Source organism: Limnoraphis robusta BA-68 BA1, from assembly GCF_034932365.1.
GTDB lineage: Bacteria > Cyanobacteriota > Cyanobacteriia > Cyanobacteriales > Microcoleaceae > Capilliphycus > Capilliphycus robustus.
In genome coordinates, this window is sequence record NZ_JAYGHR010000088.1 from 1 (window position 1) to 57,671 (window position 57,671).

Here is a 57,671-nt window from a genome sequence, read left to right on the forward strand (position 1 = left end):
GCCATTAAAGTCTTCTGTTTGTTGTTCAGTTTTAACTTGGTATGATAGGCTCGTTGCATAGATCTATTATGTGATCTTACAGATAGTACCGTGTTGTACCATAAATCGTCAACTAAGTTACTGCTCTCTTACGAACTTCGCTCGCGCCGGAAACCGCCAAGTCGCAACTTTTCGCAATCTCTGAATTGGTGTCGGGAGGAAAACTTGCTCAGGCGCGTTAATATCTGCGATCATATCATTGTGTGAGTTTTTAGTTGCCGTGAAACAATTCCTGACGCTGGTTGTACGTCTTGAACCTGCCGCAGAACAGCAGAAATTGCTGGATGACAACTAGAACGAAGTCGGGACCAATTGTAACGGCCCGAGTCCTAACTCTTGGGGAGAAAGCGATCGCACTTCTAAAAATGCCATCATATCTTTAAACCCCGGCTGACCCCGAGAAGCCCCTGTTAACCCCATCGCAATGATTAAACCACACCAACCTTGAGTCATCTGACAGCGCGTGTCCCATTTTTCACGGGCTTGTTGATGGGTGGGATCATCTTCTAAAAATTCTCCTAACAGGTGAAGATCTCCATCTTCAGTTCTTAAAATACAGAGATCATAATTGCAACCTGCCATCGGATCTTCACCGGGGTTAAAACAAATGCCCGTTAGTCCTCCAGCTTCTTGTAAACTCTGAATGAGAGTTTGAGCTTTTGGCTTAGAAGTTTGAATTAAAATGATAGGTAAACCATCACCCTCTTCAGGAATATTGACTTCTGCGGCTTGATGAAACTGGGTTTGAGTTCTGAGATATTCTGCCGTTTCCCAAGGAACAACTCCCAAACTCAGGAAAGATTTAGCAGGGACTAAATCATCCCGCAGGATAGGCATTTCTAAATCTAACTCCTCATCATCATCGTCGGTTTCGGCGGCGGCTGCCATTTCTAAAAGTTCGTTAGCGACTTCTGGAAGGGTTTCCACCGTCACTAATATTTGTTTTTTTTGGGTGCTACCCGGAAAGGGAATGCGATAGCGACGAGAAAGGGCGGGAAACTGATGGGATTTGAATTTGTGTTTAAAATCTCGTAGGAAGCGATGCAAAGCTTCTAGGGTGACTAATACAGCCGCCGCTTCTTCCTCATAGAGAATTGAACGCAAGCCTTCTAACGGATGTAAATTCCCAAAGTTCGGCTGTACTTCTGAAATGGGTAGCGAGCCTAAATTCTCATCGTCCTCAAGATCCTCAAAATCACTGATGCGTTCATAGGTGACAAATAAGCAGTCTTGAGTCAGGAAGGCTTCTTCTAAGTTATCTTTGGGCTGATGTTGTACGACTCGCTCCCGAAAGCGTTTCAAGGAGTCTAAGGAGCGATACATCAGAACACCATAATCCATCCCTAATTTACCGAGGGTGGAAATGTAGAGGGTGCTGACATCAAATTCATTGAGTTCTACCGAGAGAATTTGGTGTTCGCCGAGTTTGTCCCAAGGGCCATCTTGCCAAATGGTGTAGGCTTTTTCTTGTAGGCTAGAAGCGTGTTGAGGCGGTAACTGAGGGGGACGACTTTCTGCGACTTCTTGCAGTCCCCGAAAGATTTCATCAATCAGGGGTAAGTCGGGGACATATTCAATGGTGATATCGAGATCTTGGAGAACACCCCTCAAGAAAAACTGGATTTCGCGATCTTTGACGACTATTTTTTGAGGACGAGCCGCAGGAGTTGGACTTTGAGGATGTTCAATAGCTCGTAGTAAGGTTCGCACGGTGGCTTCCGGCCCCAGGTCAGATGCTACCATATCCATCGCTCGTACCATTCCTTGAGATCCGTCCACCCAAATAATACATTCGCTACTGGCTGACTCATCTCCATCGGGGTTAGAACTCGACTCAGGAGACAGGGAACGGCGATCGCCTTCCCACACACTCGGAATTTGGGGTAAGTTTTGCAGCCGACGTAGGGTTGAGCGATTGAGACGTACCATCTAATACAATGTTCCCGTTGGCAATATTGATGTTGGGGATTTCCTTGGATCAAGGTTCCGCCAAGTCACGCTGACGAGCGTTTATTTAAAGCTTAGGCTATAGACGATCGAGATTGCTACAAACAACAATTTGTTTTACTCGGACTGAGTGAGCCTGAACAACACCGCTACAAAACTGTAGCATCCGATGCGCCTTTCGGTGATTCGGCTTCAAAAGTTCGCGCTTGGGTGCGGTTACTGATCTTAACCCTTCAAGGGGGGATGTGACAAATTTTATTATAGCTTGAGTTTTCTGCTGTCTTATCTGTTGAGTTGGTAAAATACAACCAGGTAGACAACGATGACACCGTTGACCTGATCAGCACTATAGATTAAGGAGTCGAGCCAAATCCATGACACAAACCGCTCAGTCTCAAGCTCAAGGAATTCAAATGACCGATTCTGCAATGAAGCAAGTTCTCCTGCTTAGAGAAAAGCAAGGAAAAGACTTGTGTTTGCGGGTTGGGGTACGTCAGGGGGGATGTTCTGGAATGTCTTACCTGATGGATTTTGTGGATGCAAGCACTATTCAAGAGGATGATCAGATTTTTGATTATCAAGGTTTCCAAGTGATTTGCGATCCCAAAAGCCTTCTCTACATCTATGGCTTAATGCTTGACTACAGCGAGGCTTTAATTGGTGGAGGATTTCAGTTCACGAATCCGAATGCGTCTCAAACTTGTGGCTGTGGTAAATCTTTTGCCACCTAAAACCCCCGAGAATAGTCCCGAATTGTAAACTTTTGTTTGCAAATCCCGTGAACGGTAAACCGTGCTAGACGATAGGTAATTGGCAAGAGAGCATCAAGCTGATTCTTGCTGAGAGCCTATCGTTGTCTAGTTGGGCTAAAATTCTTACTGTTGAGAGATTGTCAGTTTGACCCTATGAAAACGCCTGAAGAACTGTTTAAGGAAGGTTTTGAACGTTATCAAGCCGGAGAAGACCCCCAAACGCTTATTCCTGTATTTCAGGACGTTTGCGATCGCGCTCCCAAAAATAGCAATGCTTGGACGAGTCTGGCCTGGTTGTATTTACTGGCTGATAAACCCTCATCGGCTTACAAAGCGGCGAAGTCTGCCGTTAAACTCAATCCCCATGATCCTCAAGCGAGAATTAACCTGGCGGTGGCGATGCTGGATCTCGATAAAAAAGGCGTGAGGACTCATGTGGAAATCGCCCAACAAATGATTATGGCTGACTCAGAATGGCTTGATGAAGTGAAGAAAAATTTTGAGGATGGCTTAACTCGAAAACCTAACTGGAAAAGCCTGACTCGCGTTCAAAAATGGTTGTTGGAAATTTGAGAATTCTAATAAGTATATTTACCTGAATCTCCTTCAGGAGTAGAATGATTTTTGGGTGTTCTTCAGAGGGATAGATCAGGGCTGTAGCCTTGATTTAACGAGGGTTGAGAGATGATTAAGGGTTGAAAGATGATGTAGATTTGTTGAGATTTTGTAACAAAAAATTATATAAATTCATCAAAAATTGAGCCAACTAATGATAAGATTTGGAAACTTCAGTCATTAACAATCTTGATTCACGGTTGACAGTAATTTTTGATAAAGCAAGGAGTTGTGAGAGCTATGAGTATCGATAATACAGTCCACGTTAAAGCAGAAACCCGTAATCATAAAGGTTTCTTTGTACAGCAAGCGGCTTACGAACTAAAGAGTATTGATGATTCGGGTTGGGCGCTGATTTGTTTAGATGATGCAGTTTGCTACTACGTTGATCCCGATAACTTAGAATCAGACTCAGATGATGATTCAGAAGAATCTGAGAGTTAAATAACATTTCACCGATAAACACTGACTAAGAGAGATTAAATTTTGAAAAAAGACTGGGTTGGGGTAGCTGTCCTGAAAAAAGGAACAGCTATTTTTTTGTGAAACCGAAAAGGTGTAACATAGTATGAAGATAGTTAAATTTCAAAATACAGTTCTCCCCAGTGCAGAATACTGCTTCTTCCTCCGCTCTGATACCCGTAGCTGAATACTTTAAACTGCTTTCTGAAGTGAGTCGCCTACAAATCTTAAACTGTTTGAGATCCGGAGCGATGAACGTCACGGAGATTTCGGAAGCCACGGGTTTAGGACAAGCCAACCTCTCAAAACATCTGAAAATTCTGACTCAAGCGGGGATTTTATCCCGTCAACCTGTTGGAGTCAGTGTTTACTATGAAATTAATGATCCGCTAATTTTTGAATTGTGTGAACTCGTTTGCGATCGCTTGAGTGATCGAATTCAACAGCAAGCTGAAGAAATTAAACAACTCAAAACATTGCACTCTCCCCACTAAAGCGATCGCCGGGGTGGAGATTAATTAAGATTGTTGGTTGTAAGGTAATTTTGCCAATAACAACGCTAAACCACAAGTATTCGTAATTCCCGCAAACATTAACCCCGCACCCACAAAACCACTCAACACTAAAAACCCTGGAGAAACAAACGCACCCAATAGGGTTCCGGTCAACACCAAGGAACCTGCAACAATTTGCACCTGACGCATGAGGCTAAGGGGTGCTTTTTTGTTAAGTTTTGTTTGATAACCCTCAGCTTTCCAAGCATTGAGTCCCCCCTCTAAAGTGACAAGATTTTCAACTTGAAAGCCACTGGCGACGAGCTGTTGAGCGGCTTGAGTCGAGCGACGTCCACTCTGACAATAAACGACGACTTTTTGACCTTCGTTGGGAATTTGACTGGGATCGAATTTGGATAAGGGGACTAAAATTGACCCGGCTAGGTGTTCGCCTGCGTATTCGACAGGTTCACGCACGTCTACTAACGTTACCGCTTGTTGCGCGAGCCACTGCTTGAGGATGGCGGCTTCTATCGCTTCGGGTTGATCGATGGTTGTTGTGCTATTCGTCATCATCTCAAGTCCTCTGGGAGTTGGTATTTTTTTGAGCAAGGTTGCTTTAATTACTATATTACTATACAGTTAAATTTAAGGATTATAGAAATGGCGATCGTGATGAAAAAGACCTGTTATCGTCTGTTTATCGGACTTGTAGCCATCGTTGCGTTATTGATATACCATCCCACCTTCGCCCTGGCTGAAACGAACCCCAGTGAATTGGCCCAAGCCGTTCAAGAAATCGAACTTCTCGATCAGATGAGATCCGGTTTAGCCTCAACCCTGGAAGGTGGGACGGAAGAACCCACAGGAGAAACCTTCAAACAAGTCTGTAAACCCGTAGGAATGCGAGCCAAACAGCTTAGTGAAGAAAACGGTTGGCAAGTCAAGCAAATTGCCAAAAAATATCGAAACCCCGCCCATGCACCCCAAAATTTGCACGATCGGATGGCACTTGCTAAGTTTGAACAAGATCCAGAATTGATCGGATTTTGGGATCGCGAAACCCTCAACGGAACCGAAGGAACCCGCTATTATCGTCGAATTTCCGTTGAAGCGAGTTGTCTGGCTTGTCATGGTTCTAAAAATTCTCGTCCTGAGTTTGTTCAAGCCAAATATCCTCAAGATTTAGCTTTTGATTTCCAAGTCGGAGATTTACGGGGGATGTATTCTGTATTTATTCCTGATTTACAAGCTGCATTACAAACTGATAATTAAACCCTGTGGAGGTGAATCAAAATGCTCAGAAAACAACAGGCAATTTTATCAGGGTTTTTAATCTTGATTCTGGTATTAACTCTCAACTTGAGTTATTCTCGACCCGCCCAAGCTGTTGTCAGCAAACAACAAGAAACCCCTGAACAAATTCTCTATCAATCTCGTCATACTTTACAGGATAATACGGGAAGTTCCTGGCAAGTTGTCTTGTTTAAACGAGTAAAATCCGGTGAATTGCGTGAGATTAATTTACGTTTAGTGGGCTTTCCGGGTGAGGTAGAATTTGCTCATGTTCAACCTTTAAAAATTCAGGATGCTGACAATATTTTAGAGGCGGATGATGTGTTTAGCGAAAAATCTCCTGCTCCAAATGTGGGTCAATATGATATTAAACCCATTTTATCTCAACTGTCAACCAATCATTTAATTGAATTGAGATTACCCTTAGAAAAAGAGCGAACAGTCAAAGTTCCTCCTGCTGTGATTATAGAATGGCAAAGCATTTAACAGGGAACAGGCAAGAGGCAAGAGGCAAGTATAAAAACCCGGTTTCTCGCAGAAACCGGGTTTTTGGGGCGTACTCAGAAACAAGATTGCTAAACTCGCCCCTTCTTTGCTGATGCTAACTAACTTTTGCCATTAGACTTAGCTTTAGAATTCGCCTGAGTTTTGGCTTCTAGACTTTCTAAGCGACTCCTCAATTCTTGGTTATCTCTTTTAACCTTATCGAGTTCTTCCCGCAGTTGTTTAACGGCTTTATCAGAACCGATATTTTTCTGTACCTTTTGAACTGCTTCTTCTGCTTTTCGACGAACTCGACCATCGAGAGTTTGGTCAGCTAAGTCATTTAAAACAGCAATGGCTTTGGGAGTTTCCATCTGTTCTAAGGCGACAACAACCGCCACTTGAGTGAGGAAAAATTCTTCTTTTGAGAGTTCTTCCAAACGCTGTAAAATGCGTTCAAGATTGATGTTGTTTTGACCTGTTGAAATGCTTCCTAACGCTCGAATTGCAGCTAACCGTAAGGCTTGGGGAACCGTTGGAACGCTATAGCTGAGGATTAAATTGAGGGCGGGTTCTGAGGTTTTCATGCGACTTAAACCAGAAATCGCTGCTGAACGTAATACCTCATTCCAACCCATTCGTTCTTGCAATACCAATTCTAACAGTTTGATTCCGTTTTCTTCGGTGAGCGCTTCATCAGGATTTCCGGCGACCATTTCACCGATAGCAGTAATGGCTGAAGCTTCCACAGAATAACTCACATCTCCCTTTTCAACAATAGATTTGAGGGCTTGATAGCTGGCGGGTATTTTAATCTTAGCTAGGGCGTTGACAACCGCCTGACGCACTCTCGAGTTCGAGTCTTCTAACCCGACAATTAACCCAGCAAAGGCTTGATCCAGTTTAATTTTATTTAACTGTTTGGCGATTTCGACACGTACACCCCAAAACGGTTCATCCTTGAGGGCTTTGGAGAGGGTTTTAACGACTTCTAATCCGCCTTTTCGGGCTAATGCTTCGGCTGCAAAAATACGAGAAATGGGATCAGGATCGAATTGTAATTGTGCTTTGAGTTCAGCAACCGGATACTCTAAGCTAACGGTTTTTAGCGTGTTATTTCCCGCATCAAAGCTGATGTATTTTGGTTTTTCTGAGAGGGGAAAATAGAAGGATTGTTCGGCTTCATGGATGCGAACCGTAAAGGTTTGAAACTGGGGTGTAGTTTCGTCTTGACTCAATTTTGGTAAATAGCCAAAGGCAATCGGAATTTTCAAATCAAACAAGTTGGTTTCACTGATTTTATCACTGGTTTTAGCTTGCTTTTGTTTAACCGTAATTTTAGCAAGTTTATTTTCACCATCCCAACTATAAGAAACCTTATAATCTGGATGTCCACCCCGATATACATATTGATCAAATAAAAACAGCAAGTTGCGTCCAGTTGATTGCTGAATCGAACGCAGTAAATCAAAGGTTTCTACGGTTTTGTGCGCGTTATTTTGAACGAAGGTATGAATCGCTTTTGTAAACAGTTCATCGCCTAATTCGGTGCGAATCATGTGATAAACACAAGCCCCTTTTTCGTACAAATGACGATCATATAGTTCTATGGCTTCTCGATAAATATGAGTGACAATGGGGCGGCGATAACGAGAGCGATCTTCTGATAAATAATTGCGGGTTTCGGCGAGTCTATAATAGGCGGCTTCCTCTTTTCCATATTCATGTTCTGTCCACAAGACTTCTGAATAAGTCGCCATTCCTTCTTTGATCCAAGCATGAGACCAATGTTCAATCACGACTAAATCACCGAACCATTGGTGAGCGAGTTCGTGAGCGACTAAACTTTCTGTACTGCGGTTATCAATTGCAGCTTTTTCATCGAGTAAACAGCGATCTGTTAATAGAGTAGTCGAGGTATTTTCCATTCCTCCAAAGATGAAATCATCGACACAAACTTGAGCATATTTCGGATAGGGATAAGCATACCCAAAAGTTTGAGAGAAAAATTCCATCATTTGGGGTGTTTTACCCATGCTGCGGTGAGCATCTGCTTCGCGGTTTTTCTCGACATAATAGAGAACGGGAATGTTATTCCATTCGTCTTTAATTTCGGCAAATTCACCGACCGCTAAGGTCATTAAATAAGTGGGATGAATTTGTTTTTGTAACCAGTGATAGATGATCTTTTCACCCTGAATTTCGGAGTTGATCAGTTCACCGTTAGAAATAGCAATAAATGGCTGGGGAACTTGCACCCGAATTTCTGATGTAGCGAGTTGTCCGGGATAGTCGAAGCAAGGAAACCAAAAACGTGAGTCTTCGTCTTCGCCTTGGGTCCAAACTTGAGTCGGTTTATCGGGATAATCAGCGTTTGGACTGATAAAATAGAGTCCTCGTTGGGGGTGATCGACATGATAGGCGATCGCGATCTTGATTAATTGGTCAGCTTGGGTCGGTTGGCTGAGATAAATATCAAGCTGTTCACCATCATAGTCGAAGGATTGATCGACTTGATCAATTTTCACCGCCTGAATTTCTAAGTTAACCGCATCAAGCCTCAGTGTTTCAATTCCACTTTGCACGGGTTTTAAGTTAATGGTACAATTCCCGTGAAAGGATTGGTTTGGAATGTCTAGCACCAGGTCAAGAAAGATATGTTCAACTTGTCCGGGGCGGTCGGGGTTATAATGGGGACGAGCGCCCGGTAACTCAAAGGATTTTTGGCTGTCGGTCTCGGTATCAAAATAGGAGTGCAACATTTAGTAACTCTGAAGCTACAGTAAAAAAAACAAACAAAACACCGTGTTTGCTGCTCTATTATAGATGAAATTTGGCAATTAATCCTCTGACTCGTTGTTGAATTGGGATGAGGCTAACAGTCTGATGGGGTTGTTGTTTTTTGACGAAGAGCAACTGTAACCTTTTGATGGATTTTCGTTGCGGTGAATTTTAGTCGTTTCAGGAAAATATTTCGGTTTTTTGAAAAACCCACTCAATTGAAGCTCTTATATCGACTCATTTATAATTTTGAAAAAATAAAGTTGATCCTCTTGTTTGGCTTGGAACTGAGAAGAAAAGCTTAAGAATAAAGAACAAATTGATCATCTTAAAACCGTTTGGAAATCTTGTAAAAACCAAGGGTTTGAGGGAGTCCGAGCAGAAAATTACAAAGTTTTAACGAGATTAACTTGACAAACCTGTTATTTTATAGTATAAAATGTCAACATTATTTGATAATTAGGTTGCAACTCAACCGAACCCAGCTTAAAATTTAAACTCTAAAAGCAAAAGCTCAAATCAAGGTTCACAAAGGATGAAGCTGGCAGCACGAGTCGAGCAGGTTACACCGTCCCTAACGTTAGCGATCTCAGCCAAAGCCCAGGCTATGAAGGCTGAAGGAATTGATGTCCTCAATTTTAGTGTAGGAGAACCTGACTTCGACACGCCTGATCACATTGTCGCGGCGGCAAAGCTTGCGCTAGACGAGGGCAAAACTCGCTACGGGCCAGCGGCTGGCGAAAAGAAGCTGAGACAGTTAATCGCAAACTCCCTCAACGAACAGACGGGTTTATCTTATCAAGCCGAGAACATTATTGTCACCAATGGCGGGAAACAGTCGTTGTACAACCTGGTAATGGCAATGATAGAAGCTGGAGATGAAGTGATTATTCCGGCGCCTTACTGGGTCAGCTATCCCGAAATGGTGAAACTGGCAGAGGGAAATCCGGTGATTGTTCAAACTTACAGCGATACCGGATATAAAATCACCCCTGAACTTTTACGTCAGTCCATCACCTCAAAAACTAAACTGTTTATTCTCAATTCTCCCTCAAATCCGACGGGAATGGTTTACTCTCCCGATGAAATTCGAGCCTTAGCAGAAGTTGTTGTAGAAACAGGAATCTATGTCGTTTCTGATGAGATTTATTGTAAAATCATCTACGATGATGCTAAACATTTAAGTATTGCGGCAGCTCATCCTGAGAGTTATAAATACACTTTTATTAGTAGTGGTTTTGCTAAAGCCTACGCGATGACAGGCTGGCGATTAGGATATTTAGCAGGTGATGCTCAGGCGATCAAAAGTTTAACCCGTATTCAAGGTCATAGCACTTCAAATGTTTGTACATTTGCTCAATATGGAGGCATTGCCGCTTTAGAAAGTTCTCAAGACTGCGTAGAAGAAATGCGATTAGCCTTTGCTAAACGGCGAGAAGTGATGTATGAAATGCTGAGTCATATTCCGGGAATTAGTTGTATTAAACCGGATGGTGCCTTTTATATGTATTTGAATGTTAGCAAGTTTAATCTCACTTCGGTTGATTTTTGTAATGCCTTATTAGAGGAAAAACAAATCGCTGCTGTTCCCGGAATAGCCTTTGGAAATGATGATCATATTCGCTTATCTTACGCGACTGATTTAGGAACAATAGAAACGGGTATGAAACGTTTAGAAGAATTTGTGCGATCGCATCTTTAAGAAAGAGTAGGGGGGGGGTTCATAACAGTTTACAGTTATCAGTTATCAGTGACCAGTTTTTACAGTTATCAGTGACCAGTTTTTACAGTTATCACTGGTTACTGGTTACTCTCTTGCGAAGTTTGCAATCTTAGCAACTGCCGAACCCGTAAGGGTCACTGTAAACTGTAAACTGTTCACTGGTTACTGTTCACTGTTCACTGTTCCTAGCGGGAAATCTCAAAATGTTGTAAACCTTCGGGAGACTCCTGACTGACATTCACCTCTTGGACAACGGCCCCGGGCGGCCCCTGATGGCACCATTCAATCATTGATTCTACATCGGTTTGTGAGCCTTCTAACACCGCTTCAACCCGACCATCTGATAAATTCCTTACCCAACCGTTAACGCCCCGTTGTATCGCCGCTTCGCGAGTGGAATAGCGAAAGCCAACCCCTTGGACTCGTCCAGAGATGAAAACACGAACACGCTGAGTTGATGAGGGTGATGAATTTGGCATAAATGACATCATTAATTCGCTTTATTCGGGATCTTCTAATAAAATGGTGTTGAGTAAATTCAACTCCGAAGATGCCATAAAATAGCAATTATTAAATGCTAATTCTAACGAAGACATTGACGGACGGCCAGCCACCGCAGCCCAAGGAAAATCCTGATATTTAGCAATTATAGGTATTACAGACCCTTGAGGAGTTAATGTCCGTCCCAAAGCATTTCGCCAGGTTTCTGGGTCAACGAATTCCTGTTTTCTTTCAACCCCATCATTAGCAGAATCTTCTCGCCAAAATTGGGGATAATCTAGGGGTAAGGCAATCATCACATCGTTGGATTTAATATCTTCTAGTATAGAATATTCTCGCCATTCGGCGTTATTTTCACGCAGTAAAATTTTATGGAGATCGCAAGCGGGTCTACGCAGTTTAATCGGGATTTTTTGAGACTCTCCTATTTGATTGAGTATGCCCATTAATCGCTTTCTAGCTTGACGAATTGAAGCTTGAGACTCGGAGAAACTGTATTTTTGTTGATTTTGGCGATCGCCCCAATCTTCCCACCAAAACGCCCCCAAACAAGTGAGATAATCAGGAATCTTGGTTGTATCATTGACTTTCGGTAAAAGGGGACTTGAGGGGCGAGAAATTGTTTTAACTAATGCTTCAAGCGTCGGATAATTGGCGTAAGAAACCCGATCAATTTGAGTGGTTCGTCCTGTTAATTTAAAATCTTTAAACAAGTCTTCTACCAATTGTTGACCCTTCCTGACTAATCCCTTTAACTCAGAAGGATAACTTTGATCACACATAAAAACATTAGCCTCTTGCAAAAACTGTTTAATCTCATCAGAAATTAACTGAATTAATTCATCATCCCCAATCCGACCAACAGGAACAAAGGCTAATCGTTGTTTTTGCAGTCCTGCATCCCCTTTAATTCGAGTCAAAATGGTCGAACGCAGCATTAATAATAACGTTAATAAATCGCTCGATTGACGCAACCATTGACGATCTTTATCGACGGTTTCGCTGGGAATAAAAAAGTCATTAATTAGCAAAACGAGCCGCCGAGGAATATTTTCACCCGAACATTTTTCACCCGTTTCAGGATGGGTATATTGTCCCCGTCCGCGATAAATTAACTGGGCAATTTCCATCAACGAAGCTTCTACACTAAAACGGGGAAAAGAGGCAATAATCCAATCGGCTTTTGGGAAAGAAACCCCCCTCGAACCGGAAGAAGTCATTAAAAATACCCTAACATTATCCCGTTGAGGTTCAGTGACTAACCGCAGGCGTTCACGGGGTAAAACACTTTGGTCTAAAACTTGAACTTCATCTTTTAAAAATAACCCTTTATCTCCCTCGGTTAACATTCCCTTGAGTAGGCGTAAAAATGCCTTATCTTGAGCAAAAAATATAATTTGTTGCGCGTTATTTTCTAACCCTTTTTTGATTTCTTGCCAAGCATTCTTTAAAAGAACGTATTCACTTTGTTGACGAATGGCTGATTTAATACTTTGTGGCTTGCCATCAGAGGTTAATTCGGGGGTAATTAACGACAAACGAATACTATAATCAATCGTTAATTCTGTTGCGGGATAACTATTACTCATAATATGTAGGGCTGAGTGTTTATTTCCCCCTATTTTTAATTCAGTTCCCGTTACCCGAAACGCCTCATCACCCCGACTTTGACTAATTAAAACTTTATCGGGAACCCGCTTACCCGCTTCCAGAAAATTCTTGAGAACAATTTCATTACTTAAAGACGCATCTGCAATAATTAAAATTACCCGAAACGGTGAATCTTTAAAAGGTTGGATAAACTGTTGTTGTAACCATCTGGCTATTTCATTAACAAATAATGCTCCGGCTCCATCCCCTGCCACTTCATCTATCATTACAATAATTGTCGGAACTCGGTTGGCAAATTCTAGGCGTTCATTAATTCCGGGTCTAGTATCAAAACGGTTGCGAAATAAGTTGCTTAACGCTTCAATTGTCGTCCCTTGACTTAAATTTCGATACCCTTGTGTCGCTACGGTTAAAACAATTTGTTGAACTTGGGGGTTTTCTTTCAATAAATGACGAGTTGCAGTCGCCAAAGTTCTTAAAACTCCAGGGCTTCTTATAGTATTGACTCGCTCATCCCGTTCATTTAGAGATTCTTTATAGCGTTGACTGGTAGCGATATCATTATTAATTTCTTGTTCTTGTTCGGGATTAATACAAAGGGTATTAATAGCAGGATCTTTGAAATGCTCAACCCCATTAACAACAACCAGACTATCAATATTTCTCGTGTTTTCTTCTTGAGAGGCTATTTTCTGATCATAGTAGGTTTTAGCGGAACGAATCAGTAAAGAGTTAGTTGTAACAGTTAATATTCCCGTTTTTTCTCCCTGTTCTTCGGCTAAATCTTGGGTAACATTTTGATTAATCACCACGCGAGGACTCGCATACAAAAATAAAAATCCTTCGCTTTGTTCTTTCAAAAAAGAGACAACCGAAGCCGTTTTCCCAATCCCCGGATTTCCTTCTAAAGCGATCACATTTAACCGCCCAGATATTGCCGAACCTAAACCCGCTTTGATCACCGATTTATGAGCATCTCTAAGCGTTAAATTGGGTTGAGTTAGATAAGGATAAATCGCAGAACGGGGAGATATTTTAAAGTAAGCTTGCAGCTTTTCTGTTTCTTCAATGGCGTCTAAAATATGCTGTTTTTCAAAGGTTTGCATGGGTTGAAAGAAGTCTTCTACCTTCTCACTAAAATCCATGCTTAAATCTTTTTCAAAGCTGGGTGTTTGTTTAAAATAACTTTTTGCTTGCTTTTTTAAAGCTGGCGGTAAAGAGTTTAAAAGTGTATTAAAAACAACTTTAATTTCCTCGTTAAAATTTTCTGGATTTTTCTGCTTGATTAGATGTTCATAAGCTTCACCCAAAGATTTCATTAACTGAACTTGGGGATTATTCTCCGAATTAAAATGAGCCGATAAACTTTCAACCCCGTTTGATGTAATCGCCATTGCTCTCGTCAGACAAGAGTTTTGTAACCGTTTTTTCTTTTTCAGCAAATCAACTAATTGATAGGTATAGGAAGACGCTTGAGATAATTTATAAAGGGGTTTATCTTTCCCACTAAATACAAAAAGATGTTTTTCTAATTTAGAACTTACTTGCAGTTGATCGCCTTGAACTTCTGCACAAATCCGCGAAAAACTTCCTCTCGCATCTAGATAACGAGTATAACGGTTAATTTCTTGACAATGAGCCGTTTCTAAACGAAAGTCTTCTAATTCTAAAGGAGCGTTAAAAGAAAACTCAAAACAGAGAATAAAATCCTGTGGCGGTTGACGTTTTTTGAGTTGTTCTTCTGTGGGAGATAGCCAGAGTAAAAAGTCTGCTCGTCCTGACTTTCCTTGCTTGACTAAAGACGGATCAATAAAATCGGAAATCTTAAAAGCTTGATGAAATTCCTCAGCCGTTTGTTTGGGTTCCAACTCTCTATTATCTGTTTGTCCTGGTAACGTTAAAGGACACCAAAACGCCTCTAATTTCATCAGGCGAGAGGGTTTATAATGATTCAGACATTCTCGTAAGCTACTCCAGCCTAAACCATACCCTAAAACCAATAAATGACGTAAATATTCTTGAATCCGTTCTTCAACATAAATATCGTGAACAGGTAAAGTTTTTGTTTCTTTTAAAGCTTGAATGAGGTGTTTGCTGAGTTGACTAATTTTAACTTTTCGCCAAGGTTCGAGTTGGGGATGTTCTTCGTTTAAGAATTTACTATGCAGTAAATGGGCGATAACCCCCCGTTGAACGGCGATTTCAAAAACTTGTCCCCAAATAGAAGCTTGTTCTAAATTACTGTTCATGGTTTTGTCCTCCGACGAAGTACCTGAGCCATTCGAGTGAGTATCGCTGGATAACTTAATAATACTTTTCCTTGGCGTCGTGAGTGTAAAATTCTGGCTTCTCCTGCGGCTTCAGTGGTATTCGGAGAAATCCAGCCAAAGGGGTCAAGAACGGGAATGAATTGTTGATTCTGTATACCCCGTTCTGCTTCTATAAAATGCAGTCCTCGCAGTACAGTTAATAAGCAAGGATGAACGGTTGAATTTTGTTCGGGATCGATTAAATGTTGACGCGATTTTTCCGTCCAGTTAATATTACTAAGGCGAGAATCGGAGAGCAGAAAATAAACACAAAATCCCGATTGTGGTCTTTTTGATTCGTCAATGGCGTGGAGGGTTGCAAAGGTATAAACCGGAATAATATCGCGTAACCCCATTTCTCCAATCTGCTCAGAAAAATAGGTGTGATCGCTGGCTCGTAAAATTTCAAAAGCAGCTTCCCCAGACTTAAAACGTTGTCGCATTCTTGTTCCGGGAAACACATCTCGCAGCAGGGTATAAATCGTTAAATCTGGGAAATCTTGGTAAAGTTTTTGCAGGAAGTTTTTATCCGCTAAAGGGGTATTATAATCGGCTGTTCTGTTAATCCGACGACTCCGATAACTATGAGCTAATAGGATAATATGTTCACAACCTTGTTTTTCTAGATAGGCGATTTCTTCTTGAATCAGTCGTTGTTCCCGGAGTTCTTCTTCTGTAGAAACAATATCAGATTGGGTTCGTCCGGCTTTGAGTTCATAGCCAACCAGGGGAGTTTCGATAGCGGTGGCGATGTAACTTTGACTTAATATTATATCATTTTTCTGTGGATTTTTTGGGCTTTCATCGCAGGGGCGGCTTTTATAGGAAATTAAACCCAGTTTGGAGACTGCGGGTTTTTCAGGAGTAGAAATCGCGATGGGAAATGCACTCAATAAGGCGGTGAATACTCCTTTTTTCACATAGCCTGCATTGCTTTTTTTCAGGTTTTCTAATACCATTCCCTGCATTCGTGTGGGATTATCTTGGGCTAATAAGGACTCTAGGGCTTGAGTCGCAGCATAGATATATTGTTCACCGCTTTGATCATCATCTTCTTGGCTTTGTTGGAGTCGGAGAATTGAGGTTGTAAAGGATAAGTTTTCGGTGTCTTTGAGTTGTTTAACGATACACCACAAACAAGTATAAACCAAAACTGCAAAGGCGGTTACTGCTGCTGAATGTCGTTGCTTTGCTTCATCCTGTTGTTGCTTTTTATTGCTTCTCTGTAATGTTCGGGTTTCGTATTCAATTTGAATGGCTTTGGGTAAAGCCCATCCGACAGCATCTTTAACACCCTGACAATATTCGTATTTGGATGCTTGACTTTGGTTGTCTTTGTACTCACAAGGAACAAAAAGAACCTGTAATAACTTTGCGGGTAAACACCGTTGAATCTTTACAGATGTTCCCTTATTTTTAATGACTAAATTTCGTTCTAATAATTGAGTCTCTACTTTAATTGAAAACAGAAGATTGGGAATTAATGAGGGATTTTCTGCGATTTCTATTTGTTGTAACCAAGCAATTTTATCCTGTGTTTCTGAGTTTGATCTCACTAATAAATCTGGGGTTCCAGCTTCTGCACTTTCTAGTCTATTCCAATCTACAATTCCCTTTTTCAGACAAATAAATTGCGTGGCGGTTTGGCGGTAAACTTGGGAGATAATTTGCTCTCCTTTGCTTTTGAGAATACTTATTAAAGCCGTTGCAATTTGATTCATTGAACTCTCACGATCAATCAGTTCTTGAATAAATTTATCGATTTGATCTCGGGGGATATCTTCAATTTTCTTGACCAGTGCTTGCAGTCCGGCTTCTATTTGTTTTTGAGTTAATTTACGGTCATTACTCGGAACAACAACGGACAGAAAAAATAGTTCCGCAAAGCAATTTCTGAGCCGATTGGGAGAGATATTCTCCGCTTCTGATAAATCTTCTTGGATTCTCTCTAAGCGGGCGATAAAGGCTGATTTTCCTCGCTCTGGATTGTTCCCATTGATCCGAAAACGATAGCTAATTTCGCGAATAATATTACTATCTGTCGAGTCTGAGTTGGCTTGTCTATTTTCAAAAATTTGGGTTTCCCATTCCGGCCAAACAGCGAGACAAGAGAATAATCTAGCACTATGAATATAATCGAGAAAATTGATTGATGCCTCGCTGCCATAATAGGTGGTCAGATCGAGTGTTAATCCTTGGTTTTTGACAATTTCAACAAAGTGCTTGATTCGTTGAATATATTCTGCTAAAAGTTCATTGTTCGGGTCTTGACTGTCTTTTACTTTGTTCGCGATCGCCTCCATAATTATCATGGTAATATTTAAACGAACCCGCGATAAAGCCTCATTATCTAGAAATTCTATAAAGCGTTTAATTTGACTTTCAACTCGGTTATGTTCGGCTTCTAAACTGGCGATCGCTTCATCGATTTCATCTTCATCTGCACCTCGATTTGTTTCGAGTTCATCGGCGATCGCATCGCACATTCGCTGAAAATAATTACTACTATCAATCCGTTCTATCGCCGAAATAATTTTTGCAACTTCAACACCGCGATCGCTTTTAGATTGGTTGCGATCGTCAAAAGCTAGGGGAATTAAATTCGCCTGACTCATCCCCAAGGGAAAATAACCACCAACCCGCTTCGCCAGGTTTTCCAACTCTTCTTTGACATTCTCAATGAGAAAATCTTCTAACTTCACATTGGAGGGAAGTGCGTTTTTTAAAGCTTCTAAAATGCTCTCTCGCAGTCGATCAACCCCGTTGGGAAGTTGTTGTTCATTTCCTTCGCTGAGTTGACCTCCAATGCGACTCAAAAAGCCATATGCAGGGGGATCAAAATCTTTAACAAAGACAAAATTACTGTCTTTCTTCCTAAATTCTTCCAGGGAGAATAGCCGCAACAATACGCCCGACGTGCAGATTCTCAATCGTTTTTTGTCTTGATCGTAGTAAAATAGAGGCCGTTGTTGAGGATTGTCAGAAAGTTTTGACGTCTGGGAATTGACGGCGATCGCTTTTTCGAGCAAACTAACTAAAAGCGCAAGATCGAGAGAGGCTTGCTGCTGTGAAGCGTGTAGGGACGCACCCTGATTTGAATCTTTCATTGTTTGGGGTCTCCTGATTATTCTGCCTTTTCAGACAGCTTCATCCTGCTTGAGTTGACCCAACCCAAGAGAATGGAACCTAAGAGTTTATTAGATCACAGTTTTTAGAATTTGTCAATCAATTAGCGGTTTGAAGGGGGAGGACTGCTTCTATTTGGGTTAAAACGGTTTAGGTGAAGAAATTGATGCAAAAGGAATGCCAGATTATTACTATAATGACTTATTGTAAACCGGGAGGCAAATATGGAAATTCTCAATCTAGCTATTATGTTAATCGCGGCGGCTTTTGCTGGCTTAGGGGTTGGTTTTTGGTGGTGGGATAAACGGTTAAAAACTCAAAAACGAGCCTATGAAAGTCAAATTCGCCAACAAGTTGAACAGCTAGAGAAAGATCATCAAAATCGGATCAAAGAAACGGTACAATCTCTGCGACAGGAGTATGAAACGGAACTGAGAAAACAGAGTGAAGAAACCGAACAGTATTATCAGCAAAAACTCAACGAGGTGAATGAATCTTGGCGAGATAGATTAGTAACAGAGCGGCGTCAACTGACTGAACAAATTCAAGTCCAAAATGTAGAACTCGATGAGGTTAATCAATCTCTCAGCGTCTATGAAACGCAACTGGGAGAAGTGAATCAACAGTTAGCTGACAGTGAACAGCAAGTTCAACAAATGAACCAATCTCTCAAAGTCTATGAAGCACAACTCGGACAAATGAGCCAACAGTTAGAAGTCAATAAGGCTCAAGTTCAGGGTATCGGTGAAGCGATCAATTTATACGGAACTCAACTTCAGCAACTCAACGAAGAAAACGAAACAACTCAAGCAGAAATTCAAAGTCGCATGGGTTTTCTAGAAGAACAACATCAGGCTGATCTTTCACAATTGCGACAGGATTTAGAAGCGTCTCAAGAAAGTCAAATTCAAAACGCGATCGCCAATTTAGAACAGGAATATCGAGTTAATATTCGTCGGGGAACGGATCAATTGGTGCGTTCGATGCAGGAGAATCCCCAAACAAACCCAGAGTTATCGACTGTTATTCCTTCGGTTGAAACAGCGCCTGAACCGATTGTAGAAGAACAACCGCAACAAATGGTGATGGCTGATCCTATTGTTGAACCTGAAGCGATTGAGGATGTTTCTACAGTCGAGGAAGCAACATCTGTGGCGATGTCTGCAAACGTGCCAACGTCATCTTTACCTAATAATGAAGCAGTTAATACTTATATCATTGAAACGATTAATCATTGGGGAAATTCTGGTTTACTTTCAACTGTACCGCAATTATTAAATTATGCTCAACACCAAAATGATCAAGTTCGTGAACAGTTAGCGCTTGCATTGGGTAAAATTGCCTCTACAAATGGTTTAAGAACGGAGATTCAACAAGCTATTCCGACTTTAGCAAAACTGAGTCAAGATTCTAATCCCCAAGTTCGTCAAGATGCGGTAAAAGCGTTAGGAGAGATTAAATCTGAAAAGGTGATTCCCTTTTTACAGCGTGCTTTACGGGATTCTAACTATGCTGTTGTTCGAGCCGCAACAGTGGCGTTAGAAAAATTCAAATCTTATCCCGTAAAACAAAAAGAAAAACCTCAAAATCTATCTTTGCAAAAACCCAATCCTGAAGACAAATAAACCCTGAAAATCTTATCTAGATTTTCCCCTAATTCTCGTAATCGTGCGGCGAGTCGTTCGGCTCGCTGACGTTCTTGTTCACTGCTGTAGATGAACTCCCTTGTGTTTGGGGTTTCTGCTGTCATCTACTTTCCCCCCCAATTGTTGAAATTTTTTATCCTACTTTATTATATTTTTGCTCGGCTTAATTGCAAGGGGTAAAGTCTCGCTAGAATGAATGACATCGGTGAGCTTGGAAAATCTCAAAATTTTGAGTTACAGATGAGGTGAGCCGATTTAGAACCCTAAAAATTAACGTTTTGATGATGATCTTATGTCTAATTCCGTAATTGTCTTGTTTTGGGTTGTGATTTTTATGATAATAATTCCTTGGTTGGTAAAAATTTTGACAGGCAGAAAAGAAGAAGCATTTTCTGAAATCATCTTTCTACTTATCGGCTTACTAACTTTGTGGTTTGTGGGGGGTGCTATTGCTTTTGTAAGTGTACAATTAGACTTGCTCTTTCAAACTTGGTTTGCACAGGTTCAACTCTCGGAAACACAAAAACAACTGATTCAAGGAGCCGCTTTAATTGTAGCGGCTGTATTGGTACTCAATATTGAAAAGATTTGGGCAAGGATCAAACGTCTGTTCTCACAGATTTTAACTCGGGTTAAAAAGGACTAAACATCGGGATAAGCCATCTGACGAGGAACGACAATTTGATCGAATTCTTCGGCTGTAATATAACCTAATTCCAAACAAGCTTGTTTTAACGTTAGGTTTTTTTCGTGGGCGATATGGGCAACTTCTGCGGCTTTATCATAGCCAATTTTGGGGTTTAATGCGGTGACTAACATCAACGATTGTTCGACATATTGATTGATTTTTTGCGTATTAGCTTGCAAATCTACCAGCAGAAAATCGGTAAAATTGTTGCAGCTATCGGCTAAAATATTAATGGATTGAATGAGATTAAAAATCATCATCGGTTTAAAGACATTTAACTCAAAATGTCCTTGAGATCCAGCAATTCCAATCGCGGTATCATACCCCATGACTTGAGCGGCTACCATCGTCATGGCTTCGCATTGGGTGGGGTTCACTTTTCCGGGCATAATCGAGGAACCCGGTTCATTTTCGGGTAAGATTAATTCTCCTAAACCACAACGCGGCCCACTCCCTAAAAAGCGAATATCGTTAGCAATTTTCATCAGTGAACAGGCTAAGGTTTTTAACGCCCCGCTTGCCATCACAATTGCATCATGGGCTGCCATTGCTGCAAATTTATTGGGTGCAGAAACAAAGGGTAATTCGGTGATTTCACTAATATATTGAGCGGTTTTTTCCGCAAATCCTTTTCCGGCATTTAACCCCGTTCCGACTGCGGTTCCTCCTATGGCTAATTCATATAAATCGGGTAAAATAGTCTCTATTCGCTTTAAGTTGGCATCAAGTTGTGCCACATAACCGGAGAATTCTTGTCCTAACGTTAGGGGAACTGCATCTTGTAAATGGGTGCGACCAATTTTGACAATATCGGCAAATTCTTCTGATTTTGCTTGCAGTTCATCCCGCATTTTTTGAACGTTGGGAATGAGGCGTTGATGAATGGCAATGGCTGCGGCGATGTGCATCGCTGTGGGAAAAGTATCATTAGAAGATTGCGACATATTCACATGATCATTGGGATGAATTGGGGTTTTACTTCCCATTATTCCTCCGGCAATTTCTATCGCACGGTTGGCAATCACTTCGTTAACGTTCATATTACATTGAGTCCCGCTTCCAGTCATCCAAACCCGCAAGGGAAAATTCCCCTCTAATCTTCCTTCGATCACATCTTGGGCGGCTTGTTGGATGAGTTTTGCTTTATCTTCTGGAAGTTTTCCTAAGTTTTGGTTGGCTAAAGCCGCCGCTTTTTTGAGGATACAAAAAGCATTAATAACTTCGGATGGAATATAATCATTTCCGATGGAAAAATAACGAAGCGATCGCTGTGTTTGCGCCCCCCAGTAACGAGTCGCAGGAACTTCGATTTCTCCCATGCTATCCCGTTCGACTCGAATTGAATTTGTAGCGTTTTCAGGGTTCATTATTCCTATTGCTCCGAAGACGTGCTTAATAATGGCTAGTTTTATTTTTTATCATAAAACGGGGTCAAGAGACGATTAAGAGAATCTGAAATCTAGAAATGCTGCATTCAACAGGGCAATTTATCAATTGCCCCTACTAAATTTGGGATTTTAATATTGTTTCATTGCTCGTGCCATTGTTCGTTGATCATCGCGTTCTTTAATGGATTCTCGTTTATCGTGCAGTTTCTTACCGCGTCCAACCGCAATCTCGACTTTAACTAATCCGTTTTTAAAGTACATTTTAGTCGGAACTAAAGTCAATCCTTTTTGTTCAACTAAACCGACAAGCTTATTAATTTCTCGACGATGTAATAATAACTTACGAGTCCGGCGAGGTTCGTGGTTAAAATAAGCGCTCGTTTCATAGGGTGAAATGTGAATATTAAGCAGCCAGGCTTCCCCATTGCGAATTAAAGCAAAACCATCCTGCATATTCACCCGCCCTCCACGAATCGATTTCACTTCTGTTCCTTGAAGTTCGATTCCAGCTTGGTAGAATTCTAACAGTTCATAAAGATGGCGGGCTTTGCGGTTATCGATGATAATTTTACGCCCTTCGCTGTCATTTTTACTCATATCAATCACACCTTAATCTTAGATCAATTCTTCAAATCTATCTCCAGAGAGTGGTACCCTCCGAGAGAACTACAACCTTTGTCTAGAAAATATTAGCGACGATACCCAAATTCTCTCTAAGAGGGGATGAAATCAATCACGTAATACTTCTATCTTATAAGTATAGCGTTTACAGCGATTCAGGCAGGATTAAATCAAAAGAATAGAGAATCGGCTTGGTCAAAGGCAATATTAGGAGGATTTATGATTCACGAACAATTACAATATCTTAAAAATACAAAACTGCTGGGTGCAATCTGCGGAAGTTTACTGTTAGGTTTGCCTTTTATCCCTAAAGTAGCCTCTGCTCAACCTGCGGAAAAACCTGATTATTGCTTTGATGACTTTTATCAAGAGCCTTTGAATAGCATGGTTAGAGTTCCGCCTGGATGTCCTGCAAATGATTACACTCAAGAAGTTGATATCGAGGAAGAATTAGAGACAGAAACCAATACTCGCCAGAGGGAGATGAATACTAACACTCGACAAGATAATCGACAATATAACCGTCCGGGTCGAGTCGGTGTCATTCAACCGCCAATGCCTGCTGATCAAATGAGAACGATGGGCAATATTAACGTCAATGGTAGTACGGTTAATGTTACTTTAAATAATGATACCAATGCCAACATTACTTATCAAGTCATCGGACAGACAAATGATCGATTGCTTTCCGGAGGAAATGAAGCAGAACTCTTGAATTTACCTTTACCTATAACCATTACAGTTCAACGAGAAGATAGTGGACTTATCGATATTAAAAACCAGGTTTCTGAAGATGGAGAAGTCAGTTTTTCTTTAGAAGAAGAAGGCAACTCAAGCGCAAGTCAGCTAACAATTCGTATTCAAGAAGACGGTACTATTTTTGCGTACTAATGAATCGAATTTTTAGACGGGGATAGAAAGAATGCAAACGCTTTTAACGCTGGAAGTTCGCTGGTTTGAGTCGGGTAAAATTCCACAAGTGATCGAAAAATGGTTTACAACGGCTTGTCCGGGCGAACTTTCCAGCCCTCCCGAGGAGCGTCAAGATCAATATTTTTATACGCCAGGGTGTGAAAGCCTAAATCTAAAACTGCGTCAAGGCAAGCTTGAATTAAAATGGCGTCAAACTGAACTGGGAATTTATTCGTTTGCGGAGAAGGGTTGGCAAGGTCGAGTCGAACGCTGGCAAAAATGGAGTTATCAAGAATCGATTCCCTCAAATTTTATTCAAGCTTTAGAAGCGGCTGATCAACCTGTGGTTCCTGTTAGTAAAAAGCGTTCCCAACGTGATTATAACGGTGTGGCTTGTGAACTGACTCAACTCCAATTTGATGAGCATCAATTTTGGTGGAGTTTAGGGTTTGAAATGGAAGAAACCCCGACCCAGGGAAAAACTCATTTTGAAGAAATGGTCAGCCAAGTCACGAAAACCTATCCCGAAACCGCCTTTAATCTTGCTCATTCTCGTGCTTATCCCAGTTGGCTATTACAAGAGGTTTTTGCCCTTAGTCGTTAAGATGCTAGCCCTCTTTTAGATCTCTACTAAAAAGTAGAGTTTCATTGAAAATTTCATCTACATTTTTAGCATAATGATTCATTTAATTCAGATACCCACACCCCCACCTGTTCCGGCACCTGCGCCCCAACCCGTTCCCGCGCCGATACCGCAACCCGTTCCCGCGCCGATACCGCAACCCGTTCCCGCGCCGATACCGCAACCTGTTCCCGCGCCGATACCGCAACCGTTGTAAAAACCCCAGGAACTCCCCCGAGCGCGCCCGTTTAACAGTGGAGTTCCTGACATTAAAACCCGTTTTTATCGGGCTTGGGCAATAAAATTGAAAGCTTGAAATGGATATTGTAAAGCAGTATTGAATTGTTCAAAGTTCAAGGGTTTGTTGTCGGCAAGAAAATCTTTAATTAAAAAGATTGAATAAGAATTATCTCCGGTTAGGAACTCGAAAATTTCATCAGCAGTAAAGCCAAAAGAAGAGAGTCCCGAACGAGTACACTCGAAAAGCAAAATGGGATGATGACGAACTAATGTATTAACAGCACCCCGCAGCACTGCTAACTCCCCTCCTTCTACGTCAATTTTGATAAAATCTACTCGATAATCCGGACTCAAAACGTTATCGAGGGTTTCACAGCGAATCGTTATTTTATCAATGTTTTCGCCCTTTTTAGAGTTGTGCTGGCGAAGTCCGCTAAAACCCGAGCGAGAGGTATTTATATAAAAAGTAGCTTCGCCCGGTTTATCGCTTAGTCCTATTTCTTGGATGTGAATTTCAGGAAATTTCTGTTTGAGCCAACGGGCTTTATAGGGAACTGGCTCAAAAGCCATGTGTTTTCCGTCAGGGGAAAGCCGCATAATTTCACTCAGCATTGAACCGAGATGACATCCGATATCGATACAGTTGGATGATTTATTTAATATACGCTCCAAAAACTGTTCAACTCTTTGGGATTCGATATGAATCTCATGGAGTTCTGGATGTTTACTGCGTTTTCTCCGACTCAAAACCGTTTTTATATTCTTTAAAGGCTTCTCAAGGGGTGTACGAATGAGAAGATGCTTGAAGTAGTCCGGATTAATCGAATATAAATCCTTCATGGGTCAAGTTTGATTTTTTAATCTAATTCAAAAGATTGAGAAATAACTTCTCATTGGCTAATTTTATCTGACCGGATCATCGATTGAATCTTCTGTTTAATTTTCTTAAGATTCTCTAGAGTCCCGAGGTACTGTTAAGATTGATGCCAGCTCGGAGTGATTTATCCTCGCCTATACCAAAATCCATTCTTGGGAAACCTAAGGTAACGCAGACCGATATAATGACAGAGGTAGTCCGATTACAAGCACTGTCAGCTAAAATGGGAACGATTTGGGAACTGGACTTTTATAGTCGTCCACTGCGCGATGAAGAAGGTAAAAAGGTTTGGGAAGTTTTAATTTGCCAGACTCCCTTAGAAATTAGCGATCGCGCCGAGTCATTATTTCGCTATACTCAATTTTGCCCCAATACCGAAGTGAATTCAATTTGGTTACAGGGAGCCATTCAAGAAGCAATAGAAAAAGCCTCTGAACCTCCGCAACGAATTCGTTTTTTTCGGCGTCCAATGGCGAATATGATTTTAAAAGCCTGTAAAGAATTGTCGATTCCGGCGGCGGCGAGTCGGCGTACTTATGCCTTGTTTCAATGGTTACAAGAACGCATGGATCAATTTTATCCAAACTTACCCAACTATCAGGAAACGAGTAGTCCTTCGGTGCAATTTTCGCCCTCTCCACCGCAGCGTTTACCGGATGCTTTGCAGGGAGATAAATGGGCATTTGTGAGTTTAGAAGCCAGTGCGTTTAAAGATATGTCGGAATGGGATATTGGTTTTGGTGAAGCGTTTGGTTTGCCGATGGTGGGTTTGAGCGAAGAAACACTAATTCCGGGTTTAATTGTGTATTCGTCACGGGCGACACCGTTAGCGGCTTGGATGTCGGGTTTAGAATTGGCTTATTTACGATTGGATAAAAGTGATCGTCCCAGTTTGTTGTTGGAAACGGGAGAAAATGACAGTTGGATTTTAGCGAATTTAACTGATGCGGCAACTCAAGGGGAAGCTGAACAGTTTGAAGAAGCGAAACGCAATGCTAAAAATGTTCATTTTCTAGCAGTTCAGTCTGACCCCAATTCTGAGTCTTTTGCCGGACTTTGGATGTTGCAAGAACTGAATTTTTAGACTAAATGTTCAGTGATCGCCGTAATTTTATCAAACCTAAAATCTTCAATTATTGTTGTTAAAGTTGCGGCGAGTTCAGGATGAGATTCAGGGATTTGAGTGATCAAATTATTCATCCAAGCGTCATCCCCTCGGACTGCTGCTTGATGCAATTGTTCGAGCCATTCTAGAGGCATAATCTTTAAGGTTTCGGGTGTGATCTCCACTAGAGAAACAGACGACTGAGAGGTAATATCAGGCGTTTCATAAATATATCGAACACCTAAATGAGTAGCGATTTTTTCTAACAGTTCTAGGGGTTGAAAGGGTTTGTGAAGAATATCATCACATCCGGCGGCAAATATTGCCTGTTCATCCTGAGATAAAGCACTCGCCGTTAAAGCAATAATAATCGTATTTTTTCCTGCGGGTTTAGCTTTAATATGTTGAGTGGCTTGATAACCATCCATGACAGGCATTCGGATATCCATCCAGATTAAATGGGGAGAATATTGTTCCCATTGGGTGATGGCTTCTAAACCATTTTCCGCTTCAAAAACGTTAAATCCTAAAGGTTGTAAAAGTTGACGAACTAATAAGCGATTTTCGGGGATTTCATCAACGACTAAAATTCGATATTGGGGTTGATCTGCTGCAAGATCAATCACTTTGTTTTTGGGTTTTGGGATGACAACTTCATCGGCTTTAACGGTTTTGAGTTGAATATTAAATTGAAAGAGGCTTCCTTTTCCTAACTGGCTACTGACTGAAATATCGCCTCCCATCAGTTGAATAAATTTTCGACTAATAGATAAGCCTAAGCCTGTTCCTTGTTGAGATTGTCTTCCGGCAGACGTTTGTACAAAAGCATCAAATAATTGATCAATTTCTTCCGGTGCGATTCCGGCTCCCGTATCTTCGACTTCAAAAATTAGGGTGTTGGGTTGTTTGATATCCTGACTGCTCACTCGCAGTGTTACACTCCCTTTTTCGGTGAATTTAATCGCATTTCCGAGCAGATTAATTAGAACTTGTCGCAATTTTTTTTCATCTGCTTTGATATATTGAGGAATATCATAACGTTCAAAAAATAGTTTAATCTGTTTAGCCTCGGCTCGGATTTTGAGCATTTCTTCTAAAGTCTCTAGCAGGAAGTATAAATCAAAGGATTTTTCATCAAGAGCAATTTTTCCGGCTTCTATTTTAGATAAATCGAGAATATCATTAATTAAACTCAGAAGATGTTCTCCACTGCGGTTAATAATTTCTAATTCTTTAGAGGCTGTCGCCAAGATGGGATTTTTAGCCATCAGTTGACTGAACCCTAAAATTGCATTCAGGGGGGTTCTCAATTCGTGACTCATATTGGCGAGAAATGTACTTTTGGCTCGGTTTGCTGCATCGGCATTTTTTCGAGCGGTTTCTAACTCGATGTTTTGAGCTTGTAACTGAGCTTCAACCTGTTTGCGATCCGTGATATCATTACTGGTAGATAGAAGATATTGTTCGCCATTTATCTCAATAAAATCCGCCGATAATAATGCCGTTCTGATCTCTCCAGATTTCGTGCGAAAATCAAGTTCATAGTTGCGAAGTTCGCCCTGTTCTGCTAGAGTTTGATAAAATTTATCATAGTCTTCTTGACTCACCCAGAGATTGAGATTTAACGAGTTTTTACCCAGTATTTCTTCGTGACTATAACCTGTTAACTGACAAAAGCTTTCATTGACATCAAAATAACTGCGATCACTCAGGCGATTGATAATAATCGGATTTGGTGTATTACGAAAAGCTTTTGAAAATTTTTGTTCAGACTGCTTAAGTTGGTGAGTGTTTTCAGTTACTTTTTGTTCTAAATTGTGAGAATATTGTTCAAGTTTATGATAGGATTGCTGAAGCTGTTGACTCATCTGGTTAAATGCAGTCGCTAAAATATTAAATTCTTTAACCGGATTATTTTCAAGAGTTTGATTCCAGGTTCCCTTTGATAACTCCTGAGCGATTTTACTGAGTCTAATAATCGGTTTAGTCAGTTGACGACTGGTGATCATTCCAAGAGTAATCGCAATTCCTAATGCACCCAAACACAGTAAAATTGTGGTTCGAGTATTAGCCTGAATTTGTTCCATAAAATCCGCTTCAGGAACTACGACAACAATCAACCAATTCAAACCAAACTCATCGGTAAAGGGAACAACTTGAAGAAATTCTTCTTTTCCTTTGTGAATAAACTTCAGTTGATGAGGACTTTTAATCTTATTGAAATCATTAAAGTTTTTAACTAAATGTTCAACTGTAGCGGTAATCAAAGAGTCACCACTATTCGCTGCTTTCATTTGTACAGCTTTATTATCCTGGAGGGTAAAAACGTCTTCTAAAGTTGAAGAAGCAATTAAAAATCCCTGACGATCAATAATAAATATTTTTCCAGATTTGCCAATTTTTTGTTGACGGAGAAATTCATTAAACTCTTGAAAGCTGACATCAGCACCCGTGACGCCAATAATTTGATTTTGATTATTCTTAATTGGATGCACAAACGTTAAACTTAAACCCGTATTATCAAACCCATTATAGATCTCTGTCCAGGTCTGTTTACCTGCTTTTAGAGCGGCTTGATACCAAGGACGAACGACAGGATTGTAGGGAATTGTCGATGATTTTAACCGTTTTCCTAACTTTCCTTGCTCGTCTATAGCATAAGTGTAGATTAATCCCTTTGTAGTTTTATCTTTAATATCAATGCTTAAAAATTTATCTTGATGACGAGCAATTCCCATATAATTTCCCTGAGCTGTTCCAAACTGAATAAAATTAACGGTATCAAAAATCTGTATTTGTTGCAAAATTCGACGCTGTAGTTCTGAAGTATTTTGTAAATCTAACTCTCCAGATATAACAGCTTTTTCATTAATTTCAGTCACCAGTTTAGGCGTTTCTAGAAAAGAATAAAGCTTTTGTTCAATGCGATCGCTGACTTCATCCTGTAACTGATTCACCAGTTTATTCACTGCTTTTTCTCCATTCAGCCAGGAAAGATATCCCGTCAGTCCGACAATGGCTAACATTTGCAATACAAATGGAACGGTCAAAAGCGTTCGTAAGGAAACTTGACCGAACAGTTTACTAATGAGAGAGTTGAGAGACAAAATTCTAGGAGTGACCATATCGAAAAAATTTATCAGGTCTAAAAGTGGAATGTTTAATAATTGTATTAGGCTAATTTTTACGAGAGCTTTGTGAAGATAAAACTCTTATAAATTTAGCCATTGATTGAGTATTTTATAGATGCTGACTAATCCCCGGATGTGGGATTTATCGGAACGTCCGTAGAGAAAATCAGACAAACTAATCTGATAATTTTGTTGAACTGCTAAATCTAGCCATAGATTGTTAAACACTTGTCCAGAAAGATAATCAGGAACGTTTTCTTGATAGTAGGAATAGCTATCTAAACAGGTGTTCATAAAATTCTTACGTCCCCGATGTTTAAGATAGGCTAGGCGAGGTTTAAAGGCGGTTGGATGTTCTAGGACTGTATGAATCGTATCCGCTAAAGATTCAGGCTCGAACTTCGCATATAGACCCGCTCCTTCAGGAAATGCGCCATCTTGACCCCGCACATATTGGTTAAACTCCTGAAAACAAATCACCGGAACATTACAACTCATCGCCTCACTGAGAAAGCGATTTTTTCCTTCTAAAAGAGAACCCAAAACACAAACTTTTGACCGAGAATAATAAACAGGCATTTCTTTATAATACTCAGCCCGAGGAACTAAATCAATATATTCAAATGGATCACCTAATATCGCTTCAATTTGTTGCCATTCATGGCGATCATGAGAATCTAGTTTATCAATTCCTTGAAAATTTTGAAAACCCGGAATCAAAGTCATCTTGATTTTTTTTCCATACTTATGATGATAAATTTTCAACGCTTTAGCGAGCATCGGAAGATTTTTTTCTGCTGATAACCGAGAAACACACAACACATCAATATCTTTTTGAGCAACAGGTTTAGGAGCAATCACATATTCATTGATAAAATCTGAGTCATAACAAGAAATGAGAATTTTTTTAGCTCGTTCAGGATAGGTTTTACAAAACCAAGCATTGCGATGAGGATTATCATAAAGAGAAGAGTAGGAATCAGCAGTATTTGACCAGGGAAAACCCGCATACATTGAATAAGCATGAGCGAAAAAATATTCTGACAGTTGCGGTAAGACTTTATTCAACAAATCGACGGATTCACTCAAATAAAAACCTTTAATTAACCGTCCTTCGTATCGAACGGGAGGTAAAACCACAAAAAAACTGATGGTATTGAAGCGTTCGGGTTGATTTTCAAAAATTTCATAGGTGTAAGCATCCAAATCGGCATAAATTTCTTCAAGAGGTTTATTCACATTCGGATTGTGAAAATATTGGCGCAGACGTTCGTAATTTCCTTGTCCCATAAACTTTAAGAATTTGTGATTAAAATTAAGTGATACAGCCGCTTAATTGTTCGGCTAATACATAAAAACATGAATTTGTCAACTAGCTGACTCAGTTAAAGTTAAACTGTTTCTCAGGTAAAACTCATCTGACTCATCTTAAATGAAAACTGTAATTCATTTTAATTTAGCATAAATTTGTGCAGCTTAGACTCACTGTGAATCAACCTCTTAACTTACCTGAAGATCATCACAATTCGCTGGATTTATATCAGGTTCTCGTGATTATCCCGGTTCTGAATGAAGAAGCGACAATTGCAATGGTTATTAAGTCCTTGAAACAGTTGAATTTAACTCAGATTCGAGTGGTTGATAATGGCAGTATTGATAACAGTGTAGCAGAAGCGAAACAGGCTGGTGCAGAGGTTGTGATTGAACCTCAAGCGGGTTATGGTCGTGCTTGTTGGCGAGGACTCCAACAGCTTCCTTCTCACATTGAATGGATTCTATTTTGTGATGGCGATGGTAGCGATGATCTCAGCGAGTTATCCCTATTTTTTACGGATAAAACCACTGATTTTCTTTTAGGAAACCGTCGGGCTACCTCTCAAGGACGGGCGGCGATGACTCCGGTTCAAAACTTTGGAAATGGACTGGCGACATTTCTGATTCATTTCGGTTGGGGTTATCGTTATTATGATTTAGGCCCCTTGCGATTAATTCGTCGTTCCGCTTTAGAATCTATTCAAATGCAAGATCGGGGCTTTGGTTGGACGGTAGAAATGCAAGCGAGGGCGGTAGAATTGGGTTTGACGATTCGGGAAATTCCGGTTAATTATCACCGTCGTCAAGGGGGAAGATCTAAAATTTCGGGGACATTCTCAGGAAGTTTTAAAGCCGGAACAATTATTCTTACAACCCTGGGAAAATTATATCTTAAACATCTGTTTAAAAATGCAAATAATGAACAATTAAAAGTAAATACTCCGTTGATGACGGGCTTAAGTTCTCTACTGTTAATACTCGGTAGTATTTGGATTATTCCTCATGGAGACTTTCGCGAAGTTGGGGCGGTTCCTCAATTTTGGATTGGGATTATAATAATGAGTCTGGGGTTTATTTTCAGTTGGGGAATTGAACATATTTCTAGAATTTGGTTTTGGGCGATCGCAATTCTTTCTCGACTGTTATTATTACCGATGTATCCCGGTGATGATGTCTGGCGATATCTTTGGGAAGGCTACATTCAAAACCTCGGATTTAATCCCTATCTTTTGCCACCCAACGCACCCGAACTTATTCCCTATCATACCGCTTGGTGGTCACTAATTAATCATCTTGATCATGCGGCAATTTATCCCCCTTTAACTCAGTTAGGATTTCGGATATTAGCAGCCATTTCTCCTTCTGTTATTCTATTTAAACTAGCATTTATTGGCGCAGATTTAGCCATCTGTTGGCTTCTCAGTCGTCGGTTTGGCTATGCAAAAACACTGCTGTATGCTTGGAATCCTTTAATTATTTATTCATTTGCGGGAGGCGCTCACTATGATAGTTTGTTTATTCTTCCTTTAGTAGCAGGCTGTTTGATGTATGACTACAAAAACCGTAGTTGGAGTTCTGTTTTAATTGGGATTAGTATTGCCATAAAATGGATGTCTTTACCCCTTTTGGGTTTATTAGCTGGGTTACAGTTTCCTCGGTTTAAATCTGCTGTAATGGTTTTATTCTTAGGAAGTTTACCCTTTATCTTCAGTGCAATTTCTTTCTGTTCAACTTCTGGCTGTCCTGTCATTCCCCTCGGTTCAAGTTTTGTGAATAATGGACGCAGTGCTGAATTTTTTCCCTTTCTTCTCCATTTAGTTTGGCAACCAGAAACTCAAACAAACTCCATTTATTTAATCCCGCTAACTTTAGCAATAATTGGGGGACTGTGGTACTTTAAGAATCAAAAATATAAGCTAACTTCCTGCTTATCCTCTCCGTCTGAAAACTTCCTCTATCTCTCGGAATTTTATCTGATTTCTTTACTGATTTTCTCTCCTATTATTCATGCTTGGTACTTTACCTGGCTGGTTCCCTTTGCGGTTGTCAGCCGTAACTTAGGGACTCGTTTAGTGAGTATTTCAGCATTTGTTTATTTTATCTTACAACACCGTAAAGCATTAGGAGACTTGAGTTGGTACTTAACATTAAACGAACGACTTTTTATGTGGCTTCCTTTTGTTTTTGGCTGTTTGTGGATGGTGTTTAAACCTCATCTGTTCAAACAAAATACATCTATTCAATCCAAATCATCTCAATCCAATTTAACATCGACTCAAAACCATGAATAACTTTAAAGCTTTAACCCTACTCATTCCAGTCCTGTTTTTAATCTCCAGTTGTGCGACTGAAACCACACCGTTAAATATCAACAGTGAAAACTCAACCGAGTCTAACGTAACTTTAGCTGCAACTGAACCCTTTAGTTATCAAAATTATCAACAAATTCTCTCTATCTATGTCGATGAGAATGGAAATGTTAACTACAAAGCATTAAAAGAAAATCGTCAAAATTTGGATAAATTTAATGCGTCTTTAGCGACTCTTTCTCCCCAAAGCTTTGAAAACTGGACAGAAAAAGAAAAAATTGCGTTTTGGATTAATGCTTATAACTCATTAACTTTACTGGCTATTATTGAAAACTATCCTACGAAAAGTATTCGTGACATTCCGGGAGTTTGGACAAAACTTCAGTTTAACGTCATGGGAAAAGAGGTGACATTAGACGAAATTGAACATAAAATATTGCGCGTCCAATTTAACGAACCCCGCATACACATGGGATTAGTTTGTGCTTCTATTGGTTGTCCGTTATTACTTCAAGAACCCTACACAGGAGACAAACTAGACGAACAACTGGACGAACAAACCCGTAAATTTATCGCACTAAACCAGAATTTTAAAATCGACAAACAAAACAATCAAGTTTACCTTTCCTCTATCTTTAAATGGTTTGGTGAAGATTTTATCCCGAGTTTCAAGGCTCAAGACAAGTTTACTGGAAGCGATAAAGAACGGGCTGTTTTAAACTTTGTCAGTCAATATCTGAATGAATCTGAACAAAAGTATTTAATCAACGGAAAATATCAAATTAAATACCTTGATTATGACTGGTCACTCAATGATAAATAAACACTGTAGGTTAGGTTGAACGACCATTAAACTTAGTTTAGATTTGATAGATTTTGGTAGGGTACATCAGATTAGAAAGTTAATCATAGGCTAATTTATTCGATTTTCTGATGCACCCTACATGAAGTCAAATCATTACACAGTTGTTAATTCTTGATGTTCTATTTTTGTGCCTAATACTTTCAGAAATTCCGCCAACCAACGGGGATGAGCCGGCCATGCTGGTGCGGTGACTAAATTACCATCAACAATTGCTTCATCCACTGGAATCTCAACATATTCTCCGCCTGCTAATTTGACATCAGGACTACAAGCCGGATAAGCTGAACAACGTTTTCCTTGAATGACATTGGCTGCGGCTAACAGTTGAGCGCCATGACAAATTGCTGCAATCGGTTTATTTTTATTGGCAAAATGTTGTACCATTTCTATTACTTGTTGATTGAGGCGAATATATTCGGGGGCGCGTCCACCCGGAATCACCAAAGCATCGTAATTCTCAACATTAATTTTATCAAAAGTTGCGTTTAATGTGAAGTTATGACCCGGTTTTTCGCTGTAGGTTTGATCCCCTTCAAAGTCGTGAACTGCTGTCCGAACCGTTTCCCCTTCTTTCTTCTTGGGACAAACCGCATGAACTGTATGACCGACCATCTGTAACGCCTGGAAGGGAACCATACACTCGTAGTCTTCAACGAAGTCACCGACTAGCATTAAAATTTGTTTTCCAGCCATGTTAAACCTCTACAATCTAGGGCTGATTTATTCTTAGCATGAATTGCCGAAATTTGTCGTGGGGATTTGTAGTAAACTTTAACTGGTTTTCAGCTTGGGAATGACTACTGATTGGTGAAAAGCGATGAAACTGAGAATTTTAACCCTAACCTTGTTGCTACCGTTGGCTTGGACTGAACCGATTGTTGCCGAAATTTCACCGATGCAACAACCGGATGATTCTACCCCCCAAAACTCGATTTTAATTGCTCAAAATCCCTCTCTAAGTTTGGGAGGAGCGGCAGATTTAGTGAGTCGATGGTTAGAGGCAAAATCCCGCATTTTTGCTCCCCCTTTTGACCGTAGAACTTTAGAACAATTTACCACAGGCGCATTGTATCGAGACACGTTAAAAGCGATTAATTTTTTGATCACAAATGATGGTTATTATGAATATGGTGTACAGAAACTAGAAACAGTAGAACAGTTTGCTGTATCTGGAAACAAAGCAACTCTTGAAGTTCAAGTTACTGAAGATACAACCTTTTATCAGAATGGGAAAGTTCAAGATAGTAGCTTTAATACAAAGCGCATCCGCTATAAATTAGAGTGTTGGGATGGAATTTGGAAGATCGCTGATTTTCAAGTCATTAACTAAAGTCAGTTTTCCAACTACTTTTTGGGGTGCTTTGAATGGAAAATAAGACGATATCTTGAGCCATTCCATATTTTTGGCTTGATTGTAGATGTTTGATCAGCTTAAATATTATTGATTGTTATTGGGAAGATCTCTAGCTTCAATCTTTTGTGGCTAAACTGCTGTTTGGTACCGATTTCCAGTTTAGAGATCGTTCCCGCTAGAGGTTAGATACGAGATGAACAGGGAAATGTTATTCTTGTGGGTTATAACCCCAATCAAACCGAAGTTCATCGACAAATTAACACTCAATTTCTGCAATTTAAACCTTAATACTATCTAATAGTATCTCACAATTACGCTAACGTTTTCAAGTCTTTTTGCCACTGTTTTAACTGTAAATCTCGTTCTTTTTGTTTATTGGGTTCGGGGGGGCGCAGTCCTGTTTTCCGGTCATATTTCCCATAGTATTGCAACATTCCTTGAAAACATTGAACATCTGCATTCGGATAAATTTTCTTTGCGGCTAACCACCTTTCACAGGAACTTTGCCAAAAAACAACATGATCGTGAATGTCACCCCCTAGTTTTCGCAGGTGTTGAATCGTCGGTTGTTTTAAGTTAAAAAGCACTCGTTCATGTTCTTTATTTTTAGGAATTAACCGAGCTTCACAGCCAACTCCCTGCAAAAATTCTATCACAAAATATTGCCCTAAATCTAAGATGATCACTTCAGTTTCGTTGGGACAGGTTTTGAAAATATCACAAGATAAATCACCCCGTTGATAACCCAGGCGATCAAAAGAACTTTGGGGTAAGAGTAGACGAACTCGCCGAATACTGTCACTATAATTTCCCCAAAAATTCTGTCGTTCTTCTAACTGTTTTCTGTCAAATTCTGTCGGTTGTAAAAATCTTAAAATTAAGTCAATCAATCTCTGAATATAATGATAATTCAGCGCACCGATCCAACGGTTGAGACTATTTTGAGCGGGTTCAGACAGTTGATCGAGTTGAGTTGAATATTCATCTTTTAGCCATTCAATCAACTTGGGACGGTGATTTTTTAAAACGTCATCTGAAATTTGTGTGAGTAATATTTCAACAGTTGCAAGTTTTTGTTGAGGCGACATCTGTTGGAGACATCGCAGTATCCATTCCACACCCGAACGATCAGAAACATTATTTTTCACAAAAATTTGACCCACACAATTCAGCGTGAGTTCAATGACAGGAAGGGAAACAGGTAATTGCGCTTTTTCAAGGAGTTCTTGAGGTGTTTTTCCATATTTCCAGCTTAAGTTTGCGATCTCATAATCAATTTCACCTTGAGAAATGGTTTTGAGGATTTGTATGGATAAAGCATCTCCAGACGTCGCAGTTAAACTCCAGTCTATAAATGCTGTAATTAAACTTTCAGCAATCACTGGAAACGGGATATTTTGTGATGTTACTAACTCTTTTTTGCTTTGGTAATAAAGTCCAATTCGCCAAAAAAGTAGCTGTTTTAACCAATCTGCTAACAAGAAATCTTCACTAATCCCTTGCCAAATAATTTGTGATATTTTTTTACTTTTTTCTGGATACTCATGTTCCCATTGAGTTTGTATCCAGAGATAATAAATCCATTCTATTTTTGTGAGTTTATCTATATTTTGACTTTGTAGATCAGCAATAATCTCATCTATAGAACGAAGTAATGAAGTTTCAAAACGAGGTAAGTCGAGAGAAAATTTGGATGAATTTTCACTAACTAAATTAAGTTTATTCGGGGTTTCATCAGGTTGATTTGATGGAATTTTTAGGGAGCTAAATTCAACAGTCATCGATTTATTTCCTTTTTACTTTGAATCCAGACTTAAACTCTCACGACGGAATTGAAAACGGAACGTCACTTTGCGATCGCCTGAATTATCTTGAGTTTGATCAGCATCAATTTCCCCCCGACCTGAAACTAAAATTTTATTTTGAAATTGTGGTTTTTGAGTAAAAGATAGCTCATTCGATAAGATATAATTAGAAACAGCTAAAGCACGCTCTAAACTCAATTGCATATTGCGAGTTGGAGTTCCGGCTGAACTGGTATGACCTTCGATAATAATCCGAGCAATTTGTTCAGAAAATTCAGAATTAGAAAAAACTACCTCGCTATAAACTGGGATAAATGCTTTTAAAAACTCTTTTCCTTCTGCTTTCAGTACCGAACTATTATCATCAAATAAAATGCGATCGCGAATACTCACATCTCCCGTCGCTGGATCAACTGTAAAAGTATCTTCAGTTCCAACTTTCCCTTCTAGCGCATTAATAATAATCTGCGGTAAGGCTTTAAACGCCTGTTGATATTGTTCTAACTCTTTTGAAAGTTTTTCGACCTGAGCCATTTTTTCATCAAGCTTTTTTACATAATCATTCAGTTGAACTTGTACAGTAATAAACAATAGCGCAAAAAACAGTAGCAAACCTGACATTAAATCCCCAATTGATAGCCAAACACTAGAATCTTGGTTATCTTCTAAATCTTCATTGGTTTCAAAATCAAAGCGATTGATGTTCATTTTTAAAATTAATTTTTGGTTTGTTTGAGACTTAAATTGTCAGCAGAGGCGACTAAATATTGAGCCACTTGCATCAACCCATCAGAACTTGCTTGCAACCCTTGACAGACTTTTGCCATCGAACTATCGGCATCTGTAAAAAACTTATTTTGGGATGCACTAGCTTGTTCTAAATAGTGAATTAATTGTTGATTTCCCGACTCCAAAGCCAGATTAAATTGACTAACTAGATTCTGATAAACACTCTCAACTTGCTGTACTTGTTCTTGTTCAGCTTGCAAAGAAATGTGCAATTGTTCAACTAAGTTTGTATAAGTATTTTCGAGTCGTTTTCCTTCAGTATTTAACTGTTCAACTAACTTTTCATAAACAGTTTCTACCCGTTTTACTTCCTCAGCAGTGATCTTCGCCAGTTCTTGTAATTGAGCCATGCGATCGCTCGCATTTAACCCAACAGAATTAGCATATTCACTCACTTCTTTTGCCGTTTTTAAAACAATTGCCATGCTTTCATCAACTTGTTGCGACATCAATTGTCGCTTTTCTGACTCCTCTTGAAATACCCGTTGCAATGCAACGACAACTTGAGCTAGACCTTTTTGTTGCTTTCCAAGTGTTCCCTCTAATAAGTTATTTTGTTCTTCAAAGAAATGTTGCAGAGAAACCTGATAACCAATGCGAAACCTTTCTAATTCTTCCTGTACCGTTAAGCGCGTATTTTGTAGCATTGTATCTACATTTTGCAAACTCCCGACTAAATTTTCTTGAGCTTGGTTCATCAGTTGAGATGCTTCTTCTCCGACGGCTTTAATCGTATTCGATTGAGTTTGAAACGCATTGTGAGTTGCTGTTAAAATTTTCGTCATGCGTTGCTGCACTTGTTCAAGCATTTGTTGTTCTTGTTCAGCTTGAGTTTGCAAAGCGAATTGCAGGTTTTCTTTAATTCCTCTAAACGTATTCGCCGCATCTTCAGCACTAGCTTGAAACGCTATTCTTTGTGCTTTCATTCCCTCAATACTTTCTGCAACTCCTGATCGAATTTCCAGAGAAACTTGCTGTAAAACTCCTTGAGTATCGCTTTGAAATTCTCCTAAAATACTTTGCAATGAACCTGCAAAAGCTTGTAACTGAGTTAAGGTATCTTCCTGAAACGTTTGAATCGTTAAAATCGATTGGGCTAAACTCGCCGAAATTCCCCCTAATTCACTTTTTAATTCTCGCACGGCTTGAGACGCTTCTTGAGTCAATTGTGCGCTTTGATCGAGTCGTTCCACAACAGGTTCAATCACTTGTATTCGCAGTTCTCGCAGTAAGTTATTTAAGATCACTTCACCTTGATCCGCTTTAATTTGTTTTAAGGTAGTTAATTCCTCCCGAATATCTTGAAAAATCGGTGTCATTGCTAATCCGACTTGAGTTCCAATGGCGTGAGAATCTACTCGATTTTGAGCTTCTATCAGTTGAGAAAAACCTGCTTTCATAATCTCTGCAATATTCAAATTACCTTGAGAGTTAGCAGAGTTTGAGAGTTTAATTTGAGAAATTTGATCGAGTTTTTCTCGCAAATTATCTCTAAAATTTTGCCGTTTTCGCTCTCCCCAAGCCAGTACCAGCGTCATTAAACTTGCAGAACCTAAACCCATAAGTGAGCTAGAAAAAGCAGTTTTCATTCCTTCTAGAAGTAGTCGGATTGAAGGGAGTAATTCTGTGGTATTTTCTAAGTTTCCTAAACTTATATCTTGTAATCCACTCTGAATACCATAAAAGGTTCCTAGCACTCCAATTGCAATTAATAAACTCGGTACAAATTGCCATTGACTGCGAGGAATTGATCGGGTTAAAAAGGCAGGATATTGAAATAAAATAAATTTTCTACCTTTAATTTCAGTTTCGTAGGTGTTACCTTGATAGGAAATTTCACCGATGAGGTAGCTGCTAAACCAGTCCAATAGTAATCCCCAGTTAGAATGAAAAATTTCGGTTGATTTTAATTCGATTCGACCTTCAGGTTGACGTTCTAGCTGAAGTGATAAATAGGTGATAGCTTCTTGAGTAATCTGACTTTTAGCCTTTAGATAGCGTTGGTATTGCCTCACAAATCTATGCTCACCCCAAACAGCAATTATCAATAATATTAAGGTGCAAACATGAAAGAAGCTATTTTGCCAAAGGACAGAAATAAATGTGTAAAAAGAATTAACTAATTGCATTTTAAATTTTAATTTTGAGGACAAAAATGATCAATGACAAAGATTAAAAGCTTATTTAAAAAGAGCTTAAATTAACTTCAATCATTTTTAATAGGGATTGAAATTTGTAACCCAAAAATGCTAGTAGCAAAATACAGGAATAGGCTAGTCTTTCAACTTTTCCCCATCCATAGCGATCAAAAAACAGGCAGTTGTGTTAACGATGAAACAATCATAGCAGATGACCATCAACAAAGTTCATCGGACTGATATTAATTTTCTATACGGTTTATAGAGATTCAAAAACTGTTCCCCAATTTTCCTCCTTCGGCTTACTCTTGCCGCTCTTTTCTCTAAATCTTTCAGTATCGCAAAATTAATTCTAAAAGCTTCTCCACCCGAATAGGTTTCATAGGGTCTGGTTCCGCGTTTTAAACTAGAATTCAAGATCAGTCTTGTTTGTCTCAATCTATGTCATATGACTAAAGTTGTAAAAGGGATTTCGCCTTACACAGTTCATGCCTGTCCCCATAAAAACTCGCTTTTGTTAGGTCAAGTAATCCGTCAATATTTATAGGGTTTTAATCCAAGATTATTTAGTCCGAAAGTCGAGAATGTACCCCAACTTTTGCGGTGATGGGGGGGTTGGGGTGACTGAGGATGAAGTAAGAATTATTCTCTAAATTGCAGGATAAAACTTTTTGAGAAAAACTTTTGACTAAATTTCAGACCCCTTTGGTTGTGAACTGAAGTGAGGACAGGAGTAAAAAACGGCTTCTTACTGACTTTTCAGCCCTATAGAACCCGCTTGTCTTCAGTCTTCAAGGATTGCTTGTAGCATCCCTACCTATAGACTAAGATACTTAAAAATTATTATCAATAAATTCTCGAAGCAGGCAGCGCCGAAGCAAGAGGGGGTGAGTACGTCAAATTGTACCCCTCTATCCCCACCAATCACGAGAGCAACCCGTTTGACGTACCCTGCTCCAGTTCAAAAGGAATTATTCTGAAGTTTGATTGAGAACCTAGTAGATTATTTGTGAAAAATTTGTATCTATACAAATCTTGATATTTTCAAGCCCTAAAAGAGCTAAAACCCTTGATATAAAATACCTCTATCACTTCTAGACAGAAAGGTTCAAGGAGCAAAAGCTAAATTTTCCTAAAAAATAAATTGAGTAGAAATACAGAGATGGTATATTAAAAACCACAGCTAGATGCAAATAATTTTTAAAAAGCTGAAGCAAACTCTACTCAGCAGGAGTTCAAAAATTGAATAAGAATGACAATCAGCGTCAACAAACTCAAAAGGGTAAAGGCTGGAGCTTTAGATACTTTGGCGGAACTCCCGCCGCCCCGTCATCCCCTGATGAACCTGTCACCAGTTCCTCTTTTCCTCTCACTCAAGCCAAGTCTGGAACGCAAGTCTGGGTAGTGGGTTTCCGAGGCAAAGGGGGAATCAGTCGGTTGTTGGGAATGGGACTCACTCCCGGCATCGAACTTCAGGTTTTAAGTACCCAACACAGTGGCTCTGTCGTCGTCGCCATTGCAGATAACCGCTTAGGCTTAGGGGCGGGAATGGCTGAAAAAATCATGGTGACAGACGAACCCCTCAACCGTCAACAGGAACAAACAACAATGGAAACTCAGGACACATCTATTTACCTGCGGCAAATGCCCTCTGGAAGCGTCGGGCGCATACTCGGCTATGAAAAATCCTATCGAGCCTACAAAAGCAAATTGCTGTCAATGGGACTCACGCCCGGTACTGAATTTACGGTGATTCGGGTGGCACCTTTTGGTGATCCAATTGAAATTAACGTGCGAGGATTTAACCTCAGTTTGCGGAAGCAAGAAGCTGATGCTTTAGTTGTGGAAGTTTTGAGATAAGGCAATCATGCAAGAGGTAAGAGGCGAAATATTTGTTAAATCAATCGTTCATTTAAAGGGAATTCAAGATGGCAACTCGGAAACCGATTATTGCCTTAATTGGCAATCCTAACTGTGGGAAAACAACGCTATTTAATGCCCTAACGGGATCAAATCAACGCACGGGAAACTGGCCTGGAGTGACCGTTGATCGCAAAGAAGGACAGTTTAAATATCAAGACACGACTATTACCGTTGTTGACTTACCGGGCGTTTATTCTCTCGATGCGGAAGACACCGCCACCGGGATGGATGAATTAGTCGCCCGAGATTATCTCCTCTCAGGAGAAGCCGAACTGGTAATTAATATTGTCGATGGTTCTAACCTAGAGCGCAACCTCTATCTAACGACTCAGTTAATGGAAATGCGCTTACCGATGATTATCGCTTTAAACATGATGGATATTGCCGAAAAAAGAGGCATTCAAATCTATCCTGAACGACTCGCTGAACATCTAGGATTAGCCGTTATTCCGATTGTTGCCGCCGAAAGCAAAGGGGTAAAAAACCTGGTCGAAACCATTGATAAAATGTTACCCCATTTGACGCGATCGCCTCATTATGTCGCCTATCCGGCAGTGATTGAAGATGCGTTAAATGAACTCATCCCCTACATTACCCAACATAGCCATCTTCGCATCGTTGAACCCCGTTGGACGGCTTTAAATCTCCTGCAATACGATGAACGAGTCGCCCCAGAATTAGCCACGTCAGAACTCACCAATATTGTGGCTCAACACCGTCACAAAATTCACCAAGTTTTGGGCGAAGATATCGATATTTTAGTTGCAGATAGTCGCTATGGCTTTATTCAAACCCTGACTCAAAACACTACAGAACGAGTCGGACAAGCCAGCAGCAATCTCTCTGACAAAATTGATCAAATCGTCCTCAATCGTTGGTTAGGAGTGCCGATTTTCTTGGGCGTTATGTACCTGATGTTTCTATTTACCATCAACGTGGGTAGCGCCTTTATTGACTTCTTTGATATCTTTGCGGGTACGATTTTTGTTGAGGGTTTCGGTGAAATTCTTAATAATATTGGTACACCCGGATGGATGATTGCGCTATTAGCGGATGGTGCCGGAGGCGGTATTCAAACAGTAGCAACATTTATCCCTGTGATTGGGTTTATGTTTCTATTTCTCTCTCTATTAGAAGACTCTGGCTACATGGCGAGGGCGGCATTTGTCATGGATCGGGTGATGCGGTTTATTGGACTTCCGGGGAAATCTTTTGTGCCAATGTTAGTTGGTTTTGGCTGCAATGTTCCGGCGATCATGGCAACGAGAACTTTAGAAAATTCTCGCGATCGCTTAATGACAATTATGATGAATCCGTTCATGTCTTGTGGGGCGAGATTACCCGTTTATGCGTTATTTGCTGCGGCTTTTTTCCCCGTTGGCGGTCAAAATATTGTCTTCGGACTCTATCTTTTAGGGATTTTGGCGGCAATTTTTACAGGATTAGTCATGAAGCATACCCTCCTGAAAGGACAGATTTCGCCCTTTGTAATGGAGTTACCGCCCTATCATTTGCCTCGCATGAAAGGGGTGTTGATCAGAACTTGGGATCGACTACAAGCCTTTTTATGGCGGGCGGGAAAACTGATTGTTGTGATGGTGATGATTCTGGGATTACTTAATTCTTTGGGAACAGATGGTTCTTTTGGAAATCAAGATAGTAAAAACTCTGTTCTCAGTGTTACCAGTCAAGCGGTGACGCCGATATTTTCACCGATGGGAATTACTCAAGAAAACTGGCCGGCAACAGTCGGGATTTTTACAGGTGTATTTGCCAAAGAAGCAATGGTAGGTACTCTTGATGCAGTTTACAGTCAATTAGCAATTCAAGATAATCCTCAATTAGTAGGAGAGGATGAATTTAGTTTCTGGGGCGGTATTGGGGAGGCTTTTGCCAGTATTCCGGCGAATTTAGCTGAACTTCCGAATGCTTTACTTGATCCGTTGGGGTTAAGTATTACCAGTGTTGAGGATACAGAAACAGAAGCCGCAGAACAAGGAATTACCGTTGGAACCTTTGGGGCGATGGCGAAGCGATTTGATGGAAAAGTCGGAGCGTTTGCTTATTTACTGTTTGTATTATTGTATTTTCCTTGTGTTTCGGCAACGGCTGCGGTGTACCGAGAAACGAATCTAAATTGGACGGTATTTGTAGCAGTTTGGACGACGGGAATGGCTTATATTGTTGCCACGAGTTTCTATCAAATTGCTCGGTTTAATCAACATCCGGTTTTTTCTGTCCTGTGGTTAATGGCGATGCTTCTCCTCAGTGGCGGAACATTATTCATTCTGAAGATGGCGCGTCCAGTGAGTCGTCAAAATTCCCAAGAAATAACAACTGTTGAATTATAGAAAGAGACGATGATTTTAACTGAATTGCAAAATTATCTCGCTCAACAGGGTAAAGCATCTTTATCTGAAATGGAAACTCATTTCCGCACCGATGGGGATGCTTTACGAGAAATGCTGAACCGACTCATTCGTAAAGGTCGAGTTTATCAACACAAAGTCGAAAAATGTGGAGGTTGTAGCCATTGTCAAACTGAAAGCTTTGAACTTTACGAATGGGTGGGAAAAAATAATTGATTTTCACCCCCTCAGCTTTCAAAAAATGGGTCTAATTGTCAGGCCCATTTTTGTTTTTATAGATCGTTATCGATGTTGTATGGGTATGAGTTGGAGAAGCAAAAACTATGTTTCTTTCGACTCGCTGAGAACTTCAACCCCACTTCAATTGTTTTTTAATCTTTCCTTTTTGACTTCCGTTCCAAATATTCAGAGAGTCGCTTAACCGCAGATTCCAACCCCGGCAAATAATTGGCGATCGCATCCCAAACTCGCTCTAAATCAATGCCGTTCAAATAATCGTGGACTAAAACATTTCTAAATCCAGATAATGCCCGCCAATCAACATCCGGCGCTTCTGCTTTTAAATCATCCGAAAGCTGTTGTGTTGACTCCGCCATTGTTTGCAACCTTCTTAATACTGCATCCTGCACCAAAGAATTATTCATAAAACTTTCTCGATCGTTGCCCGTATAATCTCGAATGCGATCGATACACTCCAAAATATGCACCAAATAAACGCGATCGCGTTCCGGGTTCATAACGGTTTTGCCTCGCTCAATACTCGTTCTTTAATCAAAGGACTTAACCCTTGTTCCGTCACAATATCCACCCGACAGCCCAACAAATCCTGCAAGTCCATCAGTAGCCCACCCGGAAACCAAGGAGTCGTTTTTTCCAAATCATAATCAATCAAAAAATCAATATCGCTTGTTTCTTTTTCCTCTCCCCTTGCCACCGAACCAAACACCCGCACATTAAAGGCGCCATGTTGGGCGGAAATTTTGATAATTTCATCGCGTTTTTCTTGTAATAATCTCATTAATGACATGGCTTTTTTAGAAATTCAAAAAGTGGACTACATTAATAATCTCAGTTGAGAACCTGTTGGGGATTTTTCAACTTCTATTCTGGCTTGAAAAGCTTCTTTTAAATGGGGCATATGTGTAACGGTTAAAATACAAGCAAAATCTGAGGATATGGCGTTAATAGCCGCAATTAAACGGTTACATCCTTCCGCGTCTTGGGTACCAAACCCTTCATCAATAATCAGCATTTGGAGGGCTGTTCCCGCGCGTTGGGCGAGGAGTTTTGCTAAGGCTAACCGAATCGCAAAATTAATTCTAAAAGCTTCTCCACCCGAATAGGTTTCATAGGGTCGGGTTCCGCGTGCATCTGCAATTAAAATGTCTAAAGTATCGATTAATTTTGCCGTTTTCTTTGAAGATTTGCTACTGCGTCCCGCCCGTTGGGTAATAAACTGAATATGTAACTGATTGGCAGATAATCGCGATAAAATTTGATTTGTTTCGGCTTCTAACTGCGGTAATACATTCTCAATCATTAAGGCTTGAATGCCATTTTTTCCAAAGGCTTGCGCCAGTTCACTATAGACGCGATATTGACACCGAGCGGTTTCTAACTGTTGTTTTTGTTCGCGATGTTGGGTGTTTAAACTCTCTAAATAGGCTTGCTGCTGTTTGAGACTTCCCAACTGACCTAACGTTTGATCCATTTGTTGACGACGCTGCTGAATTTGTCGTTCTAACTGCTGAATTGGTTCGCTGAGATCTGGGGTTTCTTTAAGCTTTTGTTCGAGGAGATCTATTTGGGCTTCAACGGTTTTGATATCCTGGGCTTTACTGGCTTTTAACTGCTGTAATTGTTCTAAACGTTGCTGAACTTGCGGATATTGTTTTTGGGCTGAATTTAACTTCTCCACCCGAGTTAACCACTGTTGGGCTTGACGCAATTGCGATCGCACTTGATTATGTTCTTCTAAATTATACCCTATTTCAGCAATAGAACGATCTAACGTCACAATTTGTTGCTGTAATTCCGAGTGAGTTTGTTGTTGGGTGAACTTTTCTTCAAAAGCTGCTTTTTTCGCTTCTAACTCGGGTTTTTGAGCTTGAATTTTCGCTAACTTACTTTCGGCACTTTGCAGTTGACTTTGCTTAATTTCTGCCCAACGCCAACGCTTTTCTTCATTCCGAGCTAAAACGTGGCTTTGCTCATTATAATTGAGCTGTTGTAATTGTTGCTCGAGGTGTTGCTGTTCTCGATACAATTCTGCTGCAAATTCTCCCGTTTGTAGCGATCGCTCAATTTCTCTCGCTTCTAATTTTAGTTGTTGAAACCTTAACTGAGATTCTTCTATCCCTTCTAATTTCGCTTGAATTTGTCCTCGTTGTTCTCGATATTCCTCATACTGCGATAACTCCTGATCTAGCTGGCGATACTCCTCTCGAAACCCTTTAATTTCCCGTTCAGCTACGGCTAACTGTTCATTGACTACCCACATTTGATCGCGAATTTCTTGCTGCTGAGTGCGATGTTTTCCCACCACTAAACCCCAGTGATGTTCATCTAGAGGGCGATCACACAACGGACATAAAGGCTGAACCGAATTAGCTTCTTTATCCCCATTTGACGGCATCCCTAATAAACTAATTTTCTGATCTAATTCAGCTAATTTTGCTTCATAATCTCGTTGTCTAGCACACAACCGTTCCATAAAATTGTGTCTTTCTAGCCCTTTTTCTTTGACTCTTTGTTGATAAACCTGCTTTTTTTCTAACTCCTGAATTTGGGCATTAATTTGTTGTAAAGTTCGTTGTAATTCCGGATGAGTTTGCAAATTTTGTTGGAGTTGACGAATGGACTTTAATAACTCCTCCAAACGCGCACTACAACTCGCCGACGCCCGATCTAATTGCGTTTGTAACTGTTGGCGTTGTTGTAATAAAGGGGTGACTTTTACCTGTAATTCATCCAGTTGATTTAAATGGTTCCGAGCGGTTTGTAATTCGATCAGGGCGGCTTCTACTTCTGAACGCTGGTTTAAGACTTCTAGCTGTTCACTTTCTTGTTGACTTAACCCTTCTAACTGCACCGTTATATTTATAATTTTTTGCTGGATTTGCTGCAAAATTTGCCGTTGTTGTTCAAGGAGTTCTTGACGGTTTTGTTGAGCTTCTTGATAGGTTTTAAATCTTGCAGAAAAGCCTTCTTCAGTCGCTTGTAGGGTTTGAAATCGAGTGTATCCGGCTTGAATTTCAGACGCTTGTTTTAAGACGGCTTCGACTTCTTGCTGTTGTTGTTGAGTAGTGCTAAAGTCTTGCTGGAGTCGTTGATAATCTTGAGAGAGCGTTTGATATTGTTGTTGTTCGCCTTGACGCAATTTTTCCCAGGTTTGGCGATGGTGTTGGCTGGCTTGTAGCTGTTGTAATTGTTCCCGTTCGGTGTTTTGTTGACTGTTCAGTTGGTTGAGACTGGTTTCGAGGTTCGCAATATTTTGAGTCATTTCATTTTGCTGTTGAAGCTGTTGCTTGATGCTATCTATCGTTTGTTGCAACAGTTCAATTTTCCCTTTATATTCTCGGGATAAATCTTTAGCGCGATCCGCTAATTTATCGTACTCATTGAGTTTGAGTAAACTGGCTAAGATTTCTTTTCGTTCATTGGGGCGTTTGAGCATGAATTCATCCGCTCGTCCTTGACGCAAATAAGCAGAATTAATAAACGTATCGTAATCCAATTTAATCTGATCTAATATCTTCTGCTGTGTCGCTCGCATTCCCCGTTCTCCAATGGCGCGAAACTCAATTTTTGCTCCGTTTTGAATTTCATTATAAGCTTGAGTTGCCACTTGAAAATCGAGCGTTCCAGACTGACCTCGCCGACGGTTGCGAATCACCCGATAGAGGTTTCCCTCGCCAATGAAGGCAAAGTCTACTTGAGCTTCTGTTTCTCCCAAGTGAATGATATCATCTTCTGTAGCGGCGCGACTACTGCCCCAAATTGCCCAGGCGATCGCTTCAAGTAGCGAAGATTTTCCCGCCCCATTCGGCCCACAAATACAGGCGGTGTGCAGTCCACTAAAATCAAGGCTAGCTTCTCGATAGCTGAGAAAGTTTTTGAGCGTTAGTTTATATGGAATCATAGAGTAATTGTAAGACTATTTATCCCCTCTTGTCATGGGTTTCATCTATATTTTATAATTCTTTACAGTTTCGATCTAGATTGGTGAATTGCTGTTCGCTAACGGTTGAATCTCGGCAGGATACGCTATATTTATAGTTGATAGAGGCTTTTAAACACTAAACTTGGTGTTAGTTTGTTCACCGAATTTCTGATTTCTATTATAACCGATGACGTCATTCACTCAAAGCTCCATCCTTCTCTCTCAAGCAGTCAAAGCGGTCTTCACCAAGTCGCTGGAAAAGCCTGCGGCTGATCAGGTTGTAGAGGCACTTGTTGAACAAGAAAAAACCGCCAGTAAACAGAAACAACCAGCAAATTTGAGTCAATTTGTGGGAACTTGGCGGCTGTGTTTTATTACCGGAACTCAAAAAACTCGCCGTAAAATTGGCATCGCTTTAGGCGCCGGTCGTTATCTTCCCAACTGGGTGAAAATTCATTTATCTTATTCCGTTTCTGTTTCTCCTCAAGCCAATTTAGAGCAACCTTTTGAAACGGGAAAGGTAGAAAATTCTGTTCAGTTGGGTGGGTTGAAATTAACCCTCAGTGGGCCTGTAAAATTTTTAGCAAAAAAGAATATTTTAGCGTTTGACTTTACCCGCATGAATGTGATATTATTCGGAGTGAAGTTGTATGATGGCTATATTCGTGGCGGCGCGGAAAGCGAAGAAAAGTTTTACAGCGATCGCATAAACAAACAAGCATTTTTCGCCTATTTTTATATCCAAGAAAAAGCGATAGCTGCCCGAGGGCGAGGCGGAGGGTTAGCTCTTTGGGGTCGGGAGAATTAATTCGATCTTCTTCTATGATTTCTTGTATGGTTTCTAGCCCCCATTACAAAAGCATTACCCACATTCCCAATCAACATTCCGGTACTGCCAAAAATCAACCACCAAATGCCAGCCTTTTGGAATTATAAGTCGATATCTTCCTTAGGAGGGATGAAAACAGAGGGGGAAAGCCGAGTATTATCTAAAAAAGAAGGTGAAATCAAGCAGAGTAGCCAGCAGCAAAGAAATTGAAGGAATTTACGTCTCTCCTATTATGACTGGCATAGCAACATTTGATCGAACATTAGAACAAACTCACACTTGGGTTAACGATATCGCCCAAATATTAAAGTGCGAAAATAAAGAACAGGTATTTCAAGGACTGCGAGTTACATTACATAAATTACGCGATCGCTTAACCGTAGAAGAAGCCGCCCATTTAGGCGCCCAACTCCCCGTATTGCTGACGGGATTTTACTACGAAGATTGGAAACCCGCAACCAACCCCGATAAGACCCGTTCCCAAGGACAATTTTTGCAGTCCGTAGAAGAACAATTACCCGCATGGGAATCAACAAATATTAGCATTGAAAACTTAGTTCGGGCTGTTTTTAACATTATCTCAAGTCGGGTTTCAGCAGGCGAAGTAAAAGAAGTGATTAACATGATGCCGGATGAAATTAAACAGCTTTGGCCCGAACCCATGCAAGCTGAAGTCGCCGCCAGCCGACAGTAATTAACACACTTAAAAATCATGGTAGATAAAACCGTAAAAAAAGTCAGCGCCGAATATTCACCCCAAGGTGAAATGGATCAGAAATATTTAGTTTCCGGTCGGACAATCTCGATGCGGTTGTGGGAAAATGAACAGCCCCACGAAGGAAAACCCATCGTTGAACGGGACTATGAAACGGTTGGTTTTGTAATCAAAGGACGGGCGGAATTGTACCTAGAAGGACAGAAAATAATTCTGGAACCGGGCGATTCTTGGGTCGTTCCGAAAGGCGCCCGTCATACCTATAAAATCATCGAACCGTTTACCGCAGTAGAAGCCACGAGTCCCCCGGCTGAAATGTACGGACGCGACCAAGTTTAAACTCAATAAAAAACGAAGAAAAGGAGGACTCAACTTATGAGTACCAAAGAACAATCAAGAGAAATATTGACGGAAGAACGTCATTATTCTCAGCAGCGTCAAGAGTCAATGGTTGAACGGGCTGAACCCCAAGCTGAGAATGCAGACGAACAAGCGGACATCACTCAAGAAAGAGCGCGAGAACTGGTTAGTGAAGCGCATCTCAAAGAAGAAAAACGTAAACAATCCATGTCAGAACGCATGGAAGAAGCGATTGAAAAATCTCCCCTGGCTGACCCCGATCATCCTGATTAATTGGTGATGAATTAAACTTCCGAACAATCTCAGCAGGGAACCGTTGTTTCTGTTCGAGGGAGCGTAATTAACGTTAAAATTTTGCCGCCCTTACCCCCGATTTTCAAAACCTTGATGAACGCTTCTCTCTGCTTCTCAAGGAAGAGAATCGCGCCCCCTCTTTCGGGAGTTCGGGTAAAGATTTACCAATTTAGATAGATGGAACTGAATCATTCTTTTACTAAAAAATTCCCCTACAAACGGGTTGAAAAGTGATAGATGCTTTGGTTCCCAGGAGTCGGGGTCAACGAGAATTAATTGTTGGCGATCGCCGTTCAATTACCGGAGAATTACTCGATATTGCATCGGGATTTGAAGCCTTAACTTCGAGAGAATAAAAAAACTCGGTTTAGGACTTGAAAGGCCCAGAAATACTACAAACTTGATTGCGTCCTTGTGCCTTCGCTTTGTATAAAGCATTATCGGATCGTATCCACAGATCATCGAGTTTTTCATCATCAACATGATAAGTGGTTACTCCCAAACTAATTGTAATTTTAATCTCAAGATTCAAGTCAGAATTAGAGTTAGAAATCGGAATCGAGAGATCGGCGATCGCTTGCCGCAAACGTTCCGCTATTTTCAGAGCCGTTTTCAGATTAGCGTCGGGTAAAACAATGGCAAATTCTTCCCCCCCCAACCGTCCAAAACTATCCCTCTTTCGCAATAAGCTTTGTACCTCCTGAGTCATCGTTTTCAGAACTCGATCGCCAACAATATGTCCGTAGGTATCATTAATCTTTTTAAAAAGATCGATGTCAAGCATGACGATAGAAAAAAGCCGATTATAATCAATCGCGCCCTGAAATTCGGTCTCCGCAATCGAGATCAGATGGCGACGATTGAAAATTCCAGTGAGCGGATCGGTAATCGCTAGCTTTTCCAAAGCGGCTGCTGTTTTTTTGAGTTGATCTTGAGTATATTTTAATTCCAGATGAACTCGCACCCGAGCCAACAGTTCGGGAGGATAAAAGGGTTTAGTAATGTAATCCACAGCTCCCTGGTGAAAAGCTTCTAATAAATGCTCTCTTTCTTCACTTGCCGTCAGAAAAATAATCGGAATTTCACAGAATTTGGCATCGGCTTTTAACTGTTTACAAACTTCTAAACCGCTCATAATCGGCATCATCAAGTCCAGTAAAATTAAATCGGGTTGAGCAAGTTTGGCGCGTTCTAGGGCTTGTTGTCCGTTAGTCGCAAATGTGACTTCATAGCCCACTTGCTCTAACATATCAGCAAGCACTTGCAGATTTAGAGTGATATCATCAACCACTAATATGAGAAATTTATCGGGATTAAAACTCATTATTTTTACGCTCTATTTCGGCTAAAATTAGAGAAAATTTTTCAATTGTGTCGGGGATTATCTGCCATTCAAAAGCATCAAGTTGGGCTGATATTTCTTGAGCATAATCGAGCAAAAGCTGACATTTATGCTCCGTTCCATAGGCTTGTAAGCGTTCATAAAAAGCCTTAACTTCACGCCTTTTCAGGGTAATTATTAACTGCTCCCAAACCGTTTTTTCTTGATTCAATTTTTCAATCAATTGAGGGAGTTGTTGTATTTCTTCAGTTTGATTAGATTGAGATCCTAGAGCCTCAGAAGCAGTAGTTAATTCGCCCTGGGTAAAGGGAAGAACCGTTTTTAAGGCACTAACCAGTTGAGCGCGATTAATCGGTTTGTGAAGCACGCCTTGACACAGAAATTGTACATCTAGATAGTCTTGTCGCAGAACAGAAGCTGTGACAATAAATATAGGAATATTTTGAGTTTTATCATTTTGTTTGAGGGCATTAAATACACCTCGTCCATCCAGATTTGGCATTCGCCAATCTAGTAAAATTACATCAGGTTGTTCGGTTTGAGCAAGTTGAATTGCACTTTGACCATCCTGCACCAACAGCAAACGATGTTGAGTTCCTTCAAAATAACCTTGAATCAGTTGTAAATTTGAGTATACGTCATCTACGGCTAATATTGTTGAACTGTTAAATTGCTTTAAGTCTTCATCAACAAATGAGACAGTCTCCGAGTCCAAAGGTGTATGACTCACCTCGATTTCAGGAAACACAAAAATGAAGCTACTCCCGTGACCTAATTCACTTTCCAGCATTAGGGTTCCCCCTAATAATGTGGTGAGGCGGCGAGTAATTGCTAATCCTAAACCCGTTCCTCCGTATTTGCGCGTACTTTGACCTTCACTTTGAACAAAGGCTTCAAAAATATCGTCTTGCTGATCTTTAGCAATACCAATTCCTGTATCTGTTATCGCAATTTCTAGCCAGACTTTCGGGAGATTTTCTTGAGTATAAGCTTGAGCGCGAATTGAAATTTGAATAAAACCCTGCTCCGTAAATTTAATTGCATTTCCTAAGACATTAAAGAGAATTTGACGCAGACGTATACCATCAAAAAAAATGCCTTGAGGAACCGTGTCATCAATTTGGCTAATCAGAGACAATCCCTTTTCTTTAGCTCGATGGGTGAAAATCTTTTTAACTTCGGAAATTAACTGTCGTAAATTTAAAGGTTCGTAGTGGACTTTAAACTTTCCAGCTTCGATTTTAGAGAGATCAAGAATATCATTAATCAGATCAAGTAATGACTGCCCACTGGCAGCAATTAACTCTAGATAAGAACGTTGGCGGGGTTCAGTGACTAATCCTTGAAGCAAGTCACAAAAGCCTAAAATGGCGTTCATGGGAGTGCGAATTTCATGGCTCATATTCGCTAAAAATTCGCTTTTGGCTTGATTGGCAATTTCCGCCCGTTGAGCCGCTTGTTCGAGGGCAAGCTGAGAAGACTGTAAAGCCGTGAGCATGAGTATATTTCTTAATTCTAAAGCTGCATCAAGTTCTATTTTTTTCCAGGGAAGCGAACAGCCTTTTATCGTTTCTTTCCAAGCTTCAAAGGAGCGACGCGGAGAGAGTTGCATCGTGCCATCCTCTGCTAAAATAACGGGTTTATTGGGATTTCCAGCCCAAGTGACGGTTTGAGTTCTTTCAGGTCTTAACCAGACAATTTGATAGGAAGTATTCAGGGAGAAAATAGAGATGACTAAAATTCCACTGGCGATCTTTTGATAAGCCGAAAACTCGGGATAAATCTCACTGAGATTATTGGTATGAAAGAGTTCGACTTGATGATTAAGTTTTAACCAATCTAACAACTTTTTTACCGCTTCAGTTGGGGGTGTATCTCCAAAAACGAGCAATTCATCTTGGAGAGCAATTAGAATCCCACTGGCATTCACGAGAGACGATAAACGGTTGCCATTTTTATGAAGAAAAGCAATAATATTTGCAGGTTTTATTGATAAATAATTCTTGAATTCTTTTTGCAAACTTCTCACCTTGTATTGGTATTTTTCTGATTCTTTATACTGCTTTTTAAATAGTTTAATTGACATAAACTGTCCTAAAAAATCACAGGCTTTGCGAGTTTCATAATTGACGGATTTAGGTTGATAATGATGACAAACAATCATTCCCCACAGTTGATCATCTTGAATCAAGGAAATACATAAAGAAGCTGCAACACCCATATTTTGGAGATATTCTACATGGATCGGAGAAACACTCCTGAGCATGGAATCACTTAAATCTAAAGGTTCATTGGTGAGGGGATTAAGAACCGGAACGATATCTACAGGTTTATAGTTGATATCGATAATCAGACGTAACCAACTTTTACAGTATAACTTTCTCGCTTGCAAAGGGATATCAGAAGCCGGATAATGCAAACCTAAATAAGATTCTATATCCTCTTTTTTTGCTTCCGCAATCACAACTCCACTACCATCTTCTTCAAACTGGTAAATCATTACGCGATCATAACCTGTGAGTTGAAAAACTTCCCAAACTAGCCGATCTGTAGACTCTTGAAAACTGGAAACATTGACAATACTTTTGAGGGAAGCTTTGAGTAAATGATAAAAGCTGAGGGGATAACTTCTTTGAGAATCGGATTGGATTTCTAACTCCAAACATAAAACACCATCTGTTCGATGAATCACCCCTTCAAATTTAGAATAAGGAGAGGGAATTTTTGTTCTAATTTCAAAGGGGTTAAAATAATCAAGATCTACCTCGTAAACAGCTTGGGTTAGAAACTGAATATCCTCATCTAAAAAAATCTCATTTAATTTTTTTCCGAGTAGCGACTGAGCTTCAATGCCTAAAAAACGAACAGTATTTTGACTGGCTTGTAAAATGCTCAGATCAATGTCTTGGAATGTGAGGAGAACTCCATGAGGTTGAATTTTTCCCGGAATATGGATAGGTTCGCGATCACAGTTCGTCAGATCAATCGGTTCGGAATAAATAAAGTTAATATCTTGCATTTTAAAAAGATGATTGAATGGTGTGGGTGCATTTTATTATAATTTTTATAAGACTAATGTTCAAATCAGAGTTTCAACCTCCGACCCCGGTGAACCGTTCAACCACTCAGCATTCTTTCTCAAATCCTGATCTTCTCAAACATTAAGCTTTATGAACAAGTCCAGCAAACAGACGAAGCTCTAATCTAAATACCTTACAAAAAAACAAAGAGGTTGTTGATAACCTCCCCGATTTAAGATATTTCAGTTAAACGAAATTTGTTTCTAAACGGTGGTGAGTTGTTGCGCTTTATCTGTGAGAGACTGCATCAATTCATCATAAGGCTGAGTAAACTGATCAATTCCTTCTTCCAACAATTCAGCCATCACCTGATCTAAATTAATCTGAATATCAGGATCTTGCAGACTTTCCATCAATTGATAAGCATGATCCACATTTGTTTCTATTTTATCGGCTGAAGGATTACAGTGATCGGCGCAAACTTCAAGAGTTTTTAGTGGTAAGGTATTCACTGTATTTTTCCCGATTAATTCATCGACATACATAACATCGCTGTATTCAGGATTTTTGGTACTCGTACTCGCCCAGAGTAACCGTTGAACATTTGCGCCTTTTTCCTCTAATGCTTTCCAGCGCTCGCTCCCGAAAATTTCCTTAAATTTTTGATAGGCGATTTTAGCATTAGCAATGGCGACTTTCCCTTTTATTTGACTCAAACGCGCCTCTTCATTCAAGCTTTCAGTGCCGATTTTTTTCATTCTTTGATCAATCAATTCATCAACTTTTACATCAATCCGACTGATAAAGAAGCTAGCAACCGAAGCTATTGAATCAATGGGTTGATTATTCTGGACTCGCGTTTCTAGTCCGCGAATATAAGCTTGAGCGGCGGCTAGATAACTTTCAACTGAAAATAATAGGGTAATATTAACGTTAATTCCTTCAGAAATCGCCTGTTCAATAGCCGCCATTCCATCAGGAGTTCCTGGGATTTTAATCATCACATTCGGACGATTAATTTCCTTAAAGAAACGTTGAGTTTCAGAAATTGTTTTTTGAGTATCTCGCGCCAGAGAGGGTGGAATTTCGATGCTGACATAACCATCTAATTTCTGTGATTCCTCGTAAATTGGGCGAAAGATATCACAGGCTTTGCGAATATCATCAAAAATTAAGTTAGCGCAAATCTCTTCTACCGACTGCTTTTTCTCAATTCCCGCTTTTATATCAGCATCATAGCTTTTATTTCCAATGATAGAAGCCTTAAAAATAGCCGGATTTGATGTGACTCCTCGGATGTTTAGATTTTTGATTAAATCTTCGAGTTCTCCTGATTCAATCAAACTACGATTTAGATAATCCATCCAAATGCTTTGATCATACTGGCGAATTTTAGCGATTTGATTCGTTGTCATCATTAATTTCTCCAATCTCGTCTAATTTTCAACAAACTTTTAACTTTTCAGAAAGCAATACTCCCGTCAGTTTTTGTTCTGCACCACTAACACTGAACAAGGCGCATGGTGAACCACATGGTTACTCACACTTCCGATCAAAGCTTCTTTTAAACCTGTGCGACCTGTACGACCCACAACAGCTAAATCTGCATTCCATTCCTGCGCTGTTTTACAAATTTGTTGACCGGGATTTCCCCCAGCCAGAACACATTTATATTGAGTCCTAACTCCTTTATCCTCAGCCTTTTTTTGATAGTTATGCAGCCACGTCTCTGCTTGTTCTCTCGCTGTTTTAATCTCTTGTTCGGTAGCTTGTAATACCTCTTTTTCCGTCATAGAAGGATACATTCTCATCAAAGGATGTAAACCCCTTCCGGTTGTTGTTTCTGCTGGTGCTACAGTTGGCATTTGTTCCAACCTGGGTAAGCAAAAAATCAGCAAGAGTTCAGCTTTTTGAGTGTGAGCGATATCAAACGCTTGTTCAAATACATCTTCTCCTTGGGAAGATCGATCTAATGCAGCTAATACTTTACTGTAACTCATAATGTCATTCGCTCTGTTTTTCCTGTGTTACCTTACTATATCGACCTATTAAAAAAGTGAAAAATCTATTATTTATAAATTTAACATCGAAAACCAGTAACTTCTTCTGTCAGAAGATGGATTTATCTCCCGACTGCTCAAATGACCCTCTGTTTTGATAAACTCTTCCTCTTGAAAGATGTAAACTTGACAACGAGATTATACTTTCTCACTATTAATCTTAACTTTTCTCAACATAAATATCTCTCTTAAGTGTTGGTTGAACCTCTGTCTGAAGATAGAGGAATTTTTATTTGAATAAGTTTATATTAAAAGTTGTTTTAAAAAAATGAAATTTTGTTAAAAAACCGGGATGTAGAAGACAAAATTAACCCCATTAATAGATTATAGAAAAGGGAGTGATTTTTAATCTCCCATCAGCTTCAATTTTCAACCCTTTGATTAAACCCTTTTAAAAAATGATTATCTGTCCTCTCTGTTCGGGAGAATTAACTCGTCATGTTTGTCAGCACAAAATCTGTTGGTTCTGCTCGGACTGTCGGCAAACCATATCAGACTTTTTAGTAGAACAATACAACGATCAGTCTTTAGGTTTAGTTGCGATCGCAAGCACTCAGTCTAAATTCCATCACTCCCCAAAAAGCAACCGTTCTTATTCCTCTAAAAAGTTAGCCTCATAAAAGTTAAAAATTTCACATTCTATCCCTTTAAGTT

At 40.1% G+C, this 57,671-nt stretch carries 47 protein-coding genes; 24 read left to right on the forward strand and 23 right to left on the reverse strand.

All coding sequences use genetic code 11. The features are described from left to right. Positions 1–330 precede the first annotated feature (330 nt). Complete coding sequence (locus VB836_RS25630) at positions 331–1,968, reverse strand: DUF6930 domain-containing protein (protein ID WP_323223766.1); 1,638 nt, start codon at positions 1,966–1,968, stop codon at positions 331–333. Positions 1,969–2,360: 392 nt separating this feature from the next. Between VB836_RS25630 and VB836_RS25635 the strand changes: the two genes are divergently transcribed. From VB836_RS25635 to VB836_RS25650, 4 genes are all read left to right on the forward strand, one after another. Next, positions 2,361–2,717: a HesB/IscA family protein gene (locus VB836_RS25635; protein WP_046281700.1), complete on the forward strand. Its 357-nt coding sequence runs from the start codon at positions 2,361–2,363 to the stop codon at positions 2,715–2,717. 174 nt (positions 2,718–2,891) lie between these two features. Further along, positions 2,892–3,311 (forward strand): tetratricopeptide repeat protein, encoded by a 420-nt coding sequence (locus tag VB836_RS25640; protein WP_323223769.1) that lies wholly within the window; start codon positions 2,892–2,894, stop codon positions 3,309–3,311. A gap of 282 nt (positions 3,312–3,593) precedes the next feature. Then, on the forward strand, positions 3,594–3,797 hold the full coding sequence (locus VB836_RS25645; RefSeq protein WP_046281699.1) for a hypothetical protein: 204 nt from the start codon (positions 3,594–3,596) through the stop codon (positions 3,795–3,797). 161 nt (positions 3,798–3,958) lie between these two features. Next, positions 3,959–4,309: an ArsR/SmtB family transcription factor gene (locus VB836_RS25650; RefSeq protein WP_046281698.1), complete on the forward strand. Its 351-nt coding sequence runs from the start codon at positions 3,959–3,961 to the stop codon at positions 4,307–4,309. A gap of 24 nt (positions 4,310–4,333) precedes the next feature. Here VB836_RS25650 and VB836_RS25655 read toward each other — a convergent pair whose 3' ends face one another. Continuing rightward, positions 4,334–4,885: a rhodanese-like domain-containing protein gene (locus VB836_RS25655; RefSeq protein WP_046281697.1), complete on the reverse strand. Its 552-nt coding sequence runs from the start codon at positions 4,883–4,885 to the stop codon at positions 4,334–4,336. Between the two features lie 87 nt (positions 4,886–4,972). Between VB836_RS25655 and VB836_RS25660 the strand changes: the two genes are divergently transcribed. Both VB836_RS25660 and VB836_RS25665 read left to right on the forward strand, forming a co-directional pair. Next, positions 4,973–5,584, forward strand: coding sequence for a Tll0287-like domain-containing protein (locus VB836_RS25660; protein WP_323223772.1), 612 nt, complete (start codon positions 4,973–4,975; stop codon positions 5,582–5,584). Positions 5,585–5,605: 21 nt separating this feature from the next. Then, positions 5,606–6,091 (forward strand): DUF3122 domain-containing protein, encoded by a 486-nt coding sequence (locus VB836_RS25665; protein ID WP_323223774.1) that lies wholly within the window; start codon positions 5,606–5,608, stop codon positions 6,089–6,091. A 119-nt stretch (positions 6,092–6,210) separates the two neighbouring features. Here the strand turns inward: VB836_RS25665 and VB836_RS25670 are convergent, their stop codons facing one another. Continuing rightward, positions 6,211–8,850 (reverse strand): M1 family metallopeptidase, encoded by a 2,640-nt coding sequence (locus VB836_RS25670; RefSeq protein ID WP_323223776.1) that lies wholly within the window; start codon positions 8,848–8,850, stop codon positions 6,211–6,213. A gap of 554 nt (positions 8,851–9,404) precedes the next feature. Here VB836_RS25670 and VB836_RS25675 point away from each other — a divergent pair. Beyond that, positions 9,405–10,571 (forward strand): pyridoxal phosphate-dependent aminotransferase, encoded by a 1,167-nt coding sequence (locus VB836_RS25675; RefSeq protein ID WP_046281694.1) that lies wholly within the window; start codon positions 9,405–9,407, stop codon positions 10,569–10,571. A gap of 206 nt (positions 10,572–10,777) precedes the next feature. Here VB836_RS25675 and VB836_RS25680 read toward each other — a convergent pair whose 3' ends face one another. Genes VB836_RS25680 through VB836_RS25690 form a run of 3 tightly spaced genes read right to left on the reverse strand, consistent with a single transcriptional unit; the run spans position 10,778 to position 18,120 of the window. Beyond that, the gene (locus tag VB836_RS25680; protein WP_323223779.1) at positions 10,778–11,071 is read right to left on the reverse strand and encodes an acylphosphatase; all 294 of its coding nucleotides are present in this window, start codon (positions 11,069–11,071) and stop codon (positions 10,778–10,780) included. A gap of 21 nt (positions 11,072–11,092) precedes the next feature. Further along, positions 11,093–14,953, reverse strand: coding sequence for a helicase-related protein (locus VB836_RS25685; protein ID WP_323223782.1), 3,861 nt, complete (start codon positions 14,951–14,953; stop codon positions 11,093–11,095). Then, on the reverse strand, positions 14,950–18,120 hold the full coding sequence (locus tag VB836_RS25690; RefSeq protein WP_323223785.1) for a hypothetical protein: 3,171 nt from the start codon (positions 18,118–18,120) through the stop codon (positions 14,950–14,952). The genes VB836_RS25685 and VB836_RS25690 overlap by 4 nt, the downstream gene beginning before the upstream one ends. 243 nt (positions 18,121–18,363) lie before the next feature. On the opposite strand from VB836_RS25690, the gene VB836_RS25695 reads away from it, so the two are divergent. Together VB836_RS25695 and VB836_RS25700 are read left to right on the forward strand one after the other, a co-directional pair. Beyond that, on the forward strand, positions 18,364–19,764 hold the full coding sequence (locus VB836_RS25695; protein ID WP_323223787.1) for a HEAT repeat domain-containing protein: 1,401 nt from the start codon (positions 18,364–18,366) through the stop codon (positions 19,762–19,764). Positions 19,765–20,077: 313 nt separating this feature from the next. Next, positions 20,078–20,431, forward strand: coding sequence for a hypothetical protein (locus VB836_RS25700; RefSeq protein WP_323223789.1), 354 nt, complete (start codon positions 20,078–20,080; stop codon positions 20,429–20,431). On the opposite strand, the gene fumC is transcribed toward VB836_RS25700, so the two are convergent. Both fumC and smpB read right to left on the reverse strand, forming a co-directional pair. After that, positions 20,428–21,840 (reverse strand): class II fumarate hydratase, encoded by a 1,413-nt coding sequence (gene fumC / locus VB836_RS25705; protein ID WP_323223791.1) that lies wholly within the window; start codon positions 21,838–21,840, stop codon positions 20,428–20,430. The two genes, VB836_RS25700 and fumC, sit on opposite strands and share 4 nt — an antisense overlap. Before the next feature lie 150 nt (positions 21,841–21,990). After that, positions 21,991–22,458 (reverse strand): SsrA-binding protein SmpB, encoded by a 468-nt coding sequence (gene smpB / locus VB836_RS25710; RefSeq protein WP_046276832.1) that lies wholly within the window; start codon positions 22,456–22,458, stop codon positions 21,991–21,993. A 243-nt stretch (positions 22,459–22,701) separates the two neighbouring features. Here smpB and VB836_RS25715 point away from each other — a divergent pair, with 243 nt between their 5' ends. Next, the gene (locus VB836_RS25715) at positions 22,702–23,373 is read left to right on the forward strand and encodes a hypothetical protein (protein WP_323223793.1); all 672 of its coding nucleotides are present in this window, start codon (positions 22,702–22,704) and stop codon (positions 23,371–23,373) included. Between the two features lie 31 nt (positions 23,374–23,404). Then, positions 23,405–23,998 carry a hypothetical protein gene (locus VB836_RS25720; RefSeq protein WP_323223796.1) on the forward strand — a complete coding sequence of 198 codons (594 nt, stop codon included), beginning with the start codon at positions 23,405–23,407 and terminating at the stop codon, positions 23,996–23,998. A gap of 87 nt (positions 23,999–24,085) precedes the next feature. On the opposite strand, the gene VB836_RS25725 is transcribed toward VB836_RS25720, so the two are convergent. Then, positions 24,086–24,286, reverse strand: coding sequence for a hypothetical protein (locus VB836_RS25725; RefSeq protein ID WP_323223798.1), 201 nt, complete (start codon positions 24,284–24,286; stop codon positions 24,086–24,088). 12 nt (positions 24,287–24,298) lie between these two features. Next, complete coding sequence (locus VB836_RS25730; protein WP_323223800.1) at positions 24,299–25,096, reverse strand: FkbM family methyltransferase; 798 nt, start codon at positions 25,094–25,096, stop codon at positions 24,299–24,301. Between the two features lie 260 nt (positions 25,097–25,356). Here VB836_RS25730 and VB836_RS25735 point away from each other — a divergent pair, with 260 nt between their 5' ends. Further along, the gene (locus tag VB836_RS25735) at positions 25,357–26,217 is read left to right on the forward strand and encodes a Tab2/Atab2 family RNA-binding protein (protein WP_323223845.1); all 861 of its coding nucleotides are present in this window, start codon (positions 25,357–25,359) and stop codon (positions 26,215–26,217) included. Here the strand turns inward: VB836_RS25735 and VB836_RS25740 are convergent. Together VB836_RS25740 and VB836_RS25745 are read right to left on the reverse strand one after the other, a co-directional pair. After that, the gene (locus tag VB836_RS25740) at positions 26,214–29,363 is read right to left on the reverse strand and encodes an ATP-binding protein (RefSeq protein WP_323223802.1); all 3,150 of its coding nucleotides are present in this window, start codon (positions 29,361–29,363) and stop codon (positions 26,214–26,216) included. The genes VB836_RS25735 and VB836_RS25740 overlap by 4 nt on opposite strands. An 87-nt stretch (positions 29,364–29,450) precedes the next feature. Beyond that, on the reverse strand, positions 29,451–30,659 hold the full coding sequence (locus tag VB836_RS25745; protein ID WP_323223804.1) for a glycosyltransferase: 1,209 nt from the start codon (positions 30,657–30,659) through the stop codon (positions 29,451–29,453). 197 nt (positions 30,660–30,856) lie between these two features. Here VB836_RS25745 and VB836_RS25750 point away from each other — a divergent pair, with 197 nt between their 5' ends. Next, positions 30,857–32,974, forward strand: a complete 2,118-nt coding sequence (locus tag VB836_RS25750) for a glycosyltransferase family 2 protein (protein ID WP_323223807.1) — start codon at positions 30,857–30,859, stop codon at positions 32,972–32,974. Next, on the forward strand, positions 32,967–33,815 hold the full coding sequence (locus VB836_RS25755) for a DUF547 domain-containing protein (RefSeq protein ID WP_323223809.1): 849 nt from the start codon (positions 32,967–32,969) through the stop codon (positions 33,813–33,815). The genes VB836_RS25750 and VB836_RS25755 overlap by 8 nt, the downstream gene beginning before the upstream one ends. Before the next feature lie 135 nt (positions 33,816–33,950). On the opposite strand, the gene VB836_RS25760 is transcribed toward VB836_RS25755, so the two are convergent. After that, positions 33,951–34,550 (reverse strand): DJ-1/PfpI family protein, encoded by a 600-nt coding sequence (locus VB836_RS25760; RefSeq protein WP_323223811.1) that lies wholly within the window; start codon positions 34,548–34,550, stop codon positions 33,951–33,953. A gap of 124 nt (positions 34,551–34,674) precedes the next feature. Here VB836_RS25760 and VB836_RS25765 point away from each other — a divergent pair, with 124 nt between their 5' ends. Next, positions 34,675–35,187: an ARC6/PARC6 family protein gene (locus tag VB836_RS25765; protein WP_046276840.1), complete on the forward strand. Its 513-nt coding sequence runs from the start codon at positions 34,675–34,677 to the stop codon at positions 35,185–35,187. Positions 35,188–35,522: 335 nt separating this feature from the next. Here VB836_RS25765 and VB836_RS25770 read toward each other — a convergent pair whose 3' ends face one another. The 3 genes from VB836_RS25770 to VB836_RS25780 are packed head-to-tail and all read right to left on the reverse strand — an operon-like array spanning position 35,523 to position 39,934. After that, a complete protein-coding gene (locus VB836_RS25770) occupies positions 35,523–36,992 on the reverse strand; it encodes an EH signature domain-containing protein (RefSeq protein WP_323223813.1) in 1,470 nt (489 codons plus the stop codon). Between the two features lie 15 nt (positions 36,993–37,007). Next, on the reverse strand, positions 37,008–37,724 hold the full coding sequence (locus VB836_RS25775; RefSeq protein WP_046276842.1) for an OmpA family protein: 717 nt from the start codon (positions 37,722–37,724) through the stop codon (positions 37,008–37,010). Between the two features lie 8 nt (positions 37,725–37,732). Next, positions 37,733–39,934, reverse strand: coding sequence for a hypothetical protein (locus VB836_RS25780; RefSeq protein WP_323223815.1), 2,202 nt, complete (start codon positions 39,932–39,934; stop codon positions 37,733–37,735). 1,251 nt (positions 39,935–41,185) lie between these two features. On the opposite strand from VB836_RS25780, the gene VB836_RS25785 reads away from it, so the two are divergent. From VB836_RS25785 to VB836_RS25795, 3 genes are all read left to right on the forward strand, one after another. Beyond that, positions 41,186–41,803: a FeoA family protein gene (locus VB836_RS25785; RefSeq protein WP_323223817.1), complete on the forward strand. Its 618-nt coding sequence runs from the start codon at positions 41,186–41,188 to the stop codon at positions 41,801–41,803. Positions 41,804–41,871: 68 nt separating this feature from the next. Further along, complete coding sequence (feoB, locus tag VB836_RS25790; protein ID WP_323223819.1) at positions 41,872–44,217, forward strand: Fe(2+) transporter permease subunit FeoB; 2,346 nt, start codon at positions 41,872–41,874, stop codon at positions 44,215–44,217. A gap of 9 nt (positions 44,218–44,226) precedes the next feature. Beyond that, a complete protein-coding gene (locus VB836_RS25795) occupies positions 44,227–44,451 on the forward strand; it encodes a FeoC-like transcriptional regulator (RefSeq protein WP_323223822.1) in 225 nt (74 codons plus the stop codon). 155 nt (positions 44,452–44,606) lie between these two features. Here VB836_RS25795 and VB836_RS25800 read toward each other — a convergent pair whose 3' ends face one another. From VB836_RS25800 to sbcC, 3 genes are read right to left on the reverse strand one after another with little or no spacing between them, the layout of a single operon-like run. Beyond that, positions 44,607–44,972 (reverse strand): HepT-like ribonuclease domain-containing protein, encoded by a 366-nt coding sequence (locus VB836_RS25800; protein ID WP_046276844.1) that lies wholly within the window; start codon positions 44,970–44,972, stop codon positions 44,607–44,609. Further along, entirely contained in the window at positions 44,969–45,262 is a 294-nt protein-coding gene (locus VB836_RS25805) for a nucleotidyltransferase family protein (RefSeq protein ID WP_046276845.1), read from the reverse strand. The genes VB836_RS25800 and VB836_RS25805 overlap by 4 nt, the downstream gene beginning before the upstream one ends. Before the next feature lie 27 nt (positions 45,263–45,289). Beyond that, positions 45,290–48,376, reverse strand: a complete 3,087-nt coding sequence (sbcC, locus tag VB836_RS25810) for an exonuclease subunit SbcC (protein WP_323223826.1) — start codon at positions 48,374–48,376, stop codon at positions 45,290–45,292. 208 nt (positions 48,377–48,584) lie between these two features. On the opposite strand from sbcC, the gene VB836_RS25815 reads away from it, so the two are divergent. From VB836_RS25815 to VB836_RS25835, 5 genes are all read left to right on the forward strand, one after another. After that, complete coding sequence (locus VB836_RS25815) at positions 48,585–49,205, forward strand: hypothetical protein (RefSeq protein WP_323223828.1); 621 nt, start codon at positions 48,585–48,587, stop codon at positions 49,203–49,205. A 193-nt stretch (positions 49,206–49,398) separates the two neighbouring features. After that, the gene (locus VB836_RS25820; protein ID WP_323223829.1) at positions 49,399–49,920 is read left to right on the forward strand and encodes a DUF2267 domain-containing protein; all 522 of its coding nucleotides are present in this window, start codon (positions 49,399–49,401) and stop codon (positions 49,918–49,920) included. An 18-nt stretch (positions 49,921–49,938) separates the two neighbouring features. Then, complete coding sequence (locus VB836_RS25825; protein WP_046276848.1) at positions 49,939–50,280, forward strand: cupin domain-containing protein; 342 nt, start codon at positions 49,939–49,941, stop codon at positions 50,278–50,280. A 36-nt stretch (positions 50,281–50,316) separates the two neighbouring features. Then, the gene (locus tag VB836_RS25830; RefSeq protein WP_046276849.1) at positions 50,317–50,574 is read left to right on the forward strand and encodes a hypothetical protein; all 258 of its coding nucleotides are present in this window, start codon (positions 50,317–50,319) and stop codon (positions 50,572–50,574) included. 251 nt (positions 50,575–50,825) lie between these two features. Further along, the gene (locus tag VB836_RS25835; protein WP_323223831.1) at positions 50,826–50,951 is read left to right on the forward strand and encodes a hypothetical protein; all 126 of its coding nucleotides are present in this window, start codon (positions 50,826–50,828) and stop codon (positions 50,949–50,951) included. 11 nt (positions 50,952–50,962) lie between these two features. Here VB836_RS25835 and VB836_RS25840 read toward each other — a convergent pair whose 3' ends face one another. From VB836_RS25840 to VB836_RS25855, 4 genes are all read right to left on the reverse strand, one after another. After that, entirely contained in the window at positions 50,963–51,919 is a 957-nt protein-coding gene (locus tag VB836_RS25840) for a diguanylate cyclase (protein ID WP_200906216.1), read from the reverse strand. Beyond that, on the reverse strand, positions 51,909–54,956 hold the full coding sequence (locus VB836_RS25845) for an ATP-binding protein (protein ID WP_323223834.1): 3,048 nt from the start codon (positions 54,954–54,956) through the stop codon (positions 51,909–51,911). Before VB836_RS25845 ends, VB836_RS25840 begins: the two co-directional genes overlap by 11 nt. A 264-nt stretch (positions 54,957–55,220) precedes the next feature. After that, a complete protein-coding gene (gene tal, locus VB836_RS25850; protein ID WP_323223847.1) occupies positions 55,221–56,372 on the reverse strand; it encodes a transaldolase in 1,152 nt (383 codons plus the stop codon). Positions 56,373–56,438: 66 nt separating this feature from the next. After that, positions 56,439–56,957: a universal stress protein gene (locus VB836_RS25855; RefSeq protein ID WP_046276854.1), complete on the reverse strand. Its 519-nt coding sequence runs from the start codon at positions 56,955–56,957 to the stop codon at positions 56,439–56,441. 458 nt (positions 56,958–57,415) lie between these two features. On the opposite strand from VB836_RS25855, the gene VB836_RS25860 reads away from it, so the two are divergent. Further along, complete coding sequence (locus VB836_RS25860; protein WP_323223836.1) at positions 57,416–57,637, forward strand: hypothetical protein; 222 nt, start codon at positions 57,416–57,418, stop codon at positions 57,635–57,637. Positions 57,638–57,671 lie beyond the last annotated feature (34 nt).

Coding starts and splice junctions, on each gene's coding strand:
- VB836_RS25680 (WP_323223779.1), bottom strand. CDS start 11,071: ATGCCAAATTCATCACCCTCATCAACTCAGCGTGTTCGTGTTTTCATC.
- VB836_RS25735 (WP_323223845.1), top strand. CDS start 25,357: ATGGGAACGATTTGGGAACTGGACTTTTATAGTCGTCCACTGCGCGAT.
- VB836_RS25665 (WP_323223774.1), top strand. CDS start 5,606: ATGCTCAGAAAACAACAGGCAATTTTATCAGGGTTTTTAATCTTGATT.
- VB836_RS25855 (WP_046276854.1), bottom strand. CDS start 56,957: ATGAGTTACAGTAAAGTATTAGCTGCATTAGATCGATCTTCCCAAGGA.
- VB836_RS25845 (WP_323223834.1), bottom strand. CDS start 54,956: ATGCAAGATATTAACTTTATTTATTCCGAACCGATTGATCTGACGAAC.
- VB836_RS25655 (WP_046281697.1), bottom strand. CDS start 4,885: ATGATGACGAATAGCACAACAACCATCGATCAACCCGAAGCGATAGAA.
- VB836_RS25675 (WP_046281694.1), top strand. CDS start 9,405: ATGAAGCTGGCAGCACGAGTCGAGCAGGTTACACCGTCCCTAACGTTA.
- VB836_RS25755 (WP_323223809.1), top strand. CDS start 32,967: ATGAATAACTTTAAAGCTTTAACCCTACTCATTCCAGTCCTGTTTTTA.
- VB836_RS25630 (WP_323223766.1), bottom strand. CDS start 1,968: ATGGTACGTCTCAATCGCTCAACCCTACGTCGGCTGCAAAACTTACCC.
- VB836_RS25715 (WP_323223793.1), top strand. CDS start 22,702: ATGATTCACGAACAATTACAATATCTTAAAAATACAAAACTGCTGGGT.
- VB836_RS25830 (WP_046276849.1), top strand. CDS start 50,317: ATGAGTACCAAAGAACAATCAAGAGAAATATTGACGGAAGAACGTCAT.
- VB836_RS25825 (WP_046276848.1), top strand. CDS start 49,939: ATGGTAGATAAAACCGTAAAAAAAGTCAGCGCCGAATATTCACCCCAA.
- sbcC (WP_323223826.1), bottom strand. CDS start 48,376: ATGATTCCATATAAACTAACGCTCAAAAACTTTCTCAGCTATCGAGAA.
- VB836_RS25800 (WP_046276844.1), bottom strand. CDS start 44,972: ATGAACCCGGAACGCGATCGCGTTTATTTGGTGCATATTTTGGAGTGT.
- VB836_RS25725 (WP_323223798.1), bottom strand. CDS start 24,286: ATGTCAGGAACTCCACTGTTAAACGGGCGCGCTCGGGGGAGTTCCTGG.
- VB836_RS25740 (WP_323223802.1), bottom strand. CDS start 29,363: ATGGTCACTCCTAGAATTTTGTCTCTCAACTCTCTCATTAGTAAACTG.
- feoB (WP_323223819.1), top strand. CDS start 41,872: ATGGCAACTCGGAAACCGATTATTGCCTTAATTGGCAATCCTAACTGT.
- tal (WP_323223847.1), bottom strand. CDS start 56,372: ATGACAACGAATCAAATCGCTAAAATTCGCCAGTATGATCAAAGCATT.
- VB836_RS25730 (WP_323223800.1), bottom strand. CDS start 25,096: ATGAAGGATTTATATTCGATTAATCCGGACTACTTCAAGCATCTTCTC.
- VB836_RS25645 (WP_046281699.1), top strand. CDS start 3,594: ATGAGTATCGATAATACAGTCCACGTTAAAGCAGAAACCCGTAATCAT.
- VB836_RS25670 (WP_323223776.1), bottom strand. CDS start 8,850: ATGTTGCACTCCTATTTTGATACCGAGACCGACAGCCAAAAATCCTTT.
- VB836_RS25745 (WP_323223804.1), bottom strand. CDS start 30,659: ATGGGACAAGGAAATTACGAACGTCTGCGCCAATATTTTCACAATCCG.
- VB836_RS25720 (WP_323223796.1), top strand. CDS start 23,405: ATGCAAACGCTTTTAACGCTGGAAGTTCGCTGGTTTGAGTCGGGTAAA.
- VB836_RS25685 (WP_323223782.1), bottom strand. CDS start 14,953: ATGAACAGTAATTTAGAACAAGCTTCTATTTGGGGACAAGTTTTTGAA.
- VB836_RS25840 (WP_200906216.1), bottom strand. CDS start 51,919: ATGAGTTTTAATCCCGATAAATTTCTCATATTAGTGGTTGATGATATC.
- VB836_RS25695 (WP_323223787.1), top strand. CDS start 18,364: ATGGAAATTCTCAATCTAGCTATTATGTTAATCGCGGCGGCTTTTGCT.
- VB836_RS25760 (WP_323223811.1), bottom strand. CDS start 34,550: ATGGCTGGAAAACAAATTTTAATGCTAGTCGGTGACTTCGTTGAAGAC.
- fumC (WP_323223791.1), bottom strand. CDS start 21,840: ATGAACCCTGAAAACGCTACAAATTCAATTCGAGTCGAACGGGATAGC.
- VB836_RS25660 (WP_323223772.1), top strand. CDS start 4,973: ATGGCGATCGTGATGAAAAAGACCTGTTATCGTCTGTTTATCGGACTT.
- VB836_RS25860 (WP_323223836.1), top strand. CDS start 57,416: ATGATTATCTGTCCTCTCTGTTCGGGAGAATTAACTCGTCATGTTTGT.
- VB836_RS25780 (WP_323223815.1), bottom strand. CDS start 39,934: ATGCAATTAGTTAATTCTTTTTACACATTTATTTCTGTCCTTTGGCAA.
- VB836_RS25635 (WP_046281700.1), top strand. CDS start 2,361: ATGACACAAACCGCTCAGTCTCAAGCTCAAGGAATTCAAATGACCGAT.
- VB836_RS25700 (WP_323223789.1), top strand. CDS start 20,078: ATGTCTAATTCCGTAATTGTCTTGTTTTGGGTTGTGATTTTTATGATA.
- VB836_RS25805 (WP_046276845.1), bottom strand. CDS start 45,262: ATGTCATTAATGAGATTATTACAAGAAAAACGCGATGAAATTATCAAA.
- VB836_RS25770 (WP_323223813.1), bottom strand. CDS start 36,992: ATGACTGTTGAATTTAGCTCCCTAAAAATTCCATCAAATCAACCTGAT.
- VB836_RS25765 (WP_046276840.1), top strand. CDS start 34,675: ATGAAACTGAGAATTTTAACCCTAACCTTGTTGCTACCGTTGGCTTGG.
- VB836_RS25690 (WP_323223785.1), bottom strand. CDS start 18,120: ATGAAAGATTCAAATCAGGGTGCGTCCCTACACGCTTCACAGCAGCAA.
- VB836_RS25775 (WP_046276842.1), bottom strand. CDS start 37,724: ATGAACATCAATCGCTTTGATTTTGAAACCAATGAAGATTTAGAAGAT.
- VB836_RS25795 (WP_323223822.1), top strand. CDS start 44,227: ATGATTTTAACTGAATTGCAAAATTATCTCGCTCAACAGGGTAAAGCA.
- VB836_RS25640 (WP_323223769.1), top strand. CDS start 2,892: ATGAAAACGCCTGAAGAACTGTTTAAGGAAGGTTTTGAACGTTATCAA.
- smpB (WP_046276832.1), bottom strand. CDS start 22,458: ATGAGTAAAAATGACAGCGAAGGGCGTAAAATTATCATCGATAACCGC.
- VB836_RS25815 (WP_323223828.1), top strand. CDS start 48,585: ATGACGTCATTCACTCAAAGCTCCATCCTTCTCTCTCAAGCAGTCAAA.